Consider the following 57671-nt stretch of genomic DNA (forward strand, 5'->3'; position numbering starts at 1 on the left):
CAAATAAGAATCACACCGGGTCAATAATGACCCGAGGGAACACCAACGCTATTCAACAGTCTCAAATCTCGTCGCTGGTTCAATCAATACCGGCTCTTCTACGGTTTCATCAAACCAAGTGCAGAACGCTTCACTCTTACTCATGTCAACGACCTTGCCCCCACTCATTGAACGGTTTTGCATCCTCAGCATGAATGCTTTTTTCGGGCAATGCAGGCATGTGTGATGTGAATTCCGGGAGAAAAGTGGAGAAGATTTGTACCGGGTTGCTTCCTCTGTTCTCCTCTGATTTCAATACCAATAGCACCTCAGTTTAAAGGCAAGTTTTGGATTGTTCCAGATGAAATATTTTCTGAGTACCAGCAGCGCTAACTCAGTTGTGATAGGCCCCAGTTGCTGTATGAACAGAGAAGCACTTACAATCCTTGATTATTTTAAGAAGATTTCCATAGATGCAGGCTCATGCAGGCTAGGTGCTTTTGCGCTGCCTATGCCACAAATGGAGATTAAACCAAAGGAAAAAAATGAAAGTTTTGATTCTGGCAGGCGGGTTGGGAACCAGGCTGGGCGAAGAAACCGGCATTCGTCCTAAACCAATGGTTGAAATTGGCAACAAGCCAATCATCTGGCACATTATGAAGATTTATTCTCATTATGGGTTCAATGAATTTGTTGTTCTTTGCGGATACAAGCACGAAGTCATCAAGGATTATTTTGTCAATTATTTTATGAATAATTCCAATGTGACCGTTGACTTAAGAACCAACGATGTCACCGTGCACCAGAACCTGTCTGAACCCTGGAAAGTCACTTTGCTCGATACCGGCAAAGATACCTTGACCGGCGGCAGAATCAAAAGAGCACAGGAATACGTCGGCAATGAGCCTTTCATGCTGACCTACGGCGATGGCGTTTCCAACGTTGACATTACCGCACTGATTGAAAGCCACAAGAAATCCGGAAAACTGGCTACCCTGACAGCCTACCAGCCGGAAGGAAGGTTTGGCGCACTCGGGATTGATGACGACGGCATCATCAGCAACTTTCAGGAAAAGCCAAAGGAAAGCGGCTCATAGATCAATGCCGGCTTCTTTGTGCTGCAACCCGAAATTTTCGACTATATTCCCAACAGCGACCGCGCCATCTGGGAACAGGAGCCTTTGAGAGGCCTGGCAAAAGACGGCCAGCTCCACGCCTATAAACACAGCGGCTTTTGGCACGCCATGGATATGCTCAGAGACAAGGTCGAGCTCAATAACATGTGGGACAGCAATTCGGCTCCTTGGAAAATCTGGGAGAAATAACAGAAATGAAACGCGTACTGGTAACCGGCGGAACAGGCTTCATTGGCACCCATGTGGTCAATGAGCTTGTAGCAAGAGGGTATGAAGTTCACCTGCTGACATTTTCCCAAAGCCGCCACAATCAAGCCAACTTGATACAGCATGAACTGGACCTGATGGACTCCCAAAGAGTCCATGACTTTTTGCGGGCCAACCGTTTTGAATCTCTGATTCACATGGCTTGGTATACAGGCCCCAAATGCCATGCCTCTAATGACAATATCAAGTGGACCATCGCAACCCTGAGCCTGCTAGAGGGGTTTGTTGAAAATGGCGGCAAAAAATTCTTAGGTGCCGGCAGCGTTTCAGAGTACGACTTCTCTTACGGCTACTTGCGTGAGCATCAAACGCCTTTGGCCTCTCCTTCGATCTACGGAGAATGCAAGTCCTCAGCCTATCACATGGGCAAAGTCTATTGCCAAAACAACCAGGTTGACTTTCAGTGGGCCCGAATTTTTAATTTGTACGGCCCTAATGAAAAGAAAACCCGGCTGATGCCATCGGTCATCCTCTCCATGCTCAAGGGCGAAGATGTCAAGGTCAGTGACTGTCTCAAAATTCAGGACTACCTGCATGTGTTTGATACGGCCAGAGGTATTGTGGACCTGTTTGACAGCAAGGTTCAGGGCGCTGTGAACATCAGCTCCGGAGAGCCGGTCCGGCTGCGCTCCATCGTTGAAAAAATTGCAGAGTTAACCTCCTTTAAAGGGCAGATTCTCTGGGGTGCTATCCCCTCAAGTTTTGATGACCCTTTTATTGCCGGAGATAATAGCAGGCTTGTTCAGGAGGTTGGTTGGTCGCAAAAGATCAAACTGGATCATGGTTTACAAATAACAATAGATTGGTGGAAAGAAAATCGCGATGTTTAATAACGTATATCAAGGCAAAACAATTTTAGTGACCGGCCACACGGGGTTCAAAGGCTCGTGGCTCTCGATCTGGCTGACCATGATGGGCGCCAAAGTCATTGGTTACTCTCTTGACCCTTACTCACAAAAAGGCAATTTTGTCGCCAGCCATCTGTCTGAAAAATTGTTTGCCGACATCAGAGGCGATATCCGCGACTACGAAAAGCTCAACAGCGTTATCGAAAAATACCAGCCTGAATTCATTTTCCATCTGGCTGCACAGGCATTGGTCAAAACTGCCTATGCCAACCCCAAGGAAACCTATGAAACCAACCTGATGGGCTCGCTGAACATGCTGGAAGTCACCCGGCAGAATGCTTGCGTGAAAACCGTGGTCATGATTACCTCTGATAAATGCTATGAAAATGTCGAGCAGATCTGGGGTTACAAAGAAACCGATCGCATGGGAGGGTATGACCCCTATTCCTCATCAAAAGGCTGCGCTGAATTGATGATTTCCTCCTACCGCAACTCCTACTTCAACCCGCAGAAATACGCCGAACATGGCAAAGCCATTGCCAGCGTCAGGGCGGGTAACGTCATTGGCGGCGGCGACTGGTCAGACAACCGGCTGATTCCTGACTGCATCCGCTTTATCGAAGCAGGCAAAGACATTGAAATCCGCAATCCCAAGGCCACCCGCCCGTGGGAGCATGTGCTTGAACCCCTGTCAGGTTACCTGCGTGTAGGCGAAAAACTGCTGGCCGATCCCATCCAGTATGCCACCAGCTTTAACTTCGGCCCCCATATTTCTGCCAACAAAACCGTGATGGAAGTAGTCTCCAAACTGGCTGAGTACTATGGCAAAGGCAAAGTCATTGATGCATCAAGTACCGCTGTTGTGCACGAAAACACCCTGCTCAACCTTGATGTCACCAAAGCTTATGTGATGCTGGGCTGGCACACGCAGTGGAACCTGAAAGAATCGATAGAAAAGACGGTCGACTGGTACAAAAAAGCACTGACAAGCAACGATATGTATGACTTCTGCGTTGAACAGATTGAAGAATACATCAAGAGAATGGAAGCTTCTGCACCGCATCTGTAATCTGTAAGCAGGCTTCCCTGATCGGATGTTATTTTAATTTTGAATGAGAATTAACCCCGCCACAATCCAACCACCTCTTTCTTTTGAGGTGGTTGCAATGTGGCCGGATACATACTTGTTTCGAATCACTCCGTTGCATGCAACGGAGTGATTTATTTTGAAAGATAGTTTTTACCTTTGGCCATTTAACGCCACAGAACCGGTTGCATACGGCGGCAACATCTCTTTCGCGAGATTAGCCATCAAAGCCAATGCACCACCGGATGCAAAGATACGTTATTCAACAGAACTAGTCAGGTACAGCAATGGATGAAATAAAACCCTTTTTTCAAGACAATTACGCGACACTCGCTTTTTCGTCTAGTGATTACTTTATCCCCTACTTAACCGTCACACTGAAATCCATTGTAGATAACAGCGACGAGCATACCAACTATGACATCATCATCTTTTCCAAAGATGCCTCAGAAGCCAATAAAAAATATGTCATCGACTTTATTTCCAGAAAAAACATTTCTGTGCGGTTTGTCAACGTCAAAGAATACTTTAAAAACCTCAAGCTTTACACCGCTGCGCACATCACCATTGAAACCTATTTCAGGCTGGTGATACCGCTGTTTTTAAAGAACTTTGACAGAGTCTTATTTTTAGATGCCGACCTGATCATTACTGACGACATCAATAAGCTCTACAGCATGGATATCAAAGGCTATCCGATTGCAGCCACAGAAGAATGCCTGTTCTCTGCGCATATCCGCCTTTACGGCAAAGAAGCCATCGACTACGTTCATAAAAAGCTGGGGCTTTCCGACCTGGACACCTATTTCCAGGCGGGGGTCATGCTTTTTGATGTGAAGAAATTCAGTGAGTTTAATTATTCCACCAAACTCATGGAAATGGTCACCAACTTCAATTACAACATCCTGGACCAGGATGCGTTAAATGAACTGTTCAACAACAACTACTACCGGTTTGGCAACGAGTGGAACTGGCCACCAATGCAAAAGCACATGAAGGAGTTGAAATACATTGAAAAAATGTCTCCCAACATCCGTGCCAAATACCTGGCCGTCACAGACCCCAAAATCATCCATTACGCAGACAAAAACAAACCCTGGCTGGACCCGAATGAAGATATGGCCGTCACATGGTGGGACTATGCCAGAACAACACCTTATTATGAATTGATCCTGTACCGGATGAATGAAAACCTTTACGCTAAAAAAGGTGAGTACGAAGAATATATTGCATACACCATCCGATACCAGGAAAACAAATCGAATTATTTGAAATATCGCATTCTGTCAAAAATCACCTTTGGCAAAAGACGGGCACGCCATAAACGGAAAAAACAAGAAGCCAGATACGAGCTGCAAAAAGCAAATGAAATTGCGCGCAAATTTGCCATCAAACTCGGGAAATAAAGCTTCTATCCGGTATCGGCACAGTTTAATCTGACAGAAGGCCTCGCCTTCTGTCATGAAAACACTCAGAATGATCTAGCATATAACCCCGGATGGACGCATAAAGTAGAATAATCTTTAGCTGAGTATCGTCACTATCCGGCACAGCCTTGTAAAGGAATTACCTGCAGCGCCAAACTCTATTTTTATATCTTGGACTGCACCCTGCCAGTGGTATTTGCTAAAACCCGGCACCTTTGTGAAGGAACGCCATAGCAAACACAGACATACCGGTTCGCCTGTTTTAATTTGGAGGTAACTATGAGCAGTTTTATTGACCGGATACTGGCAACAAGAATCAGAGTTAAACAAATTGCAAAATCGGTTGATGAAGTTCATGCTGTTCAGGACCGGATAGAACAGTTGCTCAGAGACCTGCAACAAAACCTGCCTCATGAATTTGAAAGCAAGGCACAGGCTATACAGGGGAAAATTGACTCTCAACTGCAAATTGATTCACAACTGCAAAATGTCCACCTCACCAAGGCAGACACCCAGTTGCACCTGCTGCAAATGGCCAGGCTGTTCAATGACAACCTGTATCACCTGATCTTTCACCGGGAAGAAATTCAGACGCTGCACCAGTCCGTCTTTCCCCAGTTTGCCAATCAACATGAAGGCCGGGAAATTGCCGTTGTAGGCTGCGGCCCAACGCTCAAACAATACCAGCCAATTCCGGGTGCGGTGCATATTGGTGTCAACAAATCCTTCCAGCACCCGGCGCTTGAACTGGACTACCTGTTCATTCAGGATTACGTTTCCTCCAAAGGCTATATCGAAGCCGCCAACCAGTACCGGCGTGGCCAGTGCCAGAAATTCTATGGCATCATCCTGGGCGCATATGAAATATCTATTCCTGCCATACAGGCCATTGCAGCCAACGCCTACCGGTATTACGTCATGGTCGGCTACTCGCCATTCTGTCAGGACATTCAAAACAACCCGCTGCCTAACTTTAACTCCATTACCTTTTCTGCCCTGGCCTTTGCCCTGCTGACCAAACCCAAACGCATTTACCTGGTGGGATGTGATACAAACGAAAGTGGTTATTTTGACGGCCAATTGAACCATATGGCCCAAGCAGATTTAATGCACTCTATCAGCATCAACAAACAGGGCTGGAACCATTTTAAAAATTTCATAGACATCTTTTATCCGGATATTGAAATCGTATCGGTCAACCCGGTCGGACTCAAAGGACTGTTCAAAGACATCTATCAATAGCGCGAGACTACCGTATGAAAGTATATGCATTTGTGCCGGCCAAAGGCTCCAGTGAAAGAATTCAAAACAAAAACATGCGTTTTCTGGAGGGCGAAAGGCTCTACATCAAAGCGCTTAAAACGCTGTTGCAATGCACAGAAATCGACCGTGTTTTTCTTGACTCGGAATCGCAGGAAATGTACCAGCACGCCGACTACCTGCCCATTACATTTTTGCAGCGTGATCCGGCACTGGCCACCAACAAAACCGATGGCCACCAGATGTTCATGAACGAGGTCAACTCCTACCCTGACGCCGACATCTATGTGCAGCTGCTGTGCACATCACCGTTCATCAAACCACAGACCATTGATGAAGCCATCCGCAAGCTGAAAAACGATGCCAGCTACGATTCCGCCATTCTGATGAAAAAGGACAAATACTATTTCTGGAAAGACGGCCAGCCGGAATATGACCCCAATCATATCCCCAACAGCAAAGACCTGCCCGACACCGTTTCAGAAAGCATGGGCTTATACATCGTCAAAAAAGAAGCCGCCCTTGCCACCCAGAAACGTTATGGCACCCGCCCCTGGATGATTTTTGGTGACCCGCAGGAACTTGTTGACGTCAATAACGAAGAAGACCTGAGGTTTGCCGAAGTATATGCCAAAGGCATCAAACGCCAGGAAAGTGAATACCTGCGGCTGGTTCGCAGCTTTATCACATCCCCTGCACTCTCCGACCTGCTGGACGACATGTTTTTAGAAAAAGGAGAGCCTTGCGGCGCGGTTCTCTCCAACTGGGTCTGCAACCTGCCCGGCTCCACCGCACTGGGGCGGGCCAATACACTCAGGCTTCGCGCACTTGAAGAAGGGGAAGACTTCCACGGCATTTACGATGCGTTGGAATCCTACGCCGGCATTTCTGACAACGACATCATCGTTGTTGAAAACGAAATCAATGACTTTGCCTATTTTGGCGACCTGAACGCCACCCTGGCACTCAGAAGCGGCGCATCTGCCGCTGTGATTGACGGCGCCACCAGAGACCCCAAGCAAACCCGGTTTCTCAACTTTCCGGTATTTGCCAAAAAATACAACGCGCAAGACGTCAGACGTCGGGCAACGCTGGACTACATCAACAAGCCCGTCACCATTGGCGGCATCACGGTCACGCCGGGCGACCTCATCTTCATTGACGAATGCAGCCTGGTTGTCATCTTCCAGAAATACGAAAGTGAAGTGATGAAAAGATGCATTCAAACGCTGGCGACCGAAAAAAACATCGTCAACGAAATCATCAATAAATACCACATCAAAGACATCATCGATAACAACGGCGCGTTTTAACAAACCCAAAAAACGGGCAAGAAAATAGCTGAGTCTCAACCCGCAGTGCGTGCAATTCGGACTGCGGGTTCACTTTTGCTAAAAACATGGTACGCCCATACATCTTTGCATCACCCGGCCTGACAGTACTGATACCAGGTCAAATACCGGCACAGCTCTGATAACAGATTTCACCCTGCCACACCTGCCACCGGTTTTTACCCGACGTACCCGATACACCCCGCAAACCACCGCCAGAAGCCATTTGCAACCAATCTGGCTGATCCGGGTTTAATACAAAATACCCTATCAAAAGGAGCGTTGAAACAGTGTATTTCAAACACCTTCACGCGCCTGTATCACGAACACGCCACCATCCTGTACTACAATGAAATCACCAACTGATATGAAACAACCGAAAAATCCAGGAGGAGATATGACACAAGAAATGACAGGAAAAGTTGCTTTGGTCACCGGGGCCGGTTCAGGCATTGGCAAAGCTGCCGCACTCAAGCTGGCAGCAGCAGGTGCTGCCGTTATCGTTTCAGACCTCAACAAAGAAAGCGCCCACCAGGTCACTGAAGAAATCATCAAAGCCGACGGACAGGCAAGCGCATTTGTTGGCAATGCTGCTTCCGAAGCCGATGTCAAAGCCTCTGTTGAGCTTGCGGTCAGCACATACGGCGGGTTGCACGCTGCATTCAACAATGCAGGCGTTTCAGGTGTTTCCGGCTCCATCACCGAAATCACTGCGGAAGAGTTTCGCCGCACCATCGAAATAAACCTCTTCTCCGTTTTTTACGCCATGCATTATGAAATTCCGGAAATGCTCAAGTCCGGTGGTGGCTCTATTGTCAACACCTCATCCATTCTGGGGCTGGTCGCCACACCTTTTGCGCTCGCATATTCCACCTCCAAACATGGTGTCGCAGGCATGACCAAATCGGCGGCACTGGCTTTTGCGGCCAAAGGCGTTCGTGTCAACTCCATTCATCCGGGCTACATCGAAACCCCTTTGCTTGGCACCCTGCCCAAAGAAGCCATTGACTCCATGGTAGCGCTCGAGCCCGTCGGACGGCTTGGCACGGCAGATGAAGTGGCTGAACTGGTGCTGTTCCTGCTGTCTGACAAAGCCTCCTACATTACCGGCTCACAATACGCTGTTGACGGTGGCTACCTGAGCCAATAAAACCGCCCGCATCTTTTTTCGCAACCGGTGCAACAGCCACGGTTGCGAAGCAGCAATCCATACAACAATCCACGCCCCTGATCAGGCCTGGCCCCGCTGCATCTTTAATCCTCCTTCCTTGCCCCTGTACCTGCCAGACGACACCACGGCCAAACAACACCGTATCATTCAAAAACAACCTCGATTGCTCCATTTTTGGAACAGTGTAATCCATATTTACATATTTATTTCATAAATGAATCGATAGATAATTCTTCCATCAGCCAGACAAGGACGCCACCATGAAGCAGAACAAAAAAATAACATGGCATCATACCGATGCCGCTATCACCATTTCAAAAATATTCACTTGATCACCACGGAGTACGCCATGAACAAACTGTTTGAACCTACCCAGATCGGCCGCTACACAGTCAAAAACCGCCTCGTTATGGCGCCCATGACACGCTCCCGCGCCCACGACGACGGTACACCAGGAGAACTGGCAGCCGAGTATTACGCCCAACGCGCCGGCGTTGGTCTGATCGTGGCCGAAGGCGCGCAGCCTTCAGACGATGGGCAAGGTTACCTGACGACACCAGGCATCTACACCAGTGCTCATATTGCAGGCTGGAAAAAAATTGCTGACGCCGTACATGCCAAAGGCAGCCATATCTTCATCCAGCTCATGCATGCTGGACGCATGTCACATCCGGACAATACACCGCACCATCGCCAGGCCGTTGCACCGTCGCCGATTGCACCGGGGGCCTCCATGTTCACAGCCAAAGGCATGCAGGACATTCCCGCGCCCCGCGCACTGACCACACAGGAAGTGCACCAGACCATTCAGGACTTCCGCTACGCAGCCCGCTGCGCCATCAAGGCCGGTGCTGACGGTGTCGAAATTCATGGCGCAAACGCTTACCTGGTCCAACAATTCTTTGCGCCAAGTGCAAACACACGTACCGACCAATACGGCGGGTCGATTGAAAACCGCGCCCGTTTTGCCATTGAGGTTGCCGCCGCCATTGCCGAAGAAATCGGCGCCAACAGAACAGCCATACGACTGTCCCCTGGCACAGCCATGTGGGGCATTGATGAAGGCCCCGAAGGCCCTGACCTGTACCGTTACCTGGTGGCGGAACTCAACAAACTCAATCTAGCCTATCTGCACATCATGCACCAGGGCAATGAGCCATTGCTGGCCGATATGCGCAAACTCTGGCAAGGCACATTGATCATCAACCGTCCAGGCCGACCACGCGAACAGATTGGGGCCGATATCAACTCGGGGCTGGCTGACCTCGAAGCCTATGGCCAGATGGTGCTGGCCAACCCTGATTTTGTCGAGCGCCTGAAAACCAATGCACCAATGAACGATGCCGACCGCGCCACGTTCTTTGGCGGCACAGCGCAGGGATACACCGACTATCCTGCCGTGCAAAATATCTGAGAAAGGTGCCCCTTGATGACACCCGCTCGTTATCACCCGACCCTGACCGTATTACACTGGCTGCTGGCGGCACTGATTATCTTGGCACTGGCCATGGGAAGCCTAAAACTGCAACACATCCCAAACAGCTCGCCTGAAAAAATCATGGCGCTGCGCGGGCACATGATGGCCGGAAACCTGATCCTGCTTCTCACATTGATCCGGTTTGTCCTGCGGCTGAAAACAGCGCATCCTGCACCTGTTACTACCAACAGTGCGCTGTTGAACCGCCTGGCAACTTTCATGCACTATGGGTTGTACCTTATGGTACTGCTCACAGCCGCCAGCGGCCTGGTATTGGCGGCCCAGGCCAATCTGCCTGCCGCCGTATTCGAGGGGCGTGCCCTTTTGCCAGCCAGCTTCTCAGACTTTACCGCCCGTCAGATACATGGATGGGCCGCCATGGCTTTGCTGGCATTGATCATCGGCCATGCGCTGGCAGCGCTGTATCACCAGTTCATCCGCCAAGATGGACTGATGCGACGCATGTGGTTTGCCCGCAAGAAACCGGTCTGAATATTTGAAAATGTATTTTTTACATCTTGTTCAAAAACAGATCAGGAGGTGAAGAATGAGGGATTTTTCAGCACCCTCCCTTAATAGAAAAACGCCTGCACTTTATGAAAATCTTCTCCTGGCCTAATTATTTTCCCCTTCAATTCTTGAAGGGTAAATTTCAATCCACTGTTGAATGGCACTGAGTATCTGTGAAAAATCATTTTCATCGAGATCAAAAAATAATCGCCAATCATCCTTTGATGCATAAGGATACTTTTGCGTAAAGCCAGGTTTAAGCTCGCAATTAAGAATTACCGCGATTCTGACGACGTTATCAATGCAGGAAACAAACGCCAGCTCAAGGCACGGTTCCGTAAAGCGCAAATGAGAAAAAGAAGGTAAACGCCTATCTGCCAATGCATTGAACCATGCATACAGCCGGCAAAGGTCAGAAGCTTCTAGGGCAGGATCAATTTTTTCAAACAGATCATCATCTTGCCTCACAGTAACTTTCAGTAAGCACCAGTCATCTGCCAGATCTGGAAATTCATAACCCAGGATATCCAGCCTCAGTTCAACAGCATGATCTTTACTCTTTAATGAAAACATTGAATAACAATCCGCTCCAAAGTGAACACTGCTCTTAAGCCATCAGAACTCATTTTATTCAACATGTGGTTTGCATACCCGTAAATCAAAAGACAAGCCAGAAAAACGCTCGGCGTGTTTTCATTCTTAATGGTTGTGAGTCTTTAATGGAAAAACTGATTTAGATTGCCAGTGTTTGTTGAGTTGACCGCTTTCAAAGCAATTCATCTTTCTGTTAACTCAAACAAACAATTCAATTCATTTTGTCACTTTGCATAATACTTGCGCAAAATCTCCGTCAGCCAGTCAAACACAGCCAGCACATGCGCAGAAGTCATGGTGCGTTGCGGACGGTAAAGATACATCACCCAGCGTTTGCGCATCATCTCAGGAAATAACTCCACCAGCCTGCCGCTTTCAAGATGCTTGTTGCACATATAGTCGGCCAGCAGCGAGCAAGTCATTCCGGACAATGCCGCAGAAAGTTCGCTATAAGGATCATCGGTAACAAAGCGCTGTTGTTTTGGATACAAATGCAAATCGTCGTTAATCGGCCAGCCCCACGCACGCCCTGTATTCACATTGATTAAATTGCTGGCAGGAAACCGTTTTTGCAAATCGTCCAGATCTTTTGGCTGCCCAAGCTTGGCCAACAACCGTGGCGAAATGACAAGTTTATCCTGCATTTCGCTGATCTTACGAACAATCATCAGCGGGTCAGGCTCAAAACCGACCCGCACCCCCATATCAATCTGATTTTCAACTAAATGCAGCTTGGCCGAATCCACCCGCCAATCTATGCGCAATTCCGGGTAATCCGCGCACTTCGCCACCAAGTCTGCCAATATGGCATCGTTTTCGGGCAACCTCAGCACAGTGATGCGCACCACTCCGCTCATATTGCCCTGCTTTTTTTGCGCCGTGGCAAACAGCTTTTCACCGTCCAGCAAGTACTGCTGGGCCTGCGGCAAAAAGCGCTCGCCAAACTCGGTTAGCTGCATATTGCGCGTATTGCGAACAAAAAGCAGTGCCCCTAACTCCTCTTCCAGTTCGGCAATCACGCGTGTGACCACCTGCGGTGACACCGACATCCGCAGCGCTGTTTCGCGGAATTGCAAGGTCTCGGCAGCGGTACAGAAATACTTCAAGGCATCCAGTCGATTCAGCATGATTATTCCTGTTTTAAGAATTATCAATTCCTTATTTATTCATTGTATCAGAGTAATCAGACGCTGATAATCAACATATCCAGATAAATCTGATGCCCATTGGCAAAAAGACCCATCGCATGATTCACCCATAAATTCACCGGTCAGGAACAGATATGAAAAACTCTTTTTCCCGCAGAGAAATTTTACAAACCACCATTGCTGTGAACGTTGCCCTTGGCATCAGCGCATCTGCGGCAACCGCCAGCCCCCAACCTCCCGTCAATACAGGAGCACCTCATATGCAACTGACTCAAGAGTGGGACAAAACCTTCCCCAAAAGCGACAAAGTCGATCACCAAAAAGTAACTTTCAAAAACCGTTACGGTATCATGCTGGCAGCCGATATGTATATGCCGCCAAACACCGGTAATCAAAAACTGGCCGCAATTATTTTAAGCGGCCCGTTTGGCGCGGTAAAAGAACAATCATCAGGCTTTCATGCACAGATTTTGGCGGAGCGCGGTTTTGTAACACTGGCGTTCGATCCGTCATTCACAGGTGAAAGCGCAGGCGAGGTTCGTAACGTGGCATCCCCTGATATCTACACGGAAGATTTCAGCGCAGCGGTAGATTTCATTGGCTTGCAGCCTTTTGTCGACCGCGACCGCATCGGCGTGCTGGCCATTTGCGGCCTAACCGGCATGGCCATTACCGCAGCGTCAAGTGACTCCCGCATCAAAGCAGTGGCAACGACTGCAATGTACGATATGTCACGCAGCATGAGCAAAGGTTATCAGGACTTTTATACACAGGAACAACGCCAGAAAGTGGTGGATTACCTCAGCCAACAGCGCTGGGCTGATGCCGAACAAGGCACATTTGCCACAGGGCTGCATGAAGTTCCGTTTGATAAAAACGGAAACATCGTCAAAGCCGACCGCTTATTTCCTGATGTGTTGCCGGCAGATGCCGATCCCGTTTCAAAAATATTTTTTAACTATTACAAAACACCGCGTGGTTTCCACCCCAGGGCAATTAACTCTACAACCGCCTGGACGGCGACCACACCCATGTCATTCTTCAGCTTCCCGCTCATGGATAACATCAAGTACGTTTCACCACGCCCTCTTCTGTTGGTAACCGGCGACAAGGCCCACTCCCGCTACTATTCGGAAGACGTCTATAAAGCCGCCTCTGAACCCAAAGAACTGGTGGTTGTCGCCGGTGCCGACCATGTGGATTTATACGACAACCTGGACAAAATTCCTTTTGACAAGTTTGAACAATTCTTTAAAGAACATTTGAGATAACTTGTTTTCAAACACCCTCGCGGTAAACCAAATCTAGCCCCAAAAAACTGCCTGTCTGAAACAGACAGGCAGGCAGCTTTACCTCACCGCCAAAAGGTTCATGGTAGACGGTGGCCCCTGATCTGCTTCCTTCCATTTTCCATTCAGCATCAAATAAACAAAAGACCCTTCCCGATGACAGACTCAACAAATCAGGCCAATAACCGACTGCTGATACCCATCTTAACCCTTGGCGTATTTGGCATCCTGAACACCGAAATGGGCGTGGTCGGCATTATTCCAATCATCGCCAGGCAATTTAACATCAGCGTGCCCGACGCGGGCTGGATGGTCAGCCTGTTTGCTTTGGTGATAGCGTTTGCCGCACCAGTCGTACCGCTATTCTTTTCCAAAATGAACCGCAAAACCGCAATGACATTGGCGCTGTCGGTATTTGTCATCAGCAATATAGTTTCCATTTTTGCTCAGAGCTATACCGTGCAACTGGTTTTTCGGGCTATTCCCGCCTTTTTCCACCCTGTCTACATCACCATTGCCTTTACCACAGCAGCAGCTTCGGTGAGTAAACAAGACGCACCCAAAGCAGTCGCAAAACTGTTTATCGGCGTATCGGCAGGTATGGTGCTGGGCGTACCGATAACCAGCTTTATCGCTGACGAATGGGGGTTCAGCATGGCCATGGTGTTCTTCACCGCGGTGAATGTCATCGTACTGGCGGCAACGCTGCTGTTCGTGCCATCCATGCCGGCAGGTAATAAACTGACATATGGTGAACAGCTCGGTGTATTGAAAAAAATGATCTTATGGCTTTCGGTAGCCGCCGCCATTTTAATGAACGCCGTCATGTTCGGCTTTTATAGCTACCTTTCCGATTACCTGCAATCGGTTACGCTGTTGCCTTTTAAAATCATCAGCCTGTTGCTATTTGTGTATGGAATGGCAAATATTATCGGCAACGTTTTTGCCGGCAGATTGCTTGCCAAAGCACCCTCCCCAACGCTCATGACCATGCCCGTACTACTGCTCGCCTTGTATGCTTTGCTGTTTGTGATGGGCAAGTCCGCCTTTGCCGTCACAGCCATTCTGCTACCGCTCGGGATCGCCGTTGGCATTGCCAACAACAGTAATCAATACATGGTCAGCACCGCCGCCCCTGAAGCGCCGGAGTTCGCAAACGGATTGTTCCTGACCGCAGCCAACCTTGGCACCACACTGGGAACATTTGTTTGCGGGCTGTTCATTTCCGGCTGGGGTGCGCAATACGCCATACTTGGTGCGATGCTGTTTGCCGCACTGGGAATTATCGGAATCGCGTTGAGAACATATCTGCACAAACCTAAAGGCCCATCTGAAAACTACGCCACCCCGGCACTGGCATCGACTTGAATGTAAAAACTCCGACAACATTATGAACAGGCACATGACTTGCCCATATACTTAAATTAATCGGTTTGGGGAAATTTCAATGCGTGTCTGCAGACAGAAAAGCACAAAACACCTTGATTTCTAATGATTTTCAGCCTTTAGCGAAAGACTAAAATAGAAAATTGGAGCGGGAAACGCAACTCTCATTAGCACATAAATACCATTGAAAAACAACAATAATTACTTTCAATGCCCTTCATTAGGTACTTAATTGTGTACACATTCTCTAAAATTAGCAAGTCCCTTTTTATTAGGTTTTTACTATATGTTATTTCTTCCCGCTTTTAGACAGAACTGATTTCAAAATCATACCTAATAATCTAAGTTCCAGTAAACCTTCCTGAATGTGTCGTGCATGGATGCACAGCACATTCGAGTAGGCGACAAGTGAGAGCGCGTCAGGGAATCCTTAGCGCTCAAATACTGCTGCGATCACTGCTTCTGGGGCTTGCTTACGAATACATGCCTCTGCAACCGATGAGAACTCCGCATCATATTTTATTTTTTCTTTTAATTTAGCAATCGACACTTGTTTCATCAACCAAACCAATGCCTGTGCCCTCTGTGCCTTGGCTCCTCGATAATCTTCAATCAACGATAGGCACTCATCCCACTTTTTTCCACGCTTTTGATTAAGCTTATCAATTCTATTCAAACCAAGAATTTCTATGGTTTTCTCTGCTTTGAATTTCTCGAATTCATCTATACCACCTGCTAAAACGGCGATGCAACCATCATCATCGCGATCATAGGAAATTAGCCTCGTCTGATCAGTTAAAGGATCAATTAAAACAGCACCTTCAAGTCTCAATTGAGTCTCTGAGCAATGCACTACTGCACGGCATTCCCCATCCATTAAGGGGAATTGATCACTTTTCTTGGTATTAATCAGGTGTCCAGCGATCACATAATTTTTCCAGTTAAAGGTAAGCCACCAATAACCGGCTTCATAGCTGCCATCCAGATTTTTTACACGGCCCTTCGGACGAAAATGGTCAACGTGAATCGGTGAAATGGACTCTTCAGCTTCGGTGTACCAACATTTATTGGCGAATTGACCCATAAGCCAATCGCGTATACGAGCGTCACGCCAGAAGCCTTCGTATTCATCCAGTATTACTTGTCTTTCCCTTTCATCAGCGGCAGCTTGTAGTTGCGCAGTAATAGCATCAGCTTCGGCAACCCAGTCGGCCGGTGGCGTACCTTGGATTATCACTTTGCGCATGCTTACTCCTTTAACTTATCGGCCAGTTCTTGAGCAAGCGACGACAGATCATCTATTCGTTGAGCTTTCACTAGCTGATCCATGATTTTCTCAGCGATGGCATTTTGTTCTTTCAGCTCATCCTCACTTAGCAGTTCGTCGAGTGGTTTGCTTCTGACTTTGTACATCTGCTCGATGAATAATTGATACATTGGGTCGCGGTATTCTCTTGAAAATCCTAAGTCATCCAGGCGAACCACTAAACAGTTCAGTTCCTGCTGCTGGTTATGGTTGAGGCCTTCATGCTTGCGTTTGGCTAGTAAATCGTTACGGCGTTGCAACATGTTTAAAGTATGGCGGTCTAGCGTAGAGGGCAAACCAAACATTTCACTTTTTAATAGGCCAGATACACCCATACCTTGGGGGTGTTCGTCAGGCTGTTCAACCAACGTACTGCCATCAATTTTACGAATAATATGGACTTGTTCTTTTCTGAGTGAACCAATCATCATTGGGTCGTGAGTGGTGATCAAAATTTGTGATTCGCCTTGTACGATTGAGCTTTTTTCGGAACTTAATACGTCCTCAATGTCGTCAAAGTAGCGCAACTTCCAGACGGGGTTGAGATGGGTATCAGGTTCATCCAACAAGAAAAGACAATGGTCATCACGTGTGATACGCATCAGGCCCAAGACGGTGAGCATTTGCAGTTCACCTTCAGAAAGGTGAGTAAAGCTTACCTTACCGCCATGCTCATCACGCTTCTTGACCATAATACGTACTTCATCAATCAGATCGCCGATATAGGCTCCTTCAGCGTAGCGGAAGAAGCTATCAGGCCCACCTACCAGATCGCCTAGTTGCTTGAGTTTTTCTTTATTCGGCACATACAAGTACAACTGCCTTTGTTTTTCTGTGCGACCACGAAAATCAATTTGCTTGCTGGCCTCCTGTTCAATAGGGGCCCAAGCTACTTGCCAGAGCTTGTCGAGAAACTCGCTCACCACATTGCCGCGCGCATACCAAAAGCGAGGATCACCTTCATTAAGTTCCGTCTCATCGAATTTGCCACTACGGCGTTTTTCACGCAGTCGATGAGGCTCTTTCAAAACGAATAACGCTGATTCTAACGATTCGATATGCAGGTTTTTCAACACTTTTTGAAATATCGGGTCATCGGATAGCAAACATGCCAGTAGAACCAGTTGACTATGACCGCCGCGACAGTAAAACAGACGACGCAGACGATCATCTCCGGCTTGCTTTAAACGTGATTCACGGCGGCGTTTAGCTTCTTCCAGCGCACGAATCTCAGCATCGCTAGCGCTAAAATTCTCTAGCAAACGTTCTGGGAGCACTTCATCGGTGGTGATTTCCTGACGCAAGTTAAAACGGCGTTGGTGTTCTTGAAACAATTGCTCTATACGCTCATTGCGGCCGGAGTAATAAGCAAAAATATGCGATGGCAACAGTTCGCGGTTTTTCAGTAAATACCCCTGGGATTCACTTTTTTCATCAATCCATACATAGGGACGTTTTTGTTTGGCGGTGTCTGCCTGAATGCGTACAACCCGGCCTCGAATTTCATATTCCAGTGTGTAATCAAAGCTGGCATCATGGTCGAGATCGACATCGCGAAACAGGGTAATCAGCGCTTCGACAAAATTTGACTTCCCCATGCCGTTTTGGCCAATCAGAGCATGACTGCGAATGTGTTTGGGTTCGTTGTCAGTGGCTACACCCGCCACTGGTTCCAACTTAGAGGCAAAGTTTACTTCCAGATTGTGTAGGTTGCGAAACTGCGGAATGGCTAAATATAGAAGCTGCATGCGAGTTCCTTTTCCTATTTTTCCAGCACTTCAGCAGGTACAGGTTCCAACACCCAACCGTCAGTTACTTCGGATTTTAATTGCGCGTAGAAGGCATCGATTTCGCCGCCAAAACGTTGCCATAAATCTTTGGCGCTCATTTCGCCATTGTGGCGGGCTAGGATAGTAGCCAGCGGTGCCAAGGCTTTAATATCCGGCGTAGTACCCAAACGGAGTGGCGCGATCAGTTCAGTTTTTGGGGCTTTCATGGGTTCCTCTACTTGTTCGATGGTGATACCGGTGAGGCTTGCCACAGATGCGACTGCCAAATTTTCTGCCATTCCCCTTGAGCGTTGTAATTGCAACTCTAGCTTGTCACAAAAACGCATAAGCTGCGTAACACGTTCAACAATTCGATGTTGCTCAGCAATGGGGGGTAATGGGATCTCGAATTGTTCCAAGACTTTCTTGCTTAAACCTTCACGAGCCATTCCTACTTGGCGACCCCAAATCATTGATTGGGTGTAAGGCGACAAGATGCAAAGATGAAGATATTGACGAACTTGAGGATCTGTCAGACGAATAATTGTTACGTGCTGGCTGACGTTGGCCTCACCAAAATTCGATGGAACAACCGCACACCGACCTAACGAAGCACCTGTAATATTGAGCAAGATATCGTCGCTTAATACTGCTGAACCTGACATTCGTTTATGTTCTCCTAGAGTGATACAAGCAACATCACTCAAATGCAGTCCATTGTTCCAAATGTTCTGTGACCGAAGGAATGGAACCCCTATTTTTACATAAACATCTCTACCCCCTCTGGGAGTACTCCCTGAACCAATTTTGTTCGTTATTTGCCCAAGCCGTACAAAAGTCCACCCTTTTGGAGGCGGAAATGGGTACTCATTAGCAGCAAGCTCAGTCATAGCAGCCTGTTTAGGGATGAGCTTCTGTTTCGTTAAGGTCGCTTTTGTTGCTGTCACATCAGCTAACCATTCAACGATCGGTTCATCTGCATCCGATTGATTCACTAGCTGTCCATAGACGGCCAGCTCAAGAATTAAGTCACGTAGTTGCTTCACATCCTCGGGGGTATGAAATAGATGACCGAAGTTGTCGGTTAAACGTGCCCAAGTAGTTCGTAGTTCGTACGGGTTATGACTTATGGCAACGGCTTGCAGAGTGGACTGACGCAAGTGGTTTTGCAGTGTACGGCGCTTTTGTTGCTGCGCATCCAACTGATTGCATAAGGCCATCAATTCATCCACTTTGGCGACAATGCGGGATTGTTCAGTCGTCGGTGGCAATGGCATAGCACAAAGCGCAAAGTAATCTGTGGGTAACCGTTTTTGCCCTGCAGTACCCGTCATGCTAGCCACTCCCTTTGCCCGAAACAACGGCGAGCGTATGAACAGGTACACATAAGCCGGATCGATACATTCACTTATTGGGCGAAAGACATGGAATTCAGTAGAGCCTGCGCCGATTCCATATTCTAGGTCGCAAACAACGGCTGATTTACCGTTTTCAAAACATGGGGTGATTTTGGCAAGTAAGACATCGCCATTGGCAAAATGGGTATAGCCTTTGTTGATTTCTGACCAAGACCTTACTTCGCCCACGATTGTCTTCGAGTGCATTTCAGAAACACCTGCCATGGGCACGAATGTTGCCAAGGCTGCAGATTCGGCTTGGTTGCGCGGATTAATTTCACCAAGATCCAGTAACCGACTCCAACGCCAATTAGGTGGAAGCTCAATAGCCGGTGGAACCAGAGGAGCAGAAACCAATTTTGGTGAGTACTTAAATTTCCTCTCGGTAATTAGTTGCTGACGGATGCGAGCAACATTGTCGAGAACACTGTCCGCATTCCCATCTTCCTCATTCTGACGGGTTAGCCTACCCGTTACGGCCAATTGATAAATCAATTCTCGCAGTCGCGCCACACCCTCTGGCGCATTAGCAATATGCCTAAATTCTGCCAGAAATTGTTGTGCATCCATCAGGATTCCTTATCAGAAAAGTGGTGGGCTAGAGCTGCAGCTAGCTCACTCTTTAGCTGATTTTCGGTTTCTTCAATTTCACCCAACAGTTTTTTGTATTTAATCAAAAGCTCGATAGGATCAAGGCTTTCTTCTTCTGGGGCATTGGGATTTTTCAGGTCAAGATTAAAAATTGGCCAATAGAGACGATCACCAGCTGCTTGAGCATCGCGTGCTTTTAAGCGCAGGCCCTCGCTTTCATGGCGCAGAGTTTCAATATTGTCCTCAACAACTTGGCGCTGGGGTTTATCGTTGAAATCTTTAATAGAGTCACGCAGATCACGGATGCGATTATCTAACTCGCTGGCTTGGTTGTTGAGTGCTTCGGCGTTAGCCCAATGGGGCTGAGCCGCTGCTTCGGCTTGCTCGCGCTTGCTCTTGAAATCTACTTTCCAGGCGAATTCGTTTTCTACACGATCGGCAAAATCGTTGTCTTCGCTGCCCCACCATTCTTGTTCGGGTTTAAATTCTTCTAGGCGAATCGGCTTAGTTTTACTGTAACTTTTGTAGCCCGGTGGATAGGGATGTTCGTAAAACCAGATGGTGTCGGTATGAAAGTGCTCGCTGCCATCGTCAACTGTGACTCCCTTAGTAAAGAAAAGTAGGTTAGTTTTGATGGTGGTGTAGGGTGCGAATACCCCCTTAGGCAGACGGATGATAGTGTGTAGCTTGCAGTCACGCAACAACAGTTTTTTTAGCGTGCCTTTGATTCCATCACCAAACAAAAAACCATCTGGAAGTACCACAGAGGCACGGCCATTTTCTTTCAGTAACTTTTTAATAATCAGCGCCATAAACATATCGGCGGTCTCACGGGTTTTGAGGTCCGTCGGATAGTCGCTGCCCACTCCATCGTCTTCATAGCCACCAAAAGGGGGGTTGGTGATTATACAATCAACTTTCTGGTTGGCGCTCCATTCGTTCCAGCCAATGCCCAACGTGTTCTTATGCTCGATTTGGCTAGGTACATCAATGCCATGCAACAGCATATTGGTGGTGCAAAGCAAGTGTGGTAGCTGCTTTTTTTCAATACCTCGTATTATCTCTTCGATGGCGCGCTTATCTTCAGAACTGGATCTAGTGGTGAGTTGGTTGCGGAAATGATCTATGGCTGCAGTCAAGAAGCCGCCAGTACCACAGGCTGGGTCCATTACCGTTTCACGCTTGTCTAGACGTGGATTGACACGATCAACCATAAATGCTGTGATGGCTCGAGGGGTGTAGAACTCCCCTGCATTACCTGCGCTGCGTAAGTCATTGAGTAGTTGCTCATAAACATCACCAATATTAGCGCGAGTTGTAAAGTCGTGGAAGTTTATGGCGTCTTCTAGCTTCTCGATCACGGCTAACATCTGTGGGCCGGATTTCATGTAGTTATTAGCATCCTCAAAAACACTGCGGATTACTTTATGCTGGGGGCTCTTGTTTGCATCAATCTCTTTGAGAGTCGGGAATAAATTGTTGTTGACGAAGCTGATTACTTCACTACCCGCAATCTGTGGTTTCTTTTTGCCATCTGCATCGACTATATAGGCTGCCCAGTTACGCCAACGGTACTCCTCAGGCAAGGGAGACTTATAAGCTGGGTTGTCATCTGCCCATTCCTCCTCACGCTGATCGAATACCTTGAGGAACAACATCCATGTGAGTTGGCCGAGACGCTGCGCGTCGCCATCGACACCATCATCCTTGCGCATGATATCTTGAATGGATTTAATTGTACTGCTGAGATTCATCTTATCTATTCGCTTGTTGAGGGCTTGTTGTTTAATTAAGCCCGTTTTTGTTCAGGTATATCGTAGAGTGCCTGTTCCAGTTCCTGTACTGCTTGTGTGTACTGCTCTACACCACCAAAAATGCCTCGCCGGATTTGTGTTTTGCTGCCAAATTTGTCAAAGGGCGGCAACTCCAGCACTTTGGCATCTTCTATGTTTTGCACGCCGTGATCGGCAAACTTTTCGAGTAATGCTTCGAGCACAGCCCTGGCTTGCTCACCATATTTACCAAATACATCGCGCTTTTTTACATTATTGGCTCGTTCACGACGAGTGAGCGGCTTTTGGTCAAAAGCGACGTGGGTTACTAGGTCAAACACATCTAACTCGCTGCCATTAGAGACCGCCTGTTGCAGTATTTCTAATGGTACGCCACGCTTTGCTAATTCCTCTAGCACTGCTTGTTTACGTTTTGCACTGCTCCAGTGGCGCAGAAAATCGGTTAGGTTGCTGAATTTCTCTTGCAGCGCTTTTTTTATGTCGTTTTTGAGTAGGACTCGGTAGTCTTCAGTAATGAGCTTACCGTCAACATCAAGGTACTGAGAGCGTTCTACCGCTAAACGCACATTGACATCATCTATCACATACCTAACTCGACCTGAGCTGCCAGATGGCTTATTGCCATCTGTGGGACTGGGATCATAAGTTGATAACTCGGGCTCGTCTATATCAGGAAGATAAATTATATCTGGAGGTACCACTGGATCCTCAGGACGAGGCTCATAGATCACCACAGGCTCACCATCGAAATCTGGATCAGCAAACAGTCGTGTAGCACCTTTGAAGTCCATGATGGTGAAGTACAGTTTTTGGTAGTCTTCTCGCAGACGAGTGCCACGGCCGATGATCTGTTTGAACTCCGTCATCGAGTTGATGTTCTGATCTAAGACAATCAGCTTACAAGTTTTGGCATCTACGCCAGTGGTAAGCAGCTTTGAGGTGGTGGCAATAACTGGATAAGGCTCATCATTGTCGATAAAGTAAGAGAGCTGTGCTTTACCTTCATTATCGTCCCCAGTAATACGCATTACGTAACGGCGATTGCTTGCTGCTGCAGGGATAAGTTTTACTAACTCTTGACGCATCCGCTCGGCATGATCCTGGTCGTCACAAAAAACAATAGTCTTGGCCATCGGTTCAGTCGCTTGGAGATATTCCCATACTTTGCTGGCCACAAAAGCTGTGCGCTTCTCGAGTATTAAATTGCGATCAAAATCTTTTGTGTTGTATTGCCGTTGTTCAACAGCCTGTCCTAGTTTGTCGATTTTTCCCTCTTCTGGTATGTAGCCGACTGCATCAACATCGGTTGCAATGCGTATAACCTTGTATGGAGCAAGAAAGCCGTCCTCTATACCCTGCTTGAGTGAATAGGTATAAATTGGATCTCCGAAGTAGTTGATATTACTGATTTCCTTAGTTTCTTTCGGAGTAGCTGTGAGACCGAGGTGGGTGGCACTGGTGAAATAATCGAGCACATCGCGCCATGCAGAGTCTTCTGCTGCACTTCCGCGATGGCATTCGTCAATAACTACTAAGTCGAAGAAATCCGCCGGGAATTGGCGATAGATTTGTTTCCATTCTTCTTTCCCCGTTACGGCTTGATAGAGAGCGAGATAGATTTCGTAGTTTTTCTTGACTTCACGGTTAGTAACCTTGTGCATGACTTCACCAAAAGGGGCAAAATCTTGCTGCATGGTTTGGTCGACCAAGATGTTGCGATCAGCCAAGAACAGAATGCGTTTCTTGGATTTTGCCTTCCATAAACGCCAAATAATCTGAAATGCAGTGTATGTTTTTCCTGTGCCGGTGGCCATGACAAGCAATACCCTATCTTGACCTTTTGCTACCGCTTCGATGGCACGGTTGATAGCTACTCGTTGGTAGTATCGGGGCTCGCGGCCGCTGCCATCTGTATAAAACGGTTGTTCAATCAGTTTGACAGCTTCTGAGGCAACTAATCCCTTCCATTGCTGATATAACGGCCATAAATCGGCCAAAGTCGGAAATTGGGTAAGTTGAAGATTTCGTTCGGCAGGTTGTGAGAGCCCAGTTCGATCGTGAAGGAGGAAACCATCGCCATTGCTACTAATGGCAAAGGGTACATCTAACATCTCTGCATAAACTAGCGCCTGCTGCATTCCGTGGCCGACTGAAAATTTTGCCTGTTTTGCCTCCACCACTGCAATCGGAACATTTGGTCTTGCATAGAGCACATAATCGGCACGTTTGGGGCCTCCTTTGGCTTGAGGATTTATGACTCGAGATGCAAGTTTACCGCGAACCATAACACGACCATCAGTAAGATTGACTTCCTCACGGAACTGATGCTGCTGCCAGCCAGCCTGTTCAATGGCTGGTGTAATGAATTTGGTGCAGATATCTCGCTCACTGAGGTGAAATTTATCCATGTCAGTAGGCTCTCCCAAAGTTTAGGTTTATGTGCTTTAGGTTTTATGAACAAGCATCCAAAAATCGAGTCTGATGGTTGGGTCCTGTGCCATTCTTCCAAAAAGTAATCCTAATCCAGCACTTTAGTGGCCAGAGTTGGCGGGGGTAATGCCAACATCGCATTTTATCATTAAGGTTACGAAGCGGCTACTAACGTTCATACGGTAAACTTCTCAAATTAGCCCCATTTTACTCTTGCGCCTCACGGCTAAAACTAGAGGTGGTTATAAAGACCTTCCTTCATTTGGAATTGTCTAAGTCTATAGGGCTATAAGTTAGCCAAAACCTTTCATTGTCTCTTTTTACTCAATTCAATTGAAAATAAATACAAACAGCACCAATTTCCTATTTATTCCCTTTTTCAGAATCTGCATTTGTAGCTGAGGTTGTCTATTAAACATTCTTATTTTGACACCTCACGAGCAACAATTCACCTTTCAAATTATCCACTGATAAACGCATCTACTTCATTCACCTGCACAAAGTTATTCAGCGTTGTATCCTTAGATGTGCCTATGTTTAAAAGCTGATCAGTCAGGGCTAGCCCCTAAAAATATATCAATAAACGATTGGATCATGAATAAGCCGCTCAGAAGTTAAATCAGTTTAATGTTTTCTTTTTTTCTCTGAAACAGCTGTTTGAACAGCCGTTTTTTATGCTCTTTGACTGATTGTCGGTAAAAACTATCTTTTAAAAGACAGTCAATCAAAAATGCAAAATAGCGCTTTTTGCATTTTTATAGCACTTTCCCTTTGCCACACTATTGAGTTTTAAATTTTCCTCAACATACTGAAATGAAACAAAAAATAAATGCGACACGGCGCGTTTCCTATTTATCCACTTTTGCCTGTTACTTTGCGTTCAACTACGTATGACCCTTCAACATACGGAGAACGCAAAATGAAACAACCTGATAACGTACGTACGTTTCTTAATGATTTAAATAAAAAAAACGTACGTACGACAGAAAGCGACAAAAGTATCCAGATACCTAAACGCTTTTACACCCTCGAAACACGTCAGCAACATGAAGTTGTGATGATACTGGCACAGGTTAGAGCTGAATTGAGACAATATGTTATGGATGAATGGGACATGCGGTGCATGGAGCAGAAAATCAGCAATCCGGCAGGATATCTTTTCTCGCTGCTCATCAGTGCGAAGAATGGAAAATTCATCCCTTTCCTGTGTCTCAAAGCTGATAAATGCAGACAGAGAAAATCCAAAAATGCAAATCAGGGTATTAAACCCAGTCAACTCTTAGAATCCAATGCAGGTAAGCCTCTACCGCCTGAAGAAGCCAAGGTTTATATTGACGAACTGAGAGCAAAGTTTCCTGAATTGCGCAGAAGAGCAAATAACCGTTAATCTTTTATTTACCCTGCCTGCCATTTTCTTGTCGTGGCAGGCAATCTCGTTGGTGATGGCTCTACATTGATAAAAGAAACCATTTTTAATGGCTGCATAAATTACTTTAGAATCAGGAAGGCTCCTAACGTCACATGCCCTTAAACCACCTTGCCATGTGCTTTTGACCGAGTTTATAATGAAAATATAAGTGTATCTGTTGACACTTTTCGCCCAGGGTACAGGCTCCAGGTACCCGACCTGATGTTTATCAGGTAGAGCCACCCCCTCGATGGCCTCAGACTCCACTTTGCCATCAGCCTGATACAGGCGGAGTCCATTTATACACAAACCCTGCAACACGTTATTTCTGATAGCGCATGCTGTTCTGTTTCTCCCATGCTGCAATTGCGGTAGTCTCTTTCTTTTGCTCCTGTGCATCCTTTCTACTGCAAGTTTATGGCTGCAAATATCATCCAAGGCTGACAACTGCCGCTGATAAGCCCTGTCACTACGCCGTAGTGACAGGGCGTGCAAACCCGCTCAGGCTGCTGCTTTGAGCACAGGTATTTAAAGTGACCGTCGCGTGACGATGGGCATTTCATCCACTTTTGCAGTGTTTTTTATACAGGCTGGCTCAGCTTCGTTTCATTCAGGCTCTCTCATTTATCTCAACTTTTCATTTCATCCAAGGAGGTATTCACCATCCATCAAACCACTCTGAACAGCGCTTTCAACAGAAAGGCTCTCAGAGGCTCCATGCGGAGCAAAAGATGTTGCTGAAACATCTGGCCCTTGCCTGCTGAGAGATAACTCTCTCTGACAGGAATCAGTTTGCTGCAAGGCGACTGGTTGGCATCAACATTAACCACGTTGGATTCAGCAAAAAAGAGAAAGAAAGATGAAAGGAGAGAAACGGAATGAACAACCTGAATTATGAATTGAAACAACTGTGCCACAGATGCAGAGAGGGTTCAGCCAATACGCAAAGAGACCGGATCAAGATTCTGACGCTGTGTGCCAATGATTTGAAAGAACTCGGGTTCAAACATATGAAGCTGACGTCACTCAAGCCCAAACATGTTGAAGCACTACTGAATAAATGGAACAAGGAAGAGCTTTCACAAGGAACCCTCAAGAACAGAATGTCTCATCTGAGGTGGTGGGTACAAAAGATCAACCGGGCCGGGATTATCCCAAAAGACAATGCGGCACTGGGTATAGAGCAAAGATGTTATGTGACATCAGAAAACAAAGCTAAAACACTGGATGCAGAAAAACTAAAAAGCATTACAGACTCCCACATAAAGATGAGTCTGAGACTACAGGCGGCATTCGGACTGAGAAGACAGGAGAGTATCAAATTCAACCCGAATTATGCAGACCAGGGCGACCATATCCAGCTTAAAGGGAGCTGGACGAAGGGAGGTAAATCACGAATGGTTCCTATAAGAACAACAGAGCAAAGAGCGTTGTTGAACGAGATACACGCTTTTGCAGGCAAAGGTTCGCTGATACCGGCTCATAAAAGCTACAAGGAGCAACTGAGGGTGTATGAAGGGCTGTGCAAGAAAGCAGGACTAACGAAGATGCACGGGCTACGGCATCAGTATGCACAAGAGAGATACGAAGCACTGACGGGGTGGAAGTCACCGAAGGCGGGAGGGCCGAAACAGAACACACTTAGACCAGAACAAAAAATCATAGACGAAGAGGCCAGACTGACGATCAGCAGAGAGCTCGGGCATGAACGCCTTGAGGTTGTGAAGGTGTATATCGGCGGTTAAATTAAATGCCTCTTCTAATGTAATTTTGGTCAGGGTTTCAGAAGGCTAAGGTGATCAACAGGAGTTATAAGTCAATAACACCTCTATTTCACAATACAGCTTATCCCGCACGCCAGCTTTGCCGGATCCTGATTACTATCGCTAGCCTTTCCAGCCTCCCATCATTAATACACAACTAATTGCCCGCTAGGCCAGTTACCAACCCAACCGCAGGGCATATGTCCTGCCTCGTAAATAGGGATAAGTTCAGAAAAGAATAAGGGTTTTGTTAATTTTCCCCTGTAAGTATCTTCTATTAAATAGTGAACAATATTCCATTCCAGACATTGATGTAACAGTGTATTATTGAAACCACTTAAATGAGGAATGCGGAAAATTATATCATTGATAAAAAACGATTTTGCCTTTTTGGCTAATTCATTCCACTCTTGGAAAATAACGGTATGCCTTACTGCAAGATAACCTGATATTTTATTCGACTCTTCCAGAGTCACGTTTTCCCACTCAGAAGTAGCTAAATAGTGTTCAGTTTCATTTAGGGATTTAGCTAACACCATATTGGATACAGTGAATTCTTTACCTATTTCAGATAACCAATTTATTTTCAATAATCTATCAACTGCCAACTGGGATATTTTCATGCTCTTACTTGATTGATTCAGTCTGATATCCTGGGAACCATCCGCCCCTTTAAGCATACCAAGTCCAAGCCTATTATGATGCGATATTTGGCAACCTGATTAACAAATAATCTTACAGCTTCTAAAGATTGTTCAATGCTTGATTATATCGAAGCTTAGTATGGAGTTGTCCATTTAGTACTCTATCCGTCTGCGTCTATATTTGTAAATGTAGTGACATTTCATTTCGTAAACACCAACCTTGCCATTAACTGAATTGAAGTACATTGCCATAACTCGTTTTTCATTGTCTTCAAATACAAAAGGTGCCATAAGGAACTTTTTTTGAAAAATTCTTCATGGCAGAGGTGGAATTAAATCTCTTCCCCTGACCCACTCCTCATAATCCCAAACAATACCTTCTTCAAGTTCATTGTATAAATCAGAAGCCGCATCAATTTGCTTTTGAGTAAACTCCTGGCGAACCAACGCTAAAATTTCCGCGTTATAGTCATCGATAGTTTTATTCATATGCTCCAAATGAAGATTCATACTTGTCTGATTCGAAATTTCTTCGAGAAATTGGAGGTATCCTTTGTGGGACAATGTCGCCCAAACATATGACAACTCCAAGTTTTTCTGAACTCCAATGCCATGGTAATAGGCTTCTGCCAGTCGTGTCATGCAGTAACTTGAACCATGACTGGCGCATGGCCTATATCCGTCCACTGCATCAGCCAGTTCTGTGGGGGTCAATCCCTCGAAGTGTTCCGTCATCCGGTTCAGTGCGTCATATTGAGGATTATTGCTCCTGTACCCTGTTCCCCACAGCAGGGTTGTAGCCAAAAAGCCCTGATTTCGGTATCCACCATTGATACTGTATCGGATATAGTTCAGCATCTTTGCCCTGGTCTCCCCCGTATAGGGAATCAAGTTACCTTGATCATCGTATCCGCTTTCTCCCATCATTCTTGCAGCTAGGCGATTTGCGGGATAAGGATATTTATGGTCCCCTAAAAGCGTCAAAAAGTTCCATAAAGGCAATCTCAACACTTGCGGCTCATTGAGCAGTTTCCCCTGGCTATCCACAATCTGATCCCGGTACTGCATGATAAAATCATCCAGCGACTCCCCTTCGTCTGGCTCAATATGTGACTCATTATCAACAATTCTTGCATACTGAATCATCGCGTTCTTATCCCATTGCCAGGCATGTTTGATGAGCTCAAGCAATGCGTCTTTATCCCGCACCATAGGGATACCAATATTGAATGCCTTCTTTTGCATTTCTGCAGCATACTCAATGCTCCAGAGTTGCTCTTGAGGAAGACTCGAAACTTGAATTTCAGGATTACTCATAACATTCCTAACAACAAAAAAACTGCAAGAGATAATGAACAACGCACATAAAGTGAAATAAATGAATAAATTTCTTTTCTTGATAGTCATATATATGTCAGGTCAAATGAATTAAAAACATCTTTCGCTACGGTCCTTGGCAAATCACTTCCACCAAAAAATCCCCTGCACGGCCAGATTTGACCACTTTTTAAATTCCAGTATTCAGAGGACGTCATATATCCTGAACTGCTGCCGCCCGCACAATATCCCCATAAAACGACATTATTCACTTTCAGTTCATCAATCAATCGCTTGTTTTCTGAAGACGAGTTTCTGTATTTCCACTCTGCTACGGAGTCGCCTGTATTGTTAGTGGCATAAACCACCTGACCAATGACTCTGACGCGATGAGATTCAGAAAATGCATTTGCAATACATTTCTTGAGTGCTTTATTACCTTCGTTTTGTTCTTCAAATCTCGATGACCGGCAACTGTGTAAAACGAATGCACTTTTCCCTACCCCTGCTGACCAAGGCAGTTGTTGCAACTCCGGAACGTCGTCGTAACTGATTTCGTCTCCAAACAGATATAAGTTATCAAAATCGCTGTGCCCGAAATAATGAACTTCTCTGAGGTCATAACCGATCATCGGACCTGTCAAAAGACCATTGATCCCATTCCATACCGTTTTAAAATCATCTGCTTTCGTAACTGGCTTAACGTCAATACGTGCATCCGGATACAGTTTTTGCAACCGTTCCTTTTTAAAATTAGCAGCAGCTACAAATGCGCGTGTTTTGCTTTCCGCATCGGCTCTGTAATAGGGCATCATCACAAAATAGGGTCTTTTGCGCGTAATGCACTTCACAACCAGCGTATCAGGTTTGTCACTGTTTTCTCCCTCGGTCGTTGCCGATGGAGGAATGATGACAGGAATTCCCCCAATATTTACGCATGCTCCTAGATTTGTATCGATAATCTCAATTTCTTTCGGATCTGGCATTTTTGAAACCTATCTATCAAAGTGTTTCTGTCACAAAACAAGTCTTTTCAGCAAAATAAATCGATTACTGGTGCGGCATCTCTGTGTGGGAGAGCAATTTGAAATAGCCATCATCTATCTGATAGACAGACTTGGAAAACTCTTGCGGAGTGGGGCTAGCCAAGGGTTCGCCAATTTCCCCACCATCCACGATAGCGTGTGTATAAATCACAAATCCGTCAATCTCAATGGTGGTACGGTCAACCCGGAACTCTGAAAAACGCTTGAACTCTTCATAACTAAACCGGCTATCAAGCAGCAAAGCATCGATCAAGGTGCCATCTGAATCATAACTATTCAGTTGCGTGTTAAACAATGGGGTATCGGCTTCGCCTATACGGTTGTAAACGATGATCTTGTACAAGTTGTTTTCAATATTGAAACGGCCCACTTCCACATAAGCTATGTCGGTATTGACTTTATCGACACCAAAATGATCGCCTTTGACAGGAATACGGGTCTCCTGCTCAGTGAACCTGACAGCCTGCTTTTGATATTCCGGCAAAATAGATAAAGCTGACTTTTCGAGTATCGAATCGTGGGTATATGTACCCATAATTTGTGCTGAGGTCACTGGTAGGCTTAACTCTTTGGCTGAAATTAGATTACAGCCTAAAAGCAGTAATACAACGAAGCTCAGACAGACTGCACAAAGCTGTACACGCTTTGCCAGATAATTTTGCATATTCATGTTTCTTCCTTTTCTGCTGTCTCTTCTGTTTTTGATTCTTCTGGTTTTGCCTCTTCTTTTATTTCTTCCAGTGACGGACTAAACCCTTGCAAATGGATGTGATGGTGATGGTTAGCGAGATGTTTGATATTTTTCAAAACGGGTTTTTCTGCATCCGGGTTTGTTTTTTGCCACTCTGTATACCAGGTGGTCCATTCGGTAGCAGTATCCGGGCTATTGGTGCTGTCCCAATATTCCCAGGCTTTTATATCGCTCCATCCATACCGCCGTAACTCATCAACGAAACTGTTTTGTCGATCCACATCCAGGCCTTTCCAGCCACAAGGATCTCCAGTTTCGTTATTTTTATCGAGATGTACCGTGCCTCCGGATTTATCGGTTCTCAAATAACGCAGGTCCAGGTTCATGCCATTTTTATGGCTGGTGCTGGGAGAAGGAGACTCACCTTTATTATTGCTGCCGCCATTGAAGTTAAAGTCTGTATAACCTGTATTGGTCATAGAACCTAAAAGCGCGGCAGTTGTGACGTCGTTGGAGTAAGGTCTCGTCGTGTTCATTGCCATTGAAAATTTAACGGTTTTGTCCGCATTTTCAAAATTGTTGATAGTTCCCATATCAATCAGGTAAATTTTATCTCCACCCAATTTATCGCCATAGTTTGTATAGGTGTTGCTGGTCGCCGTGATGTCATAGGTTCCCAAGTCATGTTCAGTATCTGAGGAGTCATGATAGACATACTTTGCTTTGTCTCTGGCATTTTTGAGTTCCTGAACCGTCCGGTCTTTTTTGTCATCTCCTGTTGTATCAGTGAGTTTGTATTTGATTTTGCCATCCGTATAAATATGGTATTCAACAGTTGATGTCACTTTATCCGATATTTTTTGTTCGACGGTATTACCTGGGGTAGTCGAGGTGGTTCCCTCTGTTTTTGGCGTGTCATCAGGCGCTGTCGATGGGGTTCCTTCTGCCACTGGTGTGTTTTCATCAGACATAAGACATTCCTTTCTTTTGATAACGCGTCACTTAAATATCCAGATGTACTGATATGTCTTCAGGCTCATCCGAATAGAATGTCTTGGTATATCCCTGTTCATCTGTAACGCCTTCCTCAGTCTGGCCATTTGCGCGATATGCGGTGTAGCGGGTATTCCCATAGGGATTGTCGTCGTCATCTGTGAAATGAAAACGAAGATTGTGTGAACTTTCTTCTTCTTGAACAGGATCCTCTTGCATGAGGTGTACGACGACATTTTCCTGATGGTCAGAGAGGTATTTTTGTGTGTACCCCTGGGCGTCAGTAACCCCCTGTCTGTTGGTTCCATCCTCAAAGAATGCGATGTACTTGGTATTGGCATACGGGACGCCATAGTCATCGGTGAAGCGGAACTTGAGGTTATATGCACCGGCCTCTGTTGCGTCGATATTTGCCAGCCCAAATTTGGGCATGGCATAGTTCATAGTAGCCGCACCCATCGCGTCAAACGGAGCTTTGATATCCAGTTTGGCCCCGCCTATTTCAATACGGCCACCGCTGAATTTGATGTATGCGCCCCCGCATGTCAGCAGTAGTTCTTTTTGTGCTGCTACAACGGTTTTGCCTTTGGTACTGGTAATTGTCAGGTCGTTTTGTGAGATGAGTTCCATCTCACCATGTTGCGCATGTACCTGTACCCTTCCTTTGTTGGAAATGAGCTGTGCGTCTTTTTCTACCGCCATCAGGGATGCGTTATCACCCGCAGCTACCGTGAAGTTTTTATAGGCACTGACTTCGGTGTTTTGGGCAGACGTGATCTGGACATTTCTCTCAGCGCTTAACTGGGTACTGGCCGAAGTTACAATCGCAACACCATGAGGGCTGCTCATTAAAATCCCGGACTGTATCAAGTCGGTGTAAACATCCTGAAGCTGGCTTTGTTGCTGGGCCAAATCGGGTTCTTGTGTTCCTACAGTGCGGGCAGCATTAGCCAGGTTCTGCGCCGTTGCCAGCGCATTCTGCAATTGGGCAATGGCCTCTTGCAGGTCAAGTTGTTTTCCTTGTGCCTGCGCTCGTGTGTCTGTTGAGATATATAAGCCTTTGGCAGCCCGGATCGCCCCCCACTCATCCGTCCTCAACTCAAACCCATCCCCCCGGTGCTCCCCACTGCCGTCATTCCTTCGGGGATGAGTGAGATACCCCATGGTAAGTTGGGTTGTGCCATGTGTGGAGTGCAACTGTGTCTTGATCTCCCCGGTGGTGTCGTCTATCAGCAGTTCGTTATAACCACCACCTTTGTGCTCTTTGCTTTTGACGGTCTGCTGTGTCTTGAGTGCAGGTAGCTTGTAAGGCGTGGGGTGATTCGCATCGTAGGTACGTCCGGTGATGATAGGCTGATCGGGGTCGCCATCCAGAAAGTCAACAATGACTTCCTGGCCGATTCTGGGGATCGCCATATGCCCCCAGCCAGCTCCGGCCCAGTTCTGCGCCACCCGGATCCAGCAGGTGCTGTGTTCATCGTTGCTGCCGATGCGGTCCCAGGGGAATTGGACTTTGACCCGCCCGTGTTCATCGGTGTAGATTTCTTCTCCCTGCGGGCCTACAACGTGGGCAATCTCAGGACCATGCAGATGCGGTTTGGCCGGAATATCGGCTTTCCATTCCGCTGTGGCAGGAACCAGTTCTGCGGTTTGCTCATAGCTGGTGCTGGTTTGGGCAGTAGCGGCTTCTTCTTCGCCACTGGTGTGCTGTTTACCTGTGTGCTGCACCTTCACCGCACGCCACATGGTGTTTAGATCACTTCTGGGATGTCCTGTCAGCTCAAACGCCACACCGGGCTCTATCCTCGCGTCATCCCCAGTGGCGACTGCCATCTTCGCATCTCTTCTCAGGGATTGCAGCTTTGTCTGGGTAAAGGGAATGCCTGCATCATCCTGTTTATAACGGCCCGGATAGTCATAGCGCTCGTATTCGGTGGATTGAGCGGGCATGTCCCGTCCGAGACTCGCCTGTTGCTGGTCGTAGCGCGGGTTTTTGAAGGTATAGTCTCTTTGGGTCTGGCGTGCGGTACGCACCTTCTCCTGGTACATGAAGGTACGCAATGCAGGCTGAGGCTTGTCCCCGGCTGGTTTGGGCTGGTACAGCACTGGTTGAGCTTCTTGGCCTTCTTCACCGGAGAGTGCGCCAAATGTCTGGATGGTGTCGGTGACAAGCAACTGGTGATTTTGCTCACTGTGCTCAAAACGATACACAAAGCCTTCTTCGGCCAGCAGGCGCTGGATGTATTCAAAGTCGGTTTCGTCGGCCTGTACGCAGTATTCGCGGCTCAGGTGGGTTTGTTGCTGATTCAGGGTGTAGTTGTCGACTTTGTCGGCTTTGAGGACTTCTGTGATGATTTCGGGCACGCTTTGTTGCTGGAAGATTTCCCAGTCTGAATATAGCGCTGTGCGGGCAAGCATGGGCTCTACCACTGCACGATAGCGGGTACGCCGAAATCCAGTGTCACGCTGGCTGAAATCAGATACCAGACCATGAACATGGCGTACAGCAGTGCTACCCTGCCAGATGGTGAAGAGTACCGGCTGATCAAGCAGTTTGCTGAAGTCAACACTGGGGTCAGCACTGAGCAGTTCCACTTCAAGCACAAATGGGGTGTTCAGTGCTTCGGTGAGGGTAAATTCTACGACGTCAAACGCCACGTATTCGCTGGCGTCTTCTGCGCTGTTGCAGGCGGGTTCAAAGCTAAAACGCAGGTCAGTTTGGGCCATGGTAAATCCTGAGATATGATTTGTTGGTTCTGTTGTTAGCTGTTCCGGTACCCGTTATTCCAGTTTCCAGTCGGGTTCACCCTCAATGAGTTCTCCCTGTACCTGACATACCGGGTGATAAGTCAGGTCGCCCAGCCGGGCAACCGGACGGTTGTCATCAATGCGGGCACGACGTGAACCGGTCACGATCTCAGCGCCACAACTGATTCTGTCGCCAATACGGGCAATGGGAATTCCCTTGATGTGACATGTAGGTGAGCCTGTGACCACCTCTGTCATACCGTGACCTAGTGGGCAGGCCCCTTGTAAAGGACACAGATGCTTGTGCCCGATCCGGACAATTTCACGCATGCCAGGAATAACGCCTGCGCCCCGAATAATGGTTTGTGCCATCCGTAATGTACCCCTTGCCCCAATACAAACGATCAAACAACAGCAAGGCGATAACCTCACTGTTGCCAAACGCTTTAAAGGAAGGCTGATCAGCCTTCGATCGGCGCTCTCCAGTCGTCGGATGCTTCTGTACCGGCGACTTCATGGCTCCAGATGATCTTGCGGTAGGCCAGTGACACGCGTACCAACTGGGTGTAGTTGGCGTTGTCTGCGTTCTGCGCATGTGGCAGCACGGTGTCAATGTCTACAACCGTAGCGTCTTCCAGCTTGGTGGAGAAGAAGTGTTCCTGTTTGCCATCTACAGATGTGCGATACCAGCGGACTTCCACGGTGGGCAGCATTTCACCGGTGGTCAGTGCCTGGTACAGCAGCGGTACGCCTTTGTTCAGGGCACAGGTGAAGACAAACGGTTTGTGCACGCGCTGGCCTGAAGGCTGGCCGCTTTGCGGATCGGTCGGGGTCGTGACACGGTGGCTGATTTCCTGGACCAGGATTTCGTCTTCGTGGCCTTCGACGTAGACGTTGCCGACGGAATCTGCTGTGAATGCACCCTGGGTGATGTTGCCCTGGGTTTTGCCTTCAATTGAAATGTACGCTGGAGTTGGCATGGAATGCTCCTTATAAATAAAAAGAAATGAGAAAATAGGCTGCTTTCAGACAGCTTGATTTATTCATAGCGCAAACAACATGCCAGAATTAATGGTTTGAATATAACGTATTGAAAATAAATCACTCTCTAATAACCCAAAAGAATGATCGGGTCAAAAGTGGCCCGGTTGTGGGTCACTTTTGGCCTGACCCCAAATAATCAGTTGATTTAAAAAAAGAAAACAGCATCAGGCCAATAATGACCTAAACAAAAAACTAAACATTCACAATGTGATTAATAACGATATAGTGTGAAGTTTTTAACAGTATTGAGGATCAGAAAAAACACAGGTTTTAACTGAATAAGCACAGATTTACTGTACGAAATGAGATGCAAGGTGATTTTATAGTGTTAAAAGGAGATAAAGGACAATTAAGGGGCAATGGGCTTATCTGGAAAGAAACGTCTCATGTAGAAAGGGAAAAAGGCAAAAGGCCATAGATGCATGGCCTTCTTGTTTAGCCAATCTAAAGTTTGTTTTGCTCAAAGCAGTGCTAAACAGACCGTTTGATATCACAAATGGTTATGCACATGATCCCCAAACGTTTAAGAGAAGCCCGTAAAAGAGCCGGACTCACCGGCGCAAAGCTCGCTTTATTGGCTGGTATAGATGAATCCACTGCCGCATCCAGAATATCTCAGTATGAAAGCGGCACCTATACACCCAAGTATCAAACGGTTTGCCAACTGGCTGATATTCTGGATGTGCCGGATGCTTATTTCTACGCAAGAGATGATGAACTCGCTGAAATCATCTACCAGATCCACAAATACAAAAAAATGCCGTGAATATTTCACGGCGAATAGACTCCCTGATGCTGGCATTAAAACGCCTGTAAATCTGCTTTATTTAGCAAAATTGAAATAAAAACTTTAAGTTATGCTAAAGACAGAAGTCAACAGCCATTTTAAGATTCTCCAGACGAGATCAAATTTTTCATAAAAACAGATTCATCAAGCAATAGGGTTGTGATACATAGCCAGAACAATTCATTATTCTGGTAACTATCAATGGCTAACTCTATTTATCTGACTCTCAAAGGAATGAAGCAAGGACTGATATCTGCTGGCTGTTCTTCTTTCGAATCTCTTGGTAACAAGTATCAATCAGCTCATCAGGATCAAATCTTCGTTTATTCTTTCAATCACTCGTTGATGCGTGAGCAAAATGCCAATCATTTGCCCGCTGAATTTATCAAGCCGATGGACAAGTCATCGCCTTTATTGGGGCTGGCACTCTCTGAGAACGAGGAGCTGTATCTACTGTTTGACTTCTACCGCACCGCAAGTGAAGGATTGCAGCAGAAGTTTTATTCGATTGAATTGAGAGGGGCGTCACTCAAGCAGGTCAGTGTGAATTACCCGCATTCTCTGACTCACGCGGACAGCCAGCCCGAGGAACTGGTGGTGGTTGCCTACAAAGATATCCGTTGGACACACCACATCGCAGGAACGGACGCTTACAGCTTCTGGAGTGACCGGGTTTTTTAACAGAACTGGAACCGCAGATAAAATCTCCATAGCCAGAATATGAAAATCCCTATGGATAGGAATGAGAGGTATGGAGATTTTTTGAGCCTGAGCAAAGATACCAGCATCAGGGGCATCACACACAGAATAAAAGTCAGCGGTTTTGTGCCATCACTGATGTCATCAATGACATAGTAATTGACAACATCGCAAATGGTTTTGATTTCCGGCTCGCCTATCGTCCATTCTTTATCTAATACGGACATGGCATAAATAAAAAATACAGATGCCAGGTAATACACGCCATAGACAATGAATATGGCAAGGCTTTTCCATTTTTCGTCTTTAGTATCCATACAGCAGCTTTTTCACTCTCTCGCTTCGTCCGATCAGGGCTCTTCCATATTCACTGTAAGTTCTGAGCGGCAATGTGCCAGGTTCGGCCTTGATGCTGTTGATGAAATCTATCTTGGCTCTTTCTATCCCCCGGTTATACCGGGATGCGGCCAGTATGATCTGTTCTTCACTGGCGTACAAAGTGTCGGCATCGGGGTAGTCAAACAGAATCAGGTATCTCAAATGCTTGGCAGCCAGTCTCATATTGAAATCATCGCTTTCCAGGCAGGTTTTGAGTTGCAGTTGTTCTCTGGAGGTAAGTTTTTGTGGATCAAGCCCCAGTGTTTCTGCGGCAACTCTGAGTTGCATGGCAATGATGCCGTTAGAGAGTTTATTGAGGTTTTCTTTTGTTCCGCCCATCTTGTCCAGTAACTGCCGGTATAACACCATGCCCTTGGCTTTAAAGTCGTCAGGCTTTCCTCCTGCTTCAGACCAGGCCACACCAGCAAGCAAGATGGCAGGTATTTTTTCTTCAAAAGCGGTGATCAGAATCTGCTGTCGGTAGTATTTGATGTAGGCGTCTTTGTACAACAGCAGGTAGGGCTCGCCAGTGTAGTTTGTCTCATCATCTTTCATGACATGACGAATCCATACATCGCGCATGCCCCATCTTGGAAAGTTAACTGTCTGGGGTGTACAGTAGGGGTTGTTCCTTGTGTAACTCACGGTGGTCATTGCAGGTGTCCTTACCGTTGATGTCGATAGATGTTCATTAACGATATCAATTCCATGAATGCTTTACCAGTGGCAAGAGGATGTTTTGATGCAGGGCATTTAGGCGAGATGATTGAGGGTTGATTCGGGGGATATGTGCTGACACTGGAGTTGATTTGCTTATAAGTAAAAGGCCCCGCCAATAGACAGGGCCAGAATCAAACAATATGAGATTTAAACTTTAAACAGATGTATTCCTTTTTTTCTGAGCCAGTCCCTCGACTTGCCACTTATCCAGCATATCGGCCCAGTCCTGCATCATCTGTCTTCTCTGCTCCACATACATCGCATGGTTGTAGGTGCCTCTGATGACGTCTTTATCTGAATGCGATAACTGAGCCTCTATCCAGTCTTTGTTGTAATCCAGTTCATTGAGCGCTGTTGAAAGTGTTGCTCTGATGCCATGCCCGGTCAGACGCCCTTTAAATCCCAGGCGTTTCAATGCGCCGTTCAGGGTATTCTCACTGATAGCCTCTTTGGGTTGTGAGCGGTGACATAACAGATAACGCTGTCCTGCGAATTTGTATTGCAGCAGTTCCTCGATGACTTCAATGGCCTGACGGGATAGGGGAACCAGATAATCAGGGATTTTTTCACTTCTCTCCCTGATTTGGCGTTGAAGCTGTTTAACGTCCTCTGCGGGAATAGACCATATTCCGGTTTCAAGGTCGAACTGTTCCGGCTCAGCAAACCGCAATTCACCCGTTCGCACGCCGGTGAGCAAAAGTAACCGCAGACCAAGTTCGGTTTGCCGGTTCGATTTCATGGCATGTATGGCAGCCATCAGTTCGGGCATTTCTGCCATTGTTAAATGCGGGTTATGACGGTTACGGCGGTATGGCATCGCCACGATATCCATGTCCGCTGCCGGATTAGATTCAATCAGTCCTTCTGCAATGGCATGCCGGAAAATCTCATTGAGCCAGCTTCGCACTTTCTCGGTAATGGACAATGCGCCACGTTCCTCTATACGGCGCTGGACAACCAGCAAATCGGCACGGCTGATATCCTTTAGCACTTTTTTGCCCAATACAGGCAGGATATCCAGTCTCAAATAGCGCTCTATCTGTATGGCGGTTCCCTGTCTGCCGCCATTCTTTTTTTCTTTTGAAGTATTGGCATTAATCACTTTGAGTTTGAATTCAAGCCACTTCTGAACAAAAGTCTCAAATTTCAACCCGTCAGAAACAGCCTGTTCAATTTTGCGGGATTTCTCTTGTCGAGGATCGATACCCAGAGCGACCAGCTCACGAGCCTCCTCACGCATTTTACGGGCTGTTTTAAGGCTGATTTCCGGGTACTTGCCCAGTGTGATCTTTTGCTGTGAGCCATTCCAGTAAAACCGGAATACCCAGCTTTTAGCCCCGTTGTTTTTGATTCTGAAGAATAAGCCGTTACCGTCTTTAAGAAATTGTTCCTTTTCTGAGGGTTTGGCCTGTTTGATTTTGTAATCAGAAAGCAGTGTCATTGCATGTATCCTCTCTTCAATTGCTGAAAACCGAGGGCACGACATTCACTGAATGACGCAAACTCATCAGACGATGAATCCGTCACAGTGTAAAAGAAATTGCTGCTGTTGGGTACTTACAGTCAACAAAGCGGGTACTCAAAAAGGTACTCATTTTGTTGTGCAGTGAGGGTATTTCGTGTCACTTCATGTTACTAGTGAAACCAAAAAATCTTTATTTTTCAACTTACTAGTTACTGTATGACACTTCATGTCATGAAGTATTGGAGCGGGAAACGAGGCTCGAACTCGCGACCTCAACCTTGGCAAGGTTGCGCTCTACCAACTGAGCTATTCCCGCGAAGAAGAATGCTATTATGCGTAATCTTTGCTAACTATGCAAGTGCTATTTTCAAATTCCCCCAAACAGCTCTTGGAATTGGCGTTCCATTTCAACAGAAATCGTAAGTACGCGCTATTGCTATTCAAATTTCGTCCAGGTTGAAAAGAGGCTTTATCAGTATATTTGCGCCTTTGTTATTCCGCTGTGACGCCAGAGGCTTTAACAATACAATGCAATTTATGGCATCTCCCAAAGATATTTTTCTCAACGGCTGTGTTGAAATTGACAACGCTTTGTCCGCACATGGCTTTAAGTCGCTGCAAAAAGGGCAAATGCTTAAAAAGCCCTTGTCTGCCGACAAAGATATCACTGGTGAAATTCATTTTCAGTCCAGCCACCTGAATTCTGCCGGGCATATCATCGTCTGGCCACATATCAGCATTTGCTCCAAACAGTTGAAAAAATGGCATCAGGAGCAAACCGGCAACCCGAATGCCACAGGTGTGGTTTACAGCAATCAATTGGGCTTTTTCACACCTCGCAAACAATGGACTGACTGGAACCTTGCCGGTGCCAGTTATGCACAAAGTGTTTCAGATATAGCGCAGGCGGTACATGATTATGTGCTGCCTGTTTTTGAGTTGTTTGCAGATAAATCACAAGCCATTGCGTTTTTACAGGCCAACGGCACACAGTTTCACCCATGGCTGGAAAAGTCGCTGCAACCCATGGCTTTTATGTTGTGTTTTGCGCCCACAGGTGCGGCACAGGGCTTCTTTGATAATTTTGTCTCCCACTGCGCGTATCAAAAACGCGTCCGGCAACTTTATCAAAGCCTAGCACAGGCTCAGCATATTGATTTGAATCATTCTGAATTTATCGGTGCGGCTACCATCAAGCTGGCTTACGTTCACGGGTTAACTGTCGGCAAAGCTGCATGAAAGCTTAAGGAATACTGACTGCGGGCATACCCCCCATGATCTGCCCTGCCCGCCGCTGCAAATATCCTGAGCCCTGGTTGTTCTGGTAATAACGTGGTCGTGGCAACATGGCTGCCAGCCGCGCTGCCTGTACTGCGCTCAGGTTGTCCGCATTGTGTTTGTAGTACGTTTGCGCAGCGGCCTGCGCGCCGTAAATGCCATTGCCCCATTCGGCATGGTTTAAATACAGTTCCAGCAAGCGCTCTTTGGTCAGCAGGGTTTCCAGCGCCAGGGTAATGAACAGTTCCTGCCCTTTGCGTACATAGGTCTGCTCGGTGGACAGAAACAGGTTCTTTGCCAGTTGCTGGGTAATGGTGGAGCCGCCGCGTATGGTGCCGCCACGTGATCCTGCATCTCGCGCAGACTGCACACGCTGGTTATGCTGCCATGCTTTCCAGACGGCCTCCCACTCCACACCAAAGTGTTCTTCAAACCGGCTGTCTTCCGAGGCAACTACCGCCCGCTTGAGGTTTTCTGATATGTTGTCGTAGCTGCGCCATTCACGGTGCCATTGCTTCAGCTCGCCTGCAAGCAGCAGCCGCACAATGGCCGTGCGCTCAAACGCGGTAGAGCGTATCGGCAGCACATTGCCAGCGGCAATGCGCAGCACAAAAAACAGCTCCAGCGCAAATGCTGAAAGTAACAGCAGGCAGATAAAACGTTTAATGTAAGCCACAGGTATTTCGGGTTTTTTAGTTTGCTTATTTTAGAGCCATCGCATGCAAATTCGCACACTTTGTCGCATTCTCTGATGGCAGGTTTGTTGAAATGTCAGATTTGGTCAATAATAGGTCCCCTGCCCCAGTTCTTCAACCAGTTTCTATACGACATGCCCTCTGCCAATTCTCCGCTCAAAGCCATGGGGCCTGCCGAATGGGCCATGCTGATCACGCTTTCGCTGCTATGGGGTAGCTCGTATTTTTTTACCAGCGTCATTGTCAAACAGATTCCCCCGCTGACTTTTGTCACGCTGCGTGTCGGGCTGGCCGCTATAGCACTGCTACTGCTGCTGCGCGCCCTTGGCCTGAAAATGCCGCACAGTCCCAGAATATGGGGGGCATTCCTGGTCATGGGCTTGCTCAATAATCTGGTTCCGTTCAGCCTGATTGCCTGGGGACAGACACAGCTTGCCGGCGGACTGGCGGCTATTCTTAATGCGACCTCGCCCCTGTTTACCGTGGTCTTTGCCCACTGGCTGACCAGCGATGAAAAGATCACCCCGAATAAACTCGTGGGTGTTGTCATCGGTTTCCTGGGTGTTGCGGTAATGATCGGGCCGGACGCATTCTCGTCGCTTGGCAGCGCCAGGCTGCTGCCGCAGGTCGCCTTGCTGGGCGCTGCGGTCTGCTACGCATTGGCCGGTATTTATGGGCGCCGTTTTAAATCGCTTGGCATTCCACCCATGGTCACCGCTACGGCACAGGTCACCACAGCCGCGCTCACGCTGCTGCCATTCGCACTGCTGGTTGAACACCCGTGGACGCTGCCGATGCCCAGCCTGCATGTCTGTGCAGCCATTGCGGCCAGCGCCATTTTTTCCACTGCGCTGGCTTATGTGCTGTTTTTCCGCATTCTCTCCAGCGCCGGGGCCACCAATGTGATTCTGGTTACTTTTCTGGTTCCGGTCAGTGCCATCATTCTGGGTGCGCTTATTTTGAACGAGCGCTTATACCCCCGGCACTTCATCGGCATGGCGATGATCGGCCTGGGCCTGCTCGCCATCAACATCCGGGGCCTCTTGCTGCGCAGGAAATAAGGTTTGGATGCTTCTGAGCCGGAATGCAAATTAACGCACCGGCTTTTTTGCAGAACCTCAGGCTGGCATGGTATGCTTGTGGACAGTCTTAAATTTCAGGCCCATCCCAGCACAGGAGCATAGAACATGCATTCACTCTCTCTTCGCATCAGCCGGTGGACTCAGGCTATTTTCCTGTTTCTGTTTTTAAGCACTGCAATCGCCCTGTTTGCTACAGCCAATGCGCAAACCGTTTATCACGAAGAAGAAGTCACTTTCAGCACAGAAAACGGCCTTGTACTGGACAGCAACGGCCAGCCTGTCAACGGCGTGGTACAGACATTCCATGATAATGGCATGCTCCAGCAGGAAACGCCTTATGTCAACGGCAAAATTGAAGGGGTTGAAAAAGCATACAACCTCAGTGGCGAACTGCGCCGGGAAACCATCTACGTTAACGGGCTGAAAGAAGACGTTGAAAAAATATACTGTGGCAACGCCGTTCTGAACTGCGAAAACACCTATGAGCATGGTCAAAGAGTCGGTGTGTCCAAAGGCTATTATGAAAGCGGCCAATTACGCTACGAAATACCTTACGTCAACGGCATGGCAGAAGGCATCTCCAAAGGCTACTACGAAGACGGCAGCCTGCGCTATGAAACGCCGTATGTCAATGACGAAATACACGGCACCGACAAGGGGTTTCATGAAGATGGCAGCCTGCATTATGAAAGAACGTTTGACCACGGCAAAATTGACGGCCCTGACAGGTCTTACTATGCCGACGGCACATTGCAAATGGAAACCCCTTACGTCAATGGCGAACGTGACGGCATTGAAAAATGGTATTACCCGGACGGTTCGCTACAGTCTGAACGCTCCTGGACCAACGGCAATCTCAACGGCCCGTCAAAATCGTTTTATAACAATGGCGCGCTGTGGTATGAAGTGACTATGGTGGATGGCCAACGCCAGGGCGTTGAAAAAGCCTATTATTCAAACGGCACGCTTAAAAGCGAAACGCCATGGCGCGACAACCAGATTGATGGCATGATGAGAAACTACCATCCCAACGGCCAGTTGGAAAGCGAAATGCCGTACATCAATGGTGAATACCACGGCACCCTGAAAACCTATCACCGCAACGGCAACCTGGCACGTGAGGTGCTGTTTGTGCATAACCAGCGCCAGGGTGTCGAAAAAACCTATTACAGAAACGGCGCGCTTAAACGCGAAATCACATTCGTTGACAACAAGCTGGAAGGCCCTGACAAGTGGTACTACGAAAGCAGCGCTCTGAAGCAGGAAAGCCACTACACCGAGAGCCAGCGTAACGGTATTTCCAGAACCTATGATGAAAACGGCAAACTGCTCGACGAAATCATGTACGCAGACGGCCAGAAGGTTGCCCACTGAATGCCCTCACCACAAACGCCCTGGTCTGTCGCGTCATACCGCATAAGATCAAGGCGTTTTACATGCACATTCATCATGGAATATTGGTAGGCCGTGCGGGGCTCGAACCCGCAACCTCACGGTTATAAGCCATGCGCTCTCACCCATTGAGCTAACGGCCCTGACACAGATATCCATTGCGGAAATCATTCAAGGCTTCATACACCTGTAATCAAAGATGTATTCGTTGGCTCAAACGCATATCAATAATAGCAACCGTAATTTAAAGTGTGGTCAATATGTATACCGCGCTGCATCATGCATGCGCCATACACATTTTGAATAATAGATCCGGATTGTAATGCTTTCGAAAAATAAGTGTCAATGAAATTTGATCAACTTCATTTTCTACTGACAGTCCCACGACACCAGCGCCCAGACCCAGTGCGAACACGTTTGCTGCAAGTTGGCATCTGAACCTCCGCAGTCTTGCGCCGGATAAGTGGTGCAACGATTGCCTTTCTGGTCAAGATAATCCACCCGTGGCAAATACCCCATCTGCGCCAGCAGGTTCACCGCATAAATGTAGTCCGGGAAAGCAACCGCGGTTTCTTGTGCTTTCGCAGGGATTGCACGCGGCTCGACCATCAGCGTCATATACGCCCGCAGCCTGGCCTTGCTGTTGATTTTATGGAGGGCATCGGCCATGTCGTCCACCATGGTGGAACGCGATGCCACCACCACATCACACACCGGTACATCACACCATGCCTGCGGCCCGTACTCGTGCCACGAATGTTGCAACACATGCACATTGGATAGCCCTAGCGCCTGTGCGCGGCATTTCACCACATGCAGCATGCCGGGGCTGTAATCCAGCGCGTACACAGCCTTTAGCTGCCTTGCCAGCGCCAGGCCAATTGCGCCGCCACCGCAGCCAATATCCAGCAGCGAATGGGCGCCCTGCAAATCCATGTGTGCAATGAATGCCTGTACATACGGGTTGGCAGAGTCGTCTTCAGTGAGCGAGAGTTTTTGCGAACGCTCATCCCATGCGCTTGGCGGTTTGCTCTTGCGGCTTGATTGCTCTGCATGGGCACGGTAGAGCGAGGCAAAATCAATATCATCAATGGTAGGCATCCATCTATCTTTCTGTTTGTCCATCAAACACGTTCAGCACCGATGATACGCGTGCACCGGTTCACGCCGGTTTATTATCCAGCACCGGCTTTTCGGCAGTGCCTCTTGGCTGGCAGGCTCAGGTACTGAAGGTCAAACGCAGTATCTTGTTACAATTTTATGCGTAATACACTCACCAACACCAGCACAAACACTTTGCCGCACAGGATCTGACATGAACGCCATCAACATTATCACCCCCTACAAATACGAAGGCATGTGGGTATTTGACGATGCGCGCGCAGGCTTGTCAAAAGAGCCGTTTGTCAGCGGGGCGGATACCATGATCGACCGCGTTGTCGCAGATATTCCCGATGCCGACCAGGGCTTTGTGATGCTGTTTTCTCAAACGCCGTTTCCCGGATACGCGTTCAGGCTGCAATGGCGCCGGGCTGATTGCGGCGGTAACTGGTACCACAGCCAGGAGCTTGATATGGAAGGCTGGCTGTGCCCGGCACTGTTTCGCTATTTTGAACAGGCCCCTGAAGATATTTTTGTGCAGATTAAAGCCAAAACCGCCTGAAATATTTCACGGCCTGCCCGGTGGCCAATTCATACGAACAGCATCCCTGCCCCTAGCAAGGTTGCCGGCGGGCTGAATACCGCTGCACCCCATTCAGGACAACAATATACAGCGGTGTATTTCTTGTTAACTGTTATGCCGTTTGCATCAGGAAAATACGGTAATAAGCTACGTCTTCACTGAAAGGGGTATGTATGAACTGGTATCTGCAAGCATTAAAAAAATATGCGGTGTTTGACGGCCGTGCCTGCCGTTCAGAATACTGGTGGTTTACTCTGCTCAATATTGTATTTGCAACCGTGCTGCTTTTTGTTTCTTTGCTGTTTGGCGCAGGCTCTATGGAAATCAACCACGCATCTACACCCTACCCGGCGGTATTTGTATGGGCCAACGCGCCGGTCCTGGGTATTTTTTACCTGGTTATTCTGCTGCCGAGTATTGCCGTGCTGATCCGGCGATTGCATGACATTTCGCGCAGTGGCTGGTGGATACTGCTGATTATTCTTCCGGTGATCGGCGGCTTTGTGCTGTTGATTTTTACCCTGTTGCCCAGCACCCCCGGCGCTAACGAATACGGCCCAGAGCCAAGCCATACCGCCAGCCCCTCTTCGGCCTGACCGAAAACACCCAAACGACATTTGCCAAAATAAAAACAGCGGCCCTAAAGCCGCTGTTTTGCCACACCATGCCAATGCTCATTCAGCCTGCGGATCACTGGCCTCGCCGCGCAAGGTTCCGTCGGCATCCCAGTGCTGCCACTGCCCTACCCGCTCGTCATGCAGGTAATCGCCCTTGCTGCCAAGCTGTCCGTTGCCATGCCAACTGCTCCACTCGCCGCTGCGCAGGCCATCCAGATAGTGCCCGGTGCCGCTGAGCTGCCCGTCCTCACGCCACCATGACCACAGACCAATCTGGCGGCCCAGCCGGTAAGTGCCCTGCAACCGTTTTTGCCCGTTTTCCCACCACAGCGCATAGGCACCATCAGGCACACCGTTGATAAAACGGATGGCGACCTGCTGGTTGCCATTGGCATGCCAGCGGATGTAACTGCCGGTCATGCGTAACGGTGCATCACCCTCATAGTGGTACAGACCGTGCAAGTCATCCATCCCCCGGATCACATCAGCCGCTTCCATCAACAGATACGGGTCGGTCAGCTTGGCGTCATTGCTGCGGTAAAAATCCTGCACCTCAAAAAAACCTTTTTCCGTCACCCCGAGAAAACGGCGGTAATACGCTTTGCTGCCGGCAACAATGTCGCCGCTGACAAACGGCACCTGCTCGCCTTGGCTTTTTTGAGTGGCGCCGGGGCCGGCCGGCATCACCAGGCGCAGCGGCACTGTGCTGCCCTGGGCATTCCAGCGCTGCCAGTATCCGGTGCGAATGCCTTTATCGTAACCGCCGCGCTCATAAAGCTGCCCATTGCGCCACCAGCGCTGCCATGGCCCTGCTTTGCGCCCGTCAAAATACTCACCCTGTTCGTACATCTGCCCATTGTCGTACCACAGTGTCCATTGCCCCTGGCGCTGCCCATTGACAAATGTACCCTGCGCCTGCAACTGGCCGTTTTCCCACCACCATTGCCACTGGCCTTCTGCCGCGCTGGCACTTTCCGGGGCACTCTGCTCATACAGCCCCTGCACGGCCATCTGTCCGCTTGGCCACCACTGCGTCCACGGGCCTGCCTGCTGGCCATTCTGGTATGTCACCTCGCGTATTTTTTCACCGCCCTCTGACCACCAGGTCCAGGTGCCATCGGCTGTACACACGGCTGAAGCAGTTGATGCTGCTGCACGATGCCTGCCCTGCAACATCTTTTGTCCATTAGGATACCATGCGGTATAAATCCCGACAATCGCCAGCCCCTGATCACAGCGCGGCAGTTCTGCTGCCATCGGAGTGTCGGCACCCACCAGACCATGCGTAACGTCATCCAGACTGCTCAGCACAAACGGGTCGGTATACTTGTCGCCGCTTTGCTTATAAAACTCCTGCACCAGATAACCATCGGTGCCATCGGCCACGCTCACTCCTAAAAACTTGCGCTCAAACAGATCGTTGCCAGCAACCACCTGCCCCACCTGGTACGGCAACGCCCTCATGCCGGCATCGCGCAAAGCGGAAGCATCACCCGACTCCTGCGTTGAGCAGGCAGTCAGCGCCCCCGCAGTGATTCCGGCCAGTGCGATCAAAAGCACACCGGCAGGAACAGATACACTTCTGGCCCACCGGGTAGTTCTTTTTGTAAAAGAGCGTCCTTTTTGAGGATTCATCACTTCATCATCTCCGCTGTTGTGTTGAACTGAAGATGGCTGCATACCTGACATACTGTGCAACCCAGTTTCATTAACTGACATTAAACCACATCACTGCCAGACAAGTAAACAGTCTGGGCGCTGCAACCCAGCCACAGCAAAGCCATGCGCAGGTTATGCTATGCTGGCCGATCACGCACAATGGATACCGGAGTGGAAAACAAAATGGACATACCGCAAAGCATGCAGGCGGAACTTAGCCGCTGAAACGATGGTAAAGGCATTGGCCTGGAAAGCTGGATTGCCTGCGAAGGCTCATTCCCGCTGGCGGTCGGATACGCCAGCATTTTCTGGCCGGAGTTCGTGAAATGCCATGGTTACATTGTGCGCAAAGGCGTTGCTCTTGAAACCATCAGAGGCTTTGCCCACCAGCAAGGCAGCACCCGCCAGTCGGTTGAATGGGTGGTTAACCATCTGCATCTTTATTATCTGCATAATCCCGGTGATGAAGACCCTGCCAAAGACGTATTGCTGGCGCTGGGCAATGTGCTCAAGGAAATTTATACGGCCAAACTCAAAATGCAGTTTCCCGACCAGCCGTGCGAGGTGGAATTTTATATTCCCACACAAGAAGACGATCTCGACTCCTACCAGATATCGTTTTGGCAGACCGGCGGGGAAAACATCCCCGCCACAATTCCCTGAATGTTTGAGCACCGCGCTAGCACCAACCCGCTCGCGAAGCCGTCATAAACCCAGCAGATTATCTTCGCTTTGCGGGTTTTCAAACGTCGGATTACGTCCCGGATCTGCTGTCGGGGCGGCAGAATCAGCCGCATCGGCAGGGTTAGCAGGATGAGCAGAGTCACTTGAAGATGCATCACTTTCTTCATCTGCCAGCTCCGGCTCCTGCACCTGTACATCATCGGCCGTTGCAGCATCTTCTGCATCAGCAGAAACAGGCTGCGCATCTGCGCCGCCATGCTCACGCTGCCAGGTGGCACTCACCCACACCGGCGGATACATGCTTTCAAATATCGCAAGGTCTTCATCGTTATCCATCAGCCGCTGCGACCCCGGACACGGCCCACGCTTGATCGTGACCACACCATCGGCATCCGGGCGCTCATACAGCACCATCATCTGCCCCGCATAAAACGGGTAATTCTGCTCTTCCAGAATCGTGCAGCGCGGCCCGTCACCCTGGTTGCAGTTGACCACCAGCTTGGCAACCTCCAGTGCCTTTAACGCATCGACATTACCGCTGTAAACCTTCAGCACCTCGAAGCGGCCGCCCCGTTCATCCTGGCGCGCACCGGCATAAACACGGCCATCCACCGGCAGTTGCTGCACCATGGTCATGCGCACCAGATACGACTGTGCCGCGTTGCGCTGCAACGTTGCGGCCGGCACACAATGCAACTGGCTTTGTGCAACAGCAGCCGTGCCCAGCAACAGGCCCAACACACCAGCCAGCCCCAGTTTTAACCATTGGCTGAAACCACGCATTGTTTTATCTTTGATCTGTACATTGAAAACCATGGCATTCACCTCATCACGCCCCGCAGGTATGTATACATACCAAAATGTACCACGACCAACATGCCCGCAGGCAGACTTTACAATTTTTTACAAGCGACAAACTGCATGGTGGATGAAAGCACGGAGCGCAACGTTTGATGCTGTAACAACCGTACCGGCAAATACAACACCGCCGCTCAAGACTCCAGCAACTCGGCCTGGTTATCGTGGATGTAACACGTGAACAAATGCTTGTCTGCCGCAGCCACCGTCTCAGAGCCAAAGCGGTACAGCTCATGCGGATTTTCCAGCCTGAGCAGCACCTGCACCGCACAGGCCTGTGATGGACTGTCGCCGGAACGATGGCGCAGAGTTTCACGCCGGCGCCCGTACATGGCATCCCACCGGTTTTGGCCGTCATCAACAGGCTCACGAATCTCATTCGCCTCATCCTCCAGTGCCGGGCGGGCAATCTGAAAATAAGTGCAAAGCGCCTGCGCAACCAGGTTCCCCTGTTCGCTGGCATCCATACCCCGCATACTGATTCCACCTGAACCCAATGCCTCCTCCTCCGCACCGGACTCCTGAGCCCACGTTTCAATCGGCTCAGGCTTTGTTGCCCATAGAGTGCTGCCCAATGCGGCAAAGCTGCTGCCCCCCGCCTGAGCGGCGGTATGGTCTGCATACCTGGGTGGCGCGCTTTCCGGACGGCGTACGCCATCCATACGCCGGGGCTGGCCCGTTTTCACGCCGTCATCCGGTTGCTCCACAGAGGTCACCCTGAACAAATTGCAGAAAAAGAAAAAGTCATGCTCCTCATTGGAAACGCGATACAGCATTTCGGAAAGCCGGCTGTCCGCGCCATTGCGCCAGCATGCAAGCAAATCATGCACCGGCTTGACACCATAAATCTGTGTACCGATGCCCAGTTCCAGCCCGCATTTACGCAAGAAATCGTAAATAGAAACCGTCTCCGGCTCATCATCCGACAGGTAAATTGTGATCTCGCGCTCATTAAGCTCAATGCGGGGCTTGACCGGCATGCCGGTGCCCACATCCACAAACGTGGTGGACAGTTTTCTGCGGATGCGTGAGCGGCCCAGCTCCACATAAAAAACAAACTCGCCACCAACCAGTGAGTAATGCGGTTTTTTCCGCAAACAAAACCGCACATGCGCGCGCGCGGCCCAAAACCCGATACAGCACAATTCACCGTCTGCGGCCAGCTCATCCTGCAAAGCCTGTAATGCACTGACCTGCGCATCGTACAATTGTCTGCTGCCGGAACCATCCAGCGGATTAAACGCCAGGTCATACCAGAATGCCTGAGACTGCAACAACTCCGCCCGCCACACCGGCTCTCCCGCCAGCGTCAATGGCACCTGCGGCACCTCCTCACTCAAAGCAGGTTCCCGCCGTCCCAGGTCGTATACACCGCGAGCCATTTTTATCCCCTTGTCTGAGCTTGACATCTGTCACGTTCGCTTTTCACAATAAGCATAGCGTATTTTGTATTCAAATGGAATTTGAAGACCACTCGGCGCCCATACACCTTCTTCACAACCAAGGTCAATCTGTGCAGCGGTACATGACAAACCAGGCGATCACCCTAGCGTCCCAGTTCTTCATATTCTTTGGTTCGTATCGTCAGCATCCCACTATCTACCAAAGTTTCCTGGCCCCATAATGTTGTCAGAATATTGCCATTTACCCATGCCACCGCTATAGCACCCGTTTGTAAATAGTTTTTGATTTCTCCGGATGTGTGGCGATCAACCACGATATCTATCACAGGCTTCCCTAGTTTTCCCCACAAAAAATCTTTGATTTCTACCTGATATGCCATTCCACGGGTCACTGCCCGTATCGAAACCAGCCGACCATCCATCACCGACACCACCATATTGTTATAAACCAGCCATTGGGGCAGATAGCCCTGCGCAAACAGAACATAACCTTTTTGCACCGTGTGGCCGTAAGCGCTACTGGCCTCCCCGTCTTTCCAAAAACAGGTCGGCCCCTGGTATGAGTCGGCTTTCAAATGATTAATGCCCGCACTCATCACCTCCTGGGGACAAGCCGCCAACTCAAGCTTTTCGTTAAGCCGCAAACCAAAAAACTGTACTGTCTGCGCATATGTCAAAGTTGAAAATAAAAACAAGCCTATAGCTATCCCATATTTCATTGTCTGCTCCTTGAATCGTATTTAATGCACCATACCCCAATGATATTCACGCTCGCCGCTCAACGCCACCGAGGCTCAATCGTGCCCGAGCCAATGCTGCGCTCGGACGCATCGCCGAGGTACTGCGCCTCACGCGCCAGCTCGCCATCGCGCGTCCACCAGCGCCATGGCCCGATACGCTGCCCCTGCTGATACAGCCCTTCCAGCCTGAGCTGCCCATTGTCGTACCAGTGTGCCCAGGCACCCTGCTGGGCCCCGCTTTCATAAACACCTTGCTCCATTTTCTGACCATTGTTAAACCACAGTACCCACTCCCCCTGTCGCAGCCCCCTGTGGTACTGCCCCTGACCGGCCGGCACCCCATTGCTGTACCAGCCGGCAAAACCGCCTTCGTTCGCGCCCTGGTCATAATGCTCCTGCAACATCAGGTTGCCATTTTCATACCACATGCGCCACTGTCCCTGGCGCTTGCCCTGCCAGTACCCTCCCGCAATGGCCTGCCGACCATTGGCGTACCACAGCACATAACTGCCATGCGCAGCCAACTGGTTCAACCATGCATATTGTTGTTTTACCGGTCGCGGTGCAGGCAGGGTTGCAGTCACATCTGCCAGTTGCAGCAACACAAACGGCTCTGTCAGTTTGATTTCAGCCTGCATATCGAAACGGTTACCAGCAGTAGCCGACAACTCTGCCGCCTCCATGCGGTCTGGCAATGGCTCACCATCACGCCTGATCTGCGCTGCCCCGGCCAACCGCTCAGGAAGTACACGCAGCCCGCCACCCACCTGTTGCGGTGGCTGCGTTTGATAAAAGTCCTGCACCCGGTAACCCTGCCGAGTCGTCTCCAAAAAGCGGCGGTAATATGCAGCATTAACCGCGACCACTTCTCCTGACTGCCAGGGTACATTCATGAGTGCCAGTGCCAGGCTGTCGTATCGCCGTTCAACAGGCATTGGCATTGCCACCCCTGATGCCAAGTCAGGCAACAACACCTCTGCAGGCCCCAGCCCTGCGGCAGCATGTAACTGCGTACCGGGTGGCGGCAAGGGTGAATCATCCCCTGCAACAACATCTGTAGCAGATAGAGCAGTTAGAGAAGCCTGCTCATCTGCCAGCACAGCATCCCCCGGCTGTTCCTGCGGCTCTGCCGGTGTTGGCACCGAAGGCCGCTGCGCCGATTCATGCGCATTCTCCACCACAACTCCGGTTGTGCGCTGCGGCAACTGCCAGGGCCGCACCCTGCCCGACTGCGTCACCAACTGCATCTGATCACAGCCGCTTAACACCAGCGCCAGCAGCAGCAACCCTCCGCAGCACACCCGGCCATACAATACCCGTGCGCGGGCCCCATCCATATATACCTGCTTTCTCATGCCTGCATTTTAAAGTACCGAATCTATCCACAAGCATTTTGAGCCACCCACTCTTACAGATCTGTAACTTTTCACATAAAAACAACTTCCCTCTCTCTGAGCTGCTGCACAAACCCTGTATTTTTAATCCAGCATTGCACAAAAATGCAGCATTCGTCTCCTAAAATCCGGCCTGAAGACTTTGTTATCAAAGCTTCAGATAGAGCCTGTGCTAAAAACCATATCCCGTTCTGTTGGCTCACAGTTCATTCCCCAATTGTTTTTTATATTGCTGAATATCATGAGCGCCAAAAAAGAAGACAGTATCCAAAAACATTTCGCCAAATCAGTGCTGTTATGCCTGCTGGCATTTTTCCTGATTCCTGTGATATCACTGGTATTCACCCAGCATGGGCTCAACACATGGGATTCCGAATTTATCGGAAGCGTCATGTCACGCTCCCGCATGTCTTCGGCCGAAAAAGAGGAACTGCGCACCTTCCTTACGGCCAACCCGCCCTCCAAAGCCTGTGCCGGCCCTGTGCTGGACCCTGTGGACAATAAGCCGCTGTACAACTCCAGGGTTTGTGCCCCTTACGCTGAACGCTGGCAGTTTTATCAGGTGGGCCAGTTATCCAAATGGCTGATCATTGGCGGCATTATCGGCGTGCTGTTCATTGCGCTGCTGGGCCTGATCGCATTTACCAACCGCAAGCTGCAATACATCAGCTTTGTCACCGGCTGGCGACTGCTGATTGCCGCCTGCGTGGTTGAAATCATTGCCCAGGGTGTCATCATTACCTGGCTGTCTTTCTGGCTCACGGCATTTTTCTTTAACAGCTACGTGCCCAAACTCATTCTGGTCATCGGCCTGTTTGTCGCTATCGGGGTGTTCTATGCGCTGGTGAGTATTTTCAAACGCCTGCCTCCCATCGGCGATACCGAAGGCGAACTGCTCAGCCGCATCGATGCGCCGGCATTATGGGCACGCGTTGACGCACTGGCCAAAAAGCTCAAAACCCAGGCGCCCGACCAGATCATTGCCGGTATTGACGATAACTTTTACGTGACAGAAAGCCCGATCAAAATTCAAGGCAAAACGCTCAAAGGCCGCACGCTGTATATCAGCATCCCCTTGCTGCGCATTCTGGACACCAGCGAGGCTGACAGTGTGCTGGCGCACGAGCTGAACCACCTGCGCGGCGGCGACACCACCAACAGTGCCGCATTAGGGCCCAAACTGTTTCAGTACGACATGTATTGCGCCATGATGTACGACAACGGCGCCACCCGCCTGGTTTACTATCCGCTGCACCTGTATCGCCTGATATTTGAATTTGCGCTCAAGCGCGAAAGCCGCCAGCGCGAATACATGGCCGACCGCACGGCGGCCAAAGCCGTATCGCCACAGGCCATCATCCACTCACTGGTCAAAATATCGGCCTACTCAAGCTATCGCACGCAGACAGAAAACCAGTTGTTCTCCAGCAACCAGCGGCACGATGAGCGTATCGGCATCTCTGACCGCGTCGCCAGCGGCCTGCATGACTATGCGCGCTCGGAAAACTTTGTTCAGGATATACAGGCCGGCCATGTACCGCACCCGTTTGACTCGCACCCGGCACTGCCCGAACGCATGAAAAATGCCGGCTACAACATCAGCCCGACACAGTTTGGCGATATTGTGACACAGCCTCCCATGCAAACCTGGGTGGACCTGATTCCCGTTGCCACACAGATCGAACAGCGTCTGTGGTCCAAATACGAGCAGGATTTTGGCAGCCAGCATGAACATGTGCTGGCCTACCGCTACGAACCGGCCAACGCGCAGGAAGAACAGATTGTGCTCAAATACTTTCCGCCAGTAACGTTTGAGCTGAAAAAAGACCAGTCCATTCAAATCACTTACGCCGGCATTGTGCAGCCCAAAACCGGCGAGTTACTGGGCTGGGATATGGTCAAAGGCCTGAACTATACCGATGGCTACGGCAGTGATACCCTCACCATCACCCACCCGGAAAAGAAAATGATCGGCAATAAAACCACCGCGATCAAACTGCCCGGCATTGCCAAACAGCGTGACCAGTTTAAAAACACGCTGGGCATGTACTGGGAACGCCATCAGGTCATGCGTGCAGAGCAAGCTGCTGCAGCACAGGACAAGCAGAACGAACCGCCTTCTGCCGCATAACCATACACCATGCCCATCATGCATCAGGCCCCTGACGGGGCCTGATTTTTTGGACAGCTTACTTAAGTTTTGCAAGCAAAAAAGAAATTGCTCCTGCTTGCCTGCCCCTGGACCACTAAGCGGCTAGGGTGCCACCGGAGCCGGTTCAGCAACAGCGGGCTGAGTCGCGGCAGGCTCGGCAGTCACTGCAGGTTCCGCAGTAGCCGGCACCGTTGCAGACTCAGGTGCAGGCTCCACCGCAGGTGCAGCAGGCGATGGTGCATCTGTCGCCTGAGATGCAGGCGCAGGTTCGGCCGGCTCAGACAAAGGCTGCGCAGCAGGCCTGGTCATCGGGCCATATTCCAGCGGCACCCAGGCATAAGCCTGCCCGTTATGCCGCACATGGCCCAGCCCCGGGAACGGCAAGTGCGCGCCGCCCACCAGCCAGCGCTCGTCTGCCGTTTTGGCAAAAACCGCGCGCCTTGTCGCTACCGCCTGCTCACCGTCCACATCAAACACCATAAATGCCTGCGGATGCATGAACTGCACCGCATGGCTGTGCACCACATCGCCCCACAGCAAAATATGATCTGGGCCCGAATTGAACAGATAACCGACATGGCCCGGCGTATGCCCGTATGCCGCTACCACATCCAGATCCGGCAAAATCACATCTCCGACATTGAACGTTTTGAAGCGGTCATTGGCCCGGTACGGTGCCACCGCAGCCCGCGCGCCCGCAAACACGCCACGAACCTCCTCAGGCTGCTGCTGTGCAATCTCCTCATTCAGCCAGTAATCAGCCTCACGCTGCGAGGCATAAACCGTTGCGTTAGGAAACACCGCCTGCCCATCACGCGTCAGACCGCATGCATGGTCAGGATGCAGGTGGGTCAGCAACACCACATCAATCTGCTCAGGTGTAAACCCTGCTGCACGCAACTGCTGCAGCAAGTGGCCCACCGTATTCCCCATGCAGCCACCGCTGCCGGCATCCACCAGCACCACATGCGCCCCCAGCGACAGTACATAGGCATTCACCGCCGTCTGCACCCCGCTGGCATCATCAATGAAAGCCTGCTGCAACAGTGCATGCACCTCTTCAGGCGCCATGCCCTTGACCAGATTGGTCCCCAGACGGACATGCCCGTCATTGAGTGCGGTCACCTCCAGGTCACCTACCATCACGCGGTAATACCCCGGAACCTGCTGGCGCGGCTGCGCCGCCGTATCAGCCATGACCGCCGGGCTTAAAGCCAATGCCAAAGCGCCTGCAATGCCACCAATCCACTTTTTCATAAACACCCCCAAACGTTGATACCCAAACCACCAGCCGTGCTCACCATACCATGGTTGCGAATTCAGATTTTAATTAGCTTAAATGTTCCCCGCACGCCGTGCAGGTAAACAGCTTGGCGTCAGCCAGAAAAACCAGATGGCATCCGGGACACTCCTTGCACGCAACCTGTTGCGCCACCGTGTCAACCGCCTCCTTGGCCTGTGGCTCAGGCATACCCGCATTCACCAGCTTGTTGGTGATCATCTGCAGCGGCATTCCGGCCGCACCATCACGATACACACTGCGCAGCAACTGCTGCCCGGCCGACTCCTCCAGCACCGATGTCTGGTACTCGCACTGGCACTGCTCACACTGAACATAGCGGCCAAGCTCACGTATTGGGAATGTCGGAATAAAAAACAATGTGAAATAACTGGCAACCTTGAACAGACGGTAATTCCGCTCCCCATTGCAGTTGGGGCAAAAAAAGCGCCCGTGCCCAGCCTCTTTGGTACGCCCCTTGGTGCCAAAAATAAAAATCATGCATTTCCCCTTTGTTGCCGTCAGGCACCGCCTGACCATTTTGATTCAGCAGTATACCTATACTGCCAATTTATGTGTGTTCATCTGGCAACCACTTTGCATGTGTCAAATGGATACTTATCACGGAGTTACTTACATATGACCAGCAACTGTTGCGTGCCGACCAGCCCCCTATGATGGCCGGATATGCTCCCGAATCAAACAGAGCATATCAAAGAACGTATCCAAGCCATTTCCGTTTTGCTATACTCAAAGCAAAAGCATTGCCCTCTCTGTCTGACCACGGATGGCTGGCAGCGGGGAACAGCAATATGCATTTAACACAAGGAACCAGAGACATGAGCACCAACAAGC

At 48.9% G+C, this 57671-nt stretch carries 49 protein-coding genes, 2 tRNA genes and 1 pseudogene (1 of these 52 running past the window's edge); 23 read left to right on the forward strand and 29 right to left on the reverse strand.

Going from position 1 to position 57671, the window contains the following annotated elements; all coding sequences use genetic code 11:
* Positions 1–524: 524 nt before the first annotated feature.
* The 9 genes and pseudogenes from rfbF to AACY98_RS14435 all read left to right on the forward strand — a co-directional run bounded on the left by rfbF (position 525) and on the right by AACY98_RS14435 (position 10475).
* Positions 525–1304: pseudogene (gene rfbF, locus AACY98_RS14395) on the forward strand (glucose-1-phosphate cytidylyltransferase).
* A gap of 5 nt (positions 1305–1309) precedes the next feature.
* On the forward strand, positions 1310–2212 hold the full coding sequence (locus AACY98_RS14400) for an NAD-dependent epimerase/dehydratase family protein (protein ID WP_126980511.1): 903 nt from the start codon (positions 1310–1312) through the stop codon (positions 2210–2212).
* The gene (rfbG, locus tag AACY98_RS14405) at positions 2205–3299 is read left to right on the forward strand and encodes a CDP-glucose 4,6-dehydratase (RefSeq protein WP_339806113.1); all 1095 of its coding nucleotides are present in this window, start codon (positions 2205–2207) and stop codon (positions 3297–3299) included. The genes AACY98_RS14400 and rfbG overlap by 8 nt, the downstream gene beginning before the upstream one ends.
* 305 nt (positions 3300–3604) lie before the next feature.
* Entirely contained in the window at positions 3605–4723 is a 1119-nt protein-coding gene (locus tag AACY98_RS14410) for a glycosyltransferase family 8 protein (protein ID WP_339806115.1), read from the forward strand.
* Positions 4724–5023: 300 nt separating this feature from the next.
* Positions 5024–5986 carry a hypothetical protein gene (locus AACY98_RS14415; protein ID WP_339806117.1) on the forward strand — a complete coding sequence of 321 codons (963 nt, stop codon included), beginning with the start codon at positions 5024–5026 and terminating at the stop codon, positions 5984–5986.
* A 14-nt stretch (positions 5987–6000) separates the two neighbouring features.
* Positions 6001–7317, forward strand: coding sequence for a cytidylyltransferase domain-containing protein (locus AACY98_RS14420; protein WP_339806119.1), 1317 nt, complete (start codon positions 6001–6003; stop codon positions 7315–7317).
* Between the two features lie 415 nt (positions 7318–7732).
* Positions 7733–8485: an SDR family NAD(P)-dependent oxidoreductase gene (locus AACY98_RS14425; RefSeq protein ID WP_339806121.1), complete on the forward strand. Its 753-nt coding sequence runs from the start codon at positions 7733–7735 to the stop codon at positions 8483–8485.
* Between the two features lie 370 nt (positions 8486–8855).
* Entirely contained in the window at positions 8856–9920 is a 1065-nt protein-coding gene (locus AACY98_RS14430; protein ID WP_339806123.1) for an alkene reductase, read from the forward strand.
* A gap of 15 nt (positions 9921–9935) precedes the next feature.
* A complete protein-coding gene (locus tag AACY98_RS14435; protein ID WP_339806125.1) occupies positions 9936–10475 on the forward strand; it encodes a cytochrome b in 540 nt (179 codons plus the stop codon).
* Positions 10476–10598: 123 nt separating this feature from the next.
* On the opposite strand, the gene AACY98_RS14440 is transcribed toward AACY98_RS14435, so the two are convergent.
* Both AACY98_RS14440 and AACY98_RS14445 read right to left on the reverse strand, forming a co-directional pair.
* Positions 10599–11066, reverse strand: a complete 468-nt coding sequence (locus AACY98_RS14440) for a WapI family immunity protein (RefSeq protein ID WP_339806127.1) — start codon at positions 11064–11066, stop codon at positions 10599–10601.
* A gap of 245 nt (positions 11067–11311) precedes the next feature.
* Positions 11312–12214, reverse strand: coding sequence for a LysR family transcriptional regulator (locus AACY98_RS14445; protein ID WP_339806129.1), 903 nt, complete (start codon positions 12212–12214; stop codon positions 11312–11314).
* 155 nt (positions 12215–12369) lie between these two features.
* Between AACY98_RS14445 and AACY98_RS14450 the strand changes: the two genes are divergently transcribed.
* A complete protein-coding gene (locus AACY98_RS14450; protein ID WP_339806131.1) occupies positions 12370–13506 on the forward strand; it encodes an alpha/beta hydrolase in 1137 nt (378 codons plus the stop codon).
* Between the two features lie 174 nt (positions 13507–13680).
* Positions 13681–14892, forward strand: coding sequence for an MFS transporter (locus tag AACY98_RS14455; protein ID WP_339806134.1), 1212 nt, complete (start codon positions 13681–13683; stop codon positions 14890–14892).
* Positions 14893–15340: 448 nt separating this feature from the next.
* Here AACY98_RS14455 and AACY98_RS14460 read toward each other — a convergent pair whose 3' ends face one another.
* The 5 genes from AACY98_RS14460 to hsdR are packed head-to-tail and all read right to left on the reverse strand — an operon-like array spanning position 15341 to position 24174.
* The gene (locus AACY98_RS14460; protein ID WP_339806137.1) at positions 15341–16156 is read right to left on the reverse strand and encodes a hypothetical protein; all 816 of its coding nucleotides are present in this window, start codon (positions 16154–16156) and stop codon (positions 15341–15343) included.
* A 2-nt stretch (positions 16157–16158) separates the two neighbouring features.
* Positions 16159–17964: an AAA family ATPase gene (locus AACY98_RS14465; RefSeq protein WP_339806139.1), complete on the reverse strand. Its 1806-nt coding sequence runs from the start codon at positions 17962–17964 to the stop codon at positions 16159–16161.
* A 14-nt stretch (positions 17965–17978) separates the two neighbouring features.
* Positions 17979–19952 (reverse strand): restriction endonuclease subunit S, encoded by a 1974-nt coding sequence (locus AACY98_RS14470; protein ID WP_339806141.1) that lies wholly within the window; start codon positions 19950–19952, stop codon positions 17979–17981.
* Positions 19952–21727: an N-6 DNA methylase gene (locus AACY98_RS14475; RefSeq protein ID WP_339806143.1), complete on the reverse strand. Its 1776-nt coding sequence runs from the start codon at positions 21725–21727 to the stop codon at positions 19952–19954. Before AACY98_RS14475 ends, AACY98_RS14470 begins: the two co-directional genes overlap by 1 nt.
* A gap of 35 nt (positions 21728–21762) precedes the next feature.
* The gene (hsdR, locus tag AACY98_RS14480; RefSeq protein WP_339806145.1) at positions 21763–24174 is read right to left on the reverse strand and encodes an EcoAI/FtnUII family type I restriction enzme subunit R; all 2412 of its coding nucleotides are present in this window, start codon (positions 24172–24174) and stop codon (positions 21763–21765) included.
* Positions 24175–25115: 941 nt separating this feature from the next.
* Between hsdR and AACY98_RS14485 the strand changes: the two genes are divergently transcribed.
* Positions 25116–25583, forward strand: a complete 468-nt coding sequence (locus tag AACY98_RS14485; RefSeq protein ID WP_339806147.1) for a hypothetical protein — start codon at positions 25116–25118, stop codon at positions 25581–25583.
* An 899-nt stretch (positions 25584–26482) separates the two neighbouring features.
* Positions 26483–27349: a phage integrase N-terminal domain-containing protein gene (locus tag AACY98_RS14490; protein ID WP_339806150.1), complete on the forward strand. Its 867-nt coding sequence runs from the start codon at positions 26483–26485 to the stop codon at positions 27347–27349.
* 164 nt (positions 27350–27513) lie between these two features.
* Here AACY98_RS14490 and AACY98_RS14495 read toward each other — a convergent pair whose 3' ends face one another.
* From AACY98_RS14495 to AACY98_RS14530, 8 genes are all read right to left on the reverse strand, one after another.
* Positions 27514–27990, reverse strand: a complete 477-nt coding sequence (locus AACY98_RS14495; protein WP_339806152.1) for a hypothetical protein — start codon at positions 27988–27990, stop codon at positions 27514–27516.
* A 336-nt stretch (positions 27991–28326) separates the two neighbouring features.
* Positions 28327–29328: a hypothetical protein gene (locus tag AACY98_RS14500; protein WP_339806154.1), complete on the reverse strand. Its 1002-nt coding sequence runs from the start codon at positions 29326–29328 to the stop codon at positions 28327–28329.
* Between the two features lie 86 nt (positions 29329–29414).
* Positions 29415–30314 carry a hypothetical protein gene (locus AACY98_RS14505; protein ID WP_339806156.1) on the reverse strand — a complete coding sequence of 300 codons (900 nt, stop codon included), beginning with the start codon at positions 30312–30314 and terminating at the stop codon, positions 29415–29417.
* 64 nt (positions 30315–30378) lie between these two features.
* The gene (locus tag AACY98_RS14510; RefSeq protein ID WP_339806158.1) at positions 30379–31044 is read right to left on the reverse strand and encodes a hypothetical protein; all 666 of its coding nucleotides are present in this window, start codon (positions 31042–31044) and stop codon (positions 30379–30381) included.
* Positions 31041–32036: a hypothetical protein gene (locus AACY98_RS14515; RefSeq protein WP_339806160.1), complete on the reverse strand. Its 996-nt coding sequence runs from the start codon at positions 32034–32036 to the stop codon at positions 31041–31043. Before AACY98_RS14515 ends, AACY98_RS14510 begins: the two co-directional genes overlap by 4 nt.
* 31 nt (positions 32037–32067) lie before the next feature.
* A complete protein-coding gene (locus AACY98_RS14520; RefSeq protein ID WP_339806163.1) occupies positions 32068–34785 on the reverse strand; it encodes a type VI secretion system Vgr family protein in 2718 nt (905 codons plus the stop codon).
* A 54-nt stretch (positions 34786–34839) separates the two neighbouring features.
* Positions 34840–35178: a PAAR domain-containing protein gene (locus tag AACY98_RS14525; RefSeq protein WP_339806165.1), complete on the reverse strand. Its 339-nt coding sequence runs from the start codon at positions 35176–35178 to the stop codon at positions 34840–34842.
* 89 nt (positions 35179–35267) lie between these two features.
* A complete protein-coding gene (locus AACY98_RS14530; protein ID WP_126977702.1) occupies positions 35268–35786 on the reverse strand; it encodes an Hcp family type VI secretion system effector in 519 nt (172 codons plus the stop codon).
* Between the two features lie 572 nt (positions 35787–36358).
* Between AACY98_RS14530 and AACY98_RS14535 the strand changes: the two genes are divergently transcribed.
* Both AACY98_RS14535 and AACY98_RS14540 read left to right on the forward strand, forming a co-directional pair.
* A complete protein-coding gene (locus AACY98_RS14535) occupies positions 36359–36616 on the forward strand; it encodes a helix-turn-helix domain-containing protein (protein WP_339806167.1) in 258 nt (85 codons plus the stop codon).
* A 222-nt stretch (positions 36617–36838) separates the two neighbouring features.
* Entirely contained in the window at positions 36839–37318 is a 480-nt protein-coding gene (locus AACY98_RS14540; protein ID WP_339806169.1) for an Hcp family type VI secretion system effector, read from the forward strand.
* Here the strand turns inward: AACY98_RS14540 and AACY98_RS14545 are convergent.
* From AACY98_RS14545 to AACY98_RS14560, 4 genes are all read right to left on the reverse strand, one after another.
* The gene (locus AACY98_RS14545; protein WP_339806171.1) at positions 37315–37653 is read right to left on the reverse strand and encodes a DUF2645 family protein; all 339 of its coding nucleotides are present in this window, start codon (positions 37651–37653) and stop codon (positions 37315–37317) included. The two genes, AACY98_RS14540 and AACY98_RS14545, sit on opposite strands and share 4 nt — an antisense overlap.
* The gene (locus tag AACY98_RS14550) at positions 37643–38296 is read right to left on the reverse strand and encodes a hypothetical protein (RefSeq protein WP_339806173.1); all 654 of its coding nucleotides are present in this window, start codon (positions 38294–38296) and stop codon (positions 37643–37645) included. The genes AACY98_RS14545 and AACY98_RS14550 overlap by 11 nt, the downstream gene beginning before the upstream one ends.
* 292 nt (positions 38297–38588) lie before the next feature.
* The gene (locus AACY98_RS14555; protein ID WP_339806175.1) at positions 38589–39875 is read right to left on the reverse strand and encodes a tyrosine-type recombinase/integrase; all 1287 of its coding nucleotides are present in this window, start codon (positions 39873–39875) and stop codon (positions 38589–38591) included.
* Between the two features lie 264 nt (positions 39876–40139).
* Positions 40140–40215, reverse strand: a tRNA-Gly gene (locus AACY98_RS14560).
* A gap of 221 nt (positions 40216–40436) precedes the next feature.
* Here AACY98_RS14560 and AACY98_RS14565 point away from each other — a divergent pair.
* Positions 40437–41138 carry a DUF4304 domain-containing protein gene (locus AACY98_RS14565; RefSeq protein WP_339806177.1) on the forward strand — a complete coding sequence of 234 codons (702 nt, stop codon included), beginning with the start codon at positions 40437–40439 and terminating at the stop codon, positions 41136–41138.
* Between the two features lie 4 nt (positions 41139–41142).
* On the opposite strand, the gene mtgA is transcribed toward AACY98_RS14565, so the two are convergent.
* Complete coding sequence (mtgA, locus tag AACY98_RS14570; protein WP_339806179.1) at positions 41143–41853, reverse strand: monofunctional biosynthetic peptidoglycan transglycosylase; 711 nt, start codon at positions 41851–41853, stop codon at positions 41143–41145.
* Positions 41854–42006: 153 nt separating this feature from the next.
* On the opposite strand from mtgA, the gene AACY98_RS14575 reads away from it, so the two are divergent.
* Together AACY98_RS14575 and AACY98_RS14580 are read left to right on the forward strand one after the other, a co-directional pair.
* Positions 42007–42933, forward strand: a complete 927-nt coding sequence (locus tag AACY98_RS14575; RefSeq protein ID WP_339806181.1) for a DMT family transporter — start codon at positions 42007–42009, stop codon at positions 42931–42933.
* A gap of 126 nt (positions 42934–43059) precedes the next feature.
* Positions 43060–44328 (forward strand): toxin-antitoxin system YwqK family antitoxin, encoded by a 1269-nt coding sequence (locus AACY98_RS14580; RefSeq protein ID WP_339806183.1) that lies wholly within the window; start codon positions 43060–43062, stop codon positions 44326–44328.
* A gap of 84 nt (positions 44329–44412) precedes the next feature.
* Here AACY98_RS14580 and AACY98_RS14585 read toward each other — a convergent pair.
* Positions 44413–44489, reverse strand: a tRNA-Ile gene (locus AACY98_RS14585).
* Positions 44490–44715: 226 nt separating this feature from the next.
* Positions 44716–45447: a class I SAM-dependent methyltransferase gene (locus AACY98_RS14590; protein ID WP_339806185.1), complete on the reverse strand. Its 732-nt coding sequence runs from the start codon at positions 45445–45447 to the stop codon at positions 44716–44718.
* Positions 45448–45661: 214 nt separating this feature from the next.
* Here AACY98_RS14590 and AACY98_RS14595 point away from each other — a divergent pair, with 214 nt between their 5' ends.
* Together AACY98_RS14595 and AACY98_RS14600 are read left to right on the forward strand one after the other, a co-directional pair.
* Positions 45662–46009, forward strand: a complete 348-nt coding sequence (locus AACY98_RS14595; RefSeq protein ID WP_339806187.1) for a DUF6717 family protein — start codon at positions 45662–45664, stop codon at positions 46007–46009.
* 194 nt (positions 46010–46203) lie between these two features.
* Positions 46204–46626 carry a DUF805 domain-containing protein gene (locus AACY98_RS14600; protein WP_339806190.1) on the forward strand — a complete coding sequence of 141 codons (423 nt, stop codon included), beginning with the start codon at positions 46204–46206 and terminating at the stop codon, positions 46624–46626.
* Between the two features lie 78 nt (positions 46627–46704).
* Here AACY98_RS14600 and AACY98_RS14605 read toward each other — a convergent pair whose 3' ends face one another.
* A complete protein-coding gene (locus tag AACY98_RS14605; RefSeq protein ID WP_339806192.1) occupies positions 46705–48282 on the reverse strand; it encodes a toxin-antitoxin system YwqK family antitoxin in 1578 nt (525 codons plus the stop codon).
* A 345-nt stretch (positions 48283–48627) separates the two neighbouring features.
* Here AACY98_RS14605 and AACY98_RS14610 point away from each other — a divergent pair, with 345 nt between their 5' ends.
* Complete coding sequence (locus tag AACY98_RS14610) at positions 48628–48969, forward strand: hypothetical protein (protein WP_339806194.1); 342 nt, start codon at positions 48628–48630, stop codon at positions 48967–48969.
* Positions 48970–49011: 42 nt separating this feature from the next.
* Here AACY98_RS14610 and AACY98_RS14615 read toward each other — a convergent pair whose 3' ends face one another.
* The 4 genes from AACY98_RS14615 to AACY98_RS14630 all read right to left on the reverse strand — a co-directional run bounded on the left by AACY98_RS14615 (position 49012) and on the right by AACY98_RS14630 (position 53328).
* Complete coding sequence (locus AACY98_RS14615) at positions 49012–49806, reverse strand: hypothetical protein (RefSeq protein WP_339806196.1); 795 nt, start codon at positions 49804–49806, stop codon at positions 49012–49014.
* A 176-nt stretch (positions 49807–49982) separates the two neighbouring features.
* Positions 49983–51230 carry a hypothetical protein gene (locus AACY98_RS14620; protein WP_339806198.1) on the reverse strand — a complete coding sequence of 416 codons (1248 nt, stop codon included), beginning with the start codon at positions 51228–51230 and terminating at the stop codon, positions 49983–49985.
* A gap of 164 nt (positions 51231–51394) precedes the next feature.
* Complete coding sequence (locus tag AACY98_RS14625) at positions 51395–51970, reverse strand: hypothetical protein (protein WP_339806201.1); 576 nt, start codon at positions 51968–51970, stop codon at positions 51395–51397.
* 59 nt (positions 51971–52029) lie between these two features.
* The gene (locus tag AACY98_RS14630) at positions 52030–53328 is read right to left on the reverse strand and encodes a toxin-antitoxin system YwqK family antitoxin (protein ID WP_339806203.1); all 1299 of its coding nucleotides are present in this window, start codon (positions 53326–53328) and stop codon (positions 52030–52032) included.
* A gap of 298 nt (positions 53329–53626) precedes the next feature.
* Between AACY98_RS14630 and AACY98_RS14635 the strand changes: the two genes are divergently transcribed.
* On the forward strand, positions 53627–55516 hold the full coding sequence (locus AACY98_RS14635; protein ID WP_339806205.1) for a M48 family metallopeptidase: 1890 nt from the start codon (positions 53627–53629) through the stop codon (positions 55514–55516).
* A gap of 123 nt (positions 55517–55639) precedes the next feature.
* Here AACY98_RS14635 and AACY98_RS14640 read toward each other — a convergent pair whose 3' ends face one another.
* Positions 55640–56794 carry an MBL fold metallo-hydrolase gene (locus AACY98_RS14640; protein ID WP_339806207.1) on the reverse strand — a complete coding sequence of 385 codons (1155 nt, stop codon included), beginning with the start codon at positions 56792–56794 and terminating at the stop codon, positions 55640–55642.
* A 73-nt stretch (positions 56795–56867) separates the two neighbouring features.
* Positions 56868–57317, reverse strand: coding sequence for a zinc-ribbon domain-containing protein (locus tag AACY98_RS14645; protein WP_339806209.1), 450 nt, complete (start codon positions 57315–57317; stop codon positions 56868–56870).
* A gap of 338 nt (positions 57318–57655) precedes the next feature.
* On the opposite strand from AACY98_RS14645, the gene AACY98_RS14650 reads away from it, so the two are divergent.
* Positions 57656–57671: the beginning of a nucleotidyltransferase family protein gene (locus AACY98_RS14650; protein ID WP_126980555.1), read on the forward strand. Its footprint extends 413 nt past the window's final position; 16 of the gene's 429 nt are visible here — the first part of the coding sequence; the start codon lies at positions 57656–57658; its stop codon lies beyond the right edge, outside the window.

The organism is Saezia sanguinis (assembly GCF_963921665.1).
In the GTDB taxonomy this organism is placed as follows: domain Bacteria; phylum Pseudomonadota; class Gammaproteobacteria; order Burkholderiales; family Burkholderiaceae_C; genus Saezia; species Saezia sanguinis.

Excerpts from the sequence above, each read along its gene's own strand:
- AACY98_RS14400 (WP_126980511.1), top strand. The coding sequence starts at position 1,310 with ATGAAACGCGTACTGGTAACCGGCGGAACAGGCTTCATTGGCACCCAT.
- rfbG (WP_339806113.1), top strand. The coding sequence starts at position 2,205 with ATGTTTAATAACGTATATCAAGGCAAAACAATTTTAGTGACCGGCCAC.
- AACY98_RS14410 (WP_339806115.1), top strand. The coding sequence starts at position 3,605 with ATGGATGAAATAAAACCCTTTTTTCAAGACAATTACGCGACACTCGCT.
- AACY98_RS14415 (WP_339806117.1), top strand. The coding sequence starts at position 5,024 with ATGAGCAGTTTTATTGACCGGATACTGGCAACAAGAATCAGAGTTAAA.
- AACY98_RS14420 (WP_339806119.1), top strand. The coding sequence starts at position 6,001 with ATGAAAGTATATGCATTTGTGCCGGCCAAAGGCTCCAGTGAAAGAATT.
- AACY98_RS14425 (WP_339806121.1), top strand. The coding sequence starts at position 7,733 with ATGACACAAGAAATGACAGGAAAAGTTGCTTTGGTCACCGGGGCCGGT.
- AACY98_RS14430 (WP_339806123.1), top strand. The coding sequence starts at position 8,856 with ATGAACAAACTGTTTGAACCTACCCAGATCGGCCGCTACACAGTCAAA.
- AACY98_RS14435 (WP_339806125.1), top strand. The coding sequence starts at position 9,936 with ATGACACCCGCTCGTTATCACCCGACCCTGACCGTATTACACTGGCTG.
- AACY98_RS14440 (WP_339806127.1), bottom strand. The coding sequence starts at position 11,066 with ATGTTTTCATTAAAGAGTAAAGATCATGCTGTTGAACTGAGGCTGGAT.
- AACY98_RS14445 (WP_339806129.1), bottom strand. The coding sequence starts at position 12,214 with ATGCTGAATCGACTGGATGCCTTGAAGTATTTCTGTACCGCTGCCGAG.
- AACY98_RS14450 (WP_339806131.1), top strand. The coding sequence starts at position 12,370 with ATGAAAAACTCTTTTTCCCGCAGAGAAATTTTACAAACCACCATTGCT.
- AACY98_RS14455 (WP_339806134.1), top strand. The coding sequence starts at position 13,681 with ATGACAGACTCAACAAATCAGGCCAATAACCGACTGCTGATACCCATC.
- AACY98_RS14460 (WP_339806137.1), bottom strand. The coding sequence starts at position 16,156 with ATGCGCAAAGTGATAATCCAAGGTACGCCACCGGCCGACTGGGTTGCC.
- AACY98_RS14465 (WP_339806139.1), bottom strand. The coding sequence starts at position 17,964 with ATGCAGCTTCTATATTTAGCCATTCCGCAGTTTCGCAACCTACACAAT.
- AACY98_RS14470 (WP_339806141.1), bottom strand. The coding sequence starts at position 19,952 with ATGGATGCACAACAATTTCTGGCAGAATTTAGGCATATTGCTAATGCG.
- AACY98_RS14475 (WP_339806143.1), bottom strand. The coding sequence starts at position 21,727 with ATGAATCTCAGCAGTACAATTAAATCCATTCAAGATATCATGCGCAAG.
- hsdR (WP_339806145.1), bottom strand. The coding sequence starts at position 24,174 with ATGGATAAATTTCACCTCAGTGAGCGAGATATCTGCACCAAATTCATT.
- AACY98_RS14485 (WP_339806147.1), top strand. The coding sequence starts at position 25,116 with ATGAAACAACCTGATAACGTACGTACGTTTCTTAATGATTTAAATAAA.
- AACY98_RS14490 (WP_339806150.1), top strand. The coding sequence starts at position 26,483 with ATGAACAACCTGAATTATGAATTGAAACAACTGTGCCACAGATGCAGA.
- AACY98_RS14495 (WP_339806152.1), bottom strand. The coding sequence starts at position 27,990 with ATGAAAATATCCCAGTTGGCAGTTGATAGATTATTGAAAATAAATTGG.
- AACY98_RS14500 (WP_339806154.1), bottom strand. The coding sequence starts at position 29,328 with ATGAGTAATCCTGAAATTCAAGTTTCGAGTCTTCCTCAAGAGCAACTC.
- AACY98_RS14505 (WP_339806156.1), bottom strand. The coding sequence starts at position 30,314 with ATGCCAGATCCGAAAGAAATTGAGATTATCGATACAAATCTAGGAGCA.
- AACY98_RS14510 (WP_339806158.1), bottom strand. The coding sequence starts at position 31,044 with ATGAATATGCAAAATTATCTGGCAAAGCGTGTACAGCTTTGTGCAGTC.
- AACY98_RS14515 (WP_339806160.1), bottom strand. The coding sequence starts at position 32,036 with ATGTCTGATGAAAACACACCAGTGGCAGAAGGAACCCCATCGACAGCG.
- AACY98_RS14520 (WP_339806163.1), bottom strand. The coding sequence starts at position 34,785 with ATGGCCCAAACTGACCTGCGTTTTAGCTTTGAACCCGCCTGCAACAGC.
- AACY98_RS14525 (WP_339806165.1), bottom strand. The coding sequence starts at position 35,178 with ATGGCACAAACCATTATTCGGGGCGCAGGCGTTATTCCTGGCATGCGT.
- AACY98_RS14530 (WP_126977702.1), bottom strand. The coding sequence starts at position 35,786 with ATGCCAACTCCAGCGTACATTTCAATTGAAGGCAAAACCCAGGGCAAC.
- AACY98_RS14535 (WP_339806167.1), top strand. The coding sequence starts at position 36,359 with ATGATCCCCAAACGTTTAAGAGAAGCCCGTAAAAGAGCCGGACTCACC.
- AACY98_RS14540 (WP_339806169.1), top strand. The coding sequence starts at position 36,839 with ATGGCTAACTCTATTTATCTGACTCTCAAAGGAATGAAGCAAGGACTG.
- AACY98_RS14545 (WP_339806171.1), bottom strand. The coding sequence starts at position 37,653 with ATGGATACTAAAGACGAAAAATGGAAAAGCCTTGCCATATTCATTGTC.
- AACY98_RS14550 (WP_339806173.1), bottom strand. The coding sequence starts at position 38,296 with ATGCGCGATGTATGGATTCGTCATGTCATGAAAGATGATGAGACAAAC.
- AACY98_RS14555 (WP_339806175.1), bottom strand. The coding sequence starts at position 39,875 with ATGACACTGCTTTCTGATTACAAAATCAAACAGGCCAAACCCTCAGAA.
- AACY98_RS14565 (WP_339806177.1), top strand. The coding sequence starts at position 40,437 with ATGGCATCTCCCAAAGATATTTTTCTCAACGGCTGTGTTGAAATTGAC.
- AACY98_RS14575 (WP_339806181.1), top strand. The coding sequence starts at position 42,007 with ATGCCCTCTGCCAATTCTCCGCTCAAAGCCATGGGGCCTGCCGAATGG.
- AACY98_RS14580 (WP_339806183.1), top strand. The coding sequence starts at position 43,060 with ATGCATTCACTCTCTCTTCGCATCAGCCGGTGGACTCAGGCTATTTTC.
- AACY98_RS14590 (WP_339806185.1), bottom strand. The coding sequence starts at position 45,447 with ATGCCTACCATTGATGATATTGATTTTGCCTCGCTCTACCGTGCCCAT.
- AACY98_RS14595 (WP_339806187.1), top strand. The coding sequence starts at position 45,662 with ATGAACGCCATCAACATTATCACCCCCTACAAATACGAAGGCATGTGG.
- AACY98_RS14600 (WP_339806190.1), top strand. The coding sequence starts at position 46,204 with ATGAACTGGTATCTGCAAGCATTAAAAAAATATGCGGTGTTTGACGGC.
- AACY98_RS14605 (WP_339806192.1), bottom strand. The coding sequence starts at position 48,282 with ATGAATCCTCAAAAAGGACGCTCTTTTACAAAAAGAACTACCCGGTGG.
- AACY98_RS14615 (WP_339806196.1), bottom strand. The coding sequence starts at position 49,806 with ATGGTTTTCAATGTACAGATCAAAGATAAAACAATGCGTGGTTTCAGC.
- AACY98_RS14620 (WP_339806198.1), bottom strand. The coding sequence starts at position 51,230 with ATGGCTCGCGGTGTATACGACCTGGGACGGCGGGAACCTGCTTTGAGT.
- AACY98_RS14625 (WP_339806201.1), bottom strand. The coding sequence starts at position 51,970 with ATGAAATATGGGATAGCTATAGGCTTGTTTTTATTTTCAACTTTGACA.
- AACY98_RS14630 (WP_339806203.1), bottom strand. The coding sequence starts at position 53,328 with ATGGATGGGGCCCGCGCACGGGTATTGTATGGCCGGGTGTGCTGCGGA.
- AACY98_RS14635 (WP_339806205.1), top strand. The coding sequence starts at position 53,627 with ATGAGCGCCAAAAAAGAAGACAGTATCCAAAAACATTTCGCCAAATCA.
- AACY98_RS14640 (WP_339806207.1), bottom strand. The coding sequence starts at position 56,794 with ATGAAAAAGTGGATTGGTGGCATTGCAGGCGCTTTGGCATTGGCTTTA.
- AACY98_RS14645 (WP_339806209.1), bottom strand. The coding sequence starts at position 57,317 with ATGATTTTTATTTTTGGCACCAAGGGGCGTACCAAAGAGGCTGGGCAC.